This window comes from Hyphomonas neptunium ATCC 15444 (assembly GCF_000013025.1).
GTDB lineage: Bacteria > Pseudomonadota > Alphaproteobacteria > Caulobacterales > Hyphomonadaceae > Hyphomonas > Hyphomonas neptunia.
The window spans coordinates 108,600-163,746 of the sequence record NC_008358.1; the positions used below are offsets into that span (position 1 = coordinate 108,600).

Annotated in this window: 56 protein-coding genes (2 of these 56 only partly in view); 34 read left to right on the top strand and 22 right to left on the bottom strand. The window is 61.7% G+C overall.

Annotation, left to right across the window (positions count from 1 at the left end; genetic code table 11):
* On the top strand, nt 1–301 hold the 3' portion of the coding sequence (gene msrB, locus HNE_RS00595) for a peptide-methionine (R)-S-oxide reductase MsrB (RefSeq protein ID WP_011645154.1). Its footprint begins 200 nt before the window's first position; 301 of the gene's 501 nt are visible here — the last part of the coding sequence; its start codon lies beyond the left edge, outside the window; its stop codon occupies nt 299–301.
* A 65-nt stretch (nt 302–366) separates the two neighbouring features.
* Here msrB and HNE_RS00600 read toward each other — a convergent pair whose 3' ends face one another.
* The 5 genes from HNE_RS00600 to HNE_RS00620 are packed head-to-tail and all read right to left on the bottom strand — an operon-like array spanning nt 367 to nt 2,987.
* Nucleotides 367–759, bottom strand: a complete 393-nt coding sequence (locus HNE_RS00600; protein ID WP_011645155.1) for a hypothetical protein — start codon at nt 757–759, stop codon at nt 367–369.
* Nucleotides 756–1,091: a heavy-metal-associated domain-containing protein gene (locus HNE_RS17675; protein WP_011645156.1), complete on the bottom strand. Its 336-nt coding sequence runs from the start codon at nt 1,089–1,091 to the stop codon at nt 756–758. The genes HNE_RS00600 and HNE_RS17675 overlap by 4 nt, the downstream gene beginning before the upstream one ends.
* Nucleotides 1,092–1,103: 12 nt before the next feature.
* Nucleotides 1,104–1,739, bottom strand: a complete 636-nt coding sequence (locus tag HNE_RS00610) for a hypothetical protein (protein WP_011645157.1) — start codon at nt 1,737–1,739, stop codon at nt 1,104–1,106.
* Nucleotides 1,740–1,788: 49 nt separating this feature from the next.
* Nucleotides 1,789–2,160 (bottom strand): hypothetical protein, encoded by a 372-nt coding sequence (locus HNE_RS00615; protein WP_011645158.1) that lies wholly within the window; start codon nt 2,158–2,160, stop codon nt 1,789–1,791.
* 44 nt (nt 2,161–2,204) lie between these two features.
* Nucleotides 2,205–2,987 carry a 3-hydroxybutyrate dehydrogenase gene (locus tag HNE_RS00620; protein WP_011645159.1) on the bottom strand — a complete coding sequence of 261 codons (783 nt, stop codon included), beginning with the start codon at nt 2,985–2,987 and terminating at the stop codon, nt 2,205–2,207.
* A gap of 95 nt (nt 2,988–3,082) precedes the next feature.
* On the opposite strand from HNE_RS00620, the gene HNE_RS00625 reads away from it, so the two are divergent.
* The 6 genes from HNE_RS00625 to HNE_RS00650 all read left to right on the top strand — a co-directional run bounded on the left by HNE_RS00625 (nt 3,083) and on the right by HNE_RS00650 (nt 9,093).
* Nucleotides 3,083–3,517, top strand: coding sequence for a DUF350 domain-containing protein (locus tag HNE_RS00625; RefSeq protein ID WP_011645160.1), 435 nt, complete (start codon nt 3,083–3,085; stop codon nt 3,515–3,517).
* Nucleotides 3,518–3,520: 3 nt separating this feature from the next.
* A complete protein-coding gene (locus tag HNE_RS00630; RefSeq protein ID WP_035592343.1) occupies nt 3,521–4,348 on the top strand; it encodes a S1 family peptidase in 828 nt (275 codons plus the stop codon).
* Nucleotides 4,345–5,214, top strand: a complete 870-nt coding sequence (pyrF, locus tag HNE_RS00635; RefSeq protein WP_011645162.1) for an orotidine-5'-phosphate decarboxylase — start codon at nt 4,345–4,347, stop codon at nt 5,212–5,214. Before HNE_RS00630 ends, pyrF begins: the two co-directional genes overlap by 4 nt.
* 152 nt (nt 5,215–5,366) lie before the next feature.
* Nucleotides 5,367–7,520 (top strand): PQQ-dependent dehydrogenase, methanol/ethanol family, encoded by a 2,154-nt coding sequence (locus HNE_RS00640; RefSeq protein ID WP_011645163.1) that lies wholly within the window; start codon nt 5,367–5,369, stop codon nt 7,518–7,520.
* A 138-nt stretch (nt 7,521–7,658) separates the two neighbouring features.
* The gene (locus HNE_RS00645) at nt 7,659–8,198 is read left to right on the top strand and encodes a hypothetical protein (RefSeq protein WP_011645164.1); all 540 of its coding nucleotides are present in this window, start codon (nt 7,659–7,661) and stop codon (nt 8,196–8,198) included.
* A gap of 70 nt (nt 8,199–8,268) precedes the next feature.
* Complete coding sequence (locus HNE_RS00650) at nt 8,269–9,093, top strand: sulfotransferase family protein (protein WP_011645165.1); 825 nt, start codon at nt 8,269–8,271, stop codon at nt 9,091–9,093.
* On the opposite strand, the gene HNE_RS00655 is transcribed toward HNE_RS00650, so the two are convergent.
* Complete coding sequence (locus HNE_RS00655) at nt 9,077–9,769, bottom strand: glutathione S-transferase (protein WP_011645166.1); 693 nt, start codon at nt 9,767–9,769, stop codon at nt 9,077–9,079. The two genes, HNE_RS00650 and HNE_RS00655, sit on opposite strands and share 17 nt — an antisense overlap.
* On the bottom strand, nt 9,766–10,062 hold the full coding sequence (locus HNE_RS00660; RefSeq protein WP_011645167.1) for a YciI family protein: 297 nt from the start codon (nt 10,060–10,062) through the stop codon (nt 9,766–9,768). Before HNE_RS00660 ends, HNE_RS00655 begins: the two co-directional genes overlap by 4 nt.
* Nucleotides 10,063–10,229: 167 nt before the next feature.
* On the opposite strand from HNE_RS00660, the gene HNE_RS00665 reads away from it, so the two are divergent.
* On the top strand, nt 10,230–10,919 hold the full coding sequence (locus tag HNE_RS00665) for a TetR/AcrR family transcriptional regulator (RefSeq protein ID WP_035592341.1): 690 nt from the start codon (nt 10,230–10,232) through the stop codon (nt 10,917–10,919).
* Between the two features lie 364 nt (nt 10,920–11,283).
* Here the strand turns inward: HNE_RS00665 and tsaD are convergent, their stop codons facing one another.
* Together tsaD and HNE_RS00675 are read right to left on the bottom strand one after the other, a co-directional pair.
* Nucleotides 11,284–12,372 (bottom strand): tRNA (adenosine(37)-N6)-threonylcarbamoyltransferase complex transferase subunit TsaD, encoded by a 1,089-nt coding sequence (gene tsaD / locus HNE_RS00670; protein WP_035592339.1) that lies wholly within the window; start codon nt 12,370–12,372, stop codon nt 11,284–11,286.
* A gap of 44 nt (nt 12,373–12,416) precedes the next feature.
* Nucleotides 12,417–13,157 carry a YceI family protein gene (locus tag HNE_RS00675; protein ID WP_011645171.1) on the bottom strand — a complete coding sequence of 247 codons (741 nt, stop codon included), beginning with the start codon at nt 13,155–13,157 and terminating at the stop codon, nt 12,417–12,419.
* 198 nt (nt 13,158–13,355) lie between these two features.
* On the opposite strand from HNE_RS00675, the gene HNE_RS00680 reads away from it, so the two are divergent.
* On the top strand, nt 13,356–13,562 hold the full coding sequence (locus tag HNE_RS00680) for a hypothetical protein (RefSeq protein WP_148205771.1): 207 nt from the start codon (nt 13,356–13,358) through the stop codon (nt 13,560–13,562).
* 85 nt (nt 13,563–13,647) lie between these two features.
* Nucleotides 13,648–14,073, top strand: coding sequence for an MAPEG family protein (locus HNE_RS00685; RefSeq protein WP_035592335.1), 426 nt, complete (start codon nt 13,648–13,650; stop codon nt 14,071–14,073).
* A gap of 19 nt (nt 14,074–14,092) precedes the next feature.
* Here HNE_RS00685 and lepA read toward each other — a convergent pair whose 3' ends face one another.
* Nucleotides 14,093–15,898 (bottom strand): translation elongation factor 4, encoded by a 1,806-nt coding sequence (gene lepA, locus HNE_RS00690; RefSeq protein WP_035592358.1) that lies wholly within the window; start codon nt 15,896–15,898, stop codon nt 14,093–14,095.
* Nucleotides 15,899–16,023: 125 nt separating this feature from the next.
* Here lepA and HNE_RS00695 point away from each other — a divergent pair, with 125 nt between their 5' ends.
* From HNE_RS00695 to ruvB, 8 genes are all read left to right on the top strand, one after another.
* Entirely contained in the window at nt 16,024–16,875 is an 852-nt protein-coding gene (locus tag HNE_RS00695; protein ID WP_011645174.1) for a hypothetical protein, read from the top strand.
* Nucleotides 16,844–17,674: a hypothetical protein gene (locus HNE_RS18650; protein WP_011645175.1), complete on the top strand. Its 831-nt coding sequence runs from the start codon at nt 16,844–16,846 to the stop codon at nt 17,672–17,674. The genes HNE_RS00695 and HNE_RS18650 overlap by 32 nt, the downstream gene beginning before the upstream one ends.
* Before the next feature lie 88 nt (nt 17,675–17,762).
* A complete protein-coding gene (locus tag HNE_RS00705; RefSeq protein ID WP_011645176.1) occupies nt 17,763–18,338 on the top strand; it encodes a protease inhibitor I42 family protein in 576 nt (191 codons plus the stop codon).
* 12 nt (nt 18,339–18,350) lie between these two features.
* The gene (locus tag HNE_RS00710) at nt 18,351–19,448 is read left to right on the top strand and encodes an aromatic ring-hydroxylating oxygenase subunit alpha (protein WP_011645177.1); all 1,098 of its coding nucleotides are present in this window, start codon (nt 18,351–18,353) and stop codon (nt 19,446–19,448) included.
* 137 nt (nt 19,449–19,585) lie between these two features.
* On the top strand, nt 19,586–20,170 hold the full coding sequence (locus HNE_RS00715; protein WP_011645178.1) for a fasciclin domain-containing protein: 585 nt from the start codon (nt 19,586–19,588) through the stop codon (nt 20,168–20,170).
* A gap of 139 nt (nt 20,171–20,309) precedes the next feature.
* On the top strand, nt 20,310–20,813 hold the full coding sequence (ruvC, locus tag HNE_RS00720) for a crossover junction endodeoxyribonuclease RuvC (RefSeq protein WP_011645179.1): 504 nt from the start codon (nt 20,310–20,312) through the stop codon (nt 20,811–20,813).
* On the top strand, nt 20,810–21,433 hold the full coding sequence (gene ruvA / locus HNE_RS00725; RefSeq protein WP_011645180.1) for a Holliday junction branch migration protein RuvA: 624 nt from the start codon (nt 20,810–20,812) through the stop codon (nt 21,431–21,433). The genes ruvC and ruvA overlap by 4 nt, the downstream gene beginning before the upstream one ends.
* Nucleotides 21,430–22,464 (top strand): Holliday junction branch migration DNA helicase RuvB, encoded by a 1,035-nt coding sequence (gene ruvB / locus HNE_RS00730; RefSeq protein WP_011645181.1) that lies wholly within the window; start codon nt 21,430–21,432, stop codon nt 22,462–22,464. The genes ruvA and ruvB overlap by 4 nt, the downstream gene beginning before the upstream one ends.
* Here ruvB and HNE_RS00735 read toward each other — a convergent pair whose 3' ends face one another.
* The gene (locus tag HNE_RS00735) at nt 22,465–22,863 is read right to left on the bottom strand and encodes a DUF983 domain-containing protein (RefSeq protein ID WP_011645182.1); all 399 of its coding nucleotides are present in this window, start codon (nt 22,861–22,863) and stop codon (nt 22,465–22,467) included.
* A 76-nt stretch (nt 22,864–22,939) separates the two neighbouring features.
* On the opposite strand from HNE_RS00735, the gene HNE_RS00740 reads away from it, so the two are divergent.
* From HNE_RS00740 to HNE_RS00800, 13 genes are all read left to right on the top strand, one after another.
* Nucleotides 22,940–24,085 carry a DUF3137 domain-containing protein gene (locus tag HNE_RS00740; RefSeq protein WP_011645183.1) on the top strand — a complete coding sequence of 382 codons (1,146 nt, stop codon included), beginning with the start codon at nt 22,940–22,942 and terminating at the stop codon, nt 24,083–24,085.
* Nucleotides 24,086–24,117: 32 nt separating this feature from the next.
* Nucleotides 24,118–24,537, top strand: a complete 420-nt coding sequence (locus HNE_RS00745) for a YbgC/FadM family acyl-CoA thioesterase (protein ID WP_324602987.1) — start codon at nt 24,118–24,120, stop codon at nt 24,535–24,537.
* 317 nt (nt 24,538–24,854) lie between these two features.
* Nucleotides 24,855–25,565, top strand: coding sequence for a MotA/TolQ/ExbB proton channel family protein (locus HNE_RS00750; protein ID WP_011645185.1), 711 nt, complete (start codon nt 24,855–24,857; stop codon nt 25,563–25,565).
* 12 nt (nt 25,566–25,577) lie between these two features.
* Nucleotides 25,578–26,027 carry an ExbD/TolR family protein gene (locus tag HNE_RS00755; RefSeq protein ID WP_011645186.1) on the top strand — a complete coding sequence of 150 codons (450 nt, stop codon included), beginning with the start codon at nt 25,578–25,580 and terminating at the stop codon, nt 26,025–26,027.
* 76 nt (nt 26,028–26,103) lie between these two features.
* Nucleotides 26,104–26,976, top strand: coding sequence for a hypothetical protein (locus HNE_RS18810; protein ID WP_233351961.1), 873 nt, complete (start codon nt 26,104–26,106; stop codon nt 26,974–26,976).
* 40 nt (nt 26,977–27,016) lie between these two features.
* A complete protein-coding gene (gene tolB, locus HNE_RS00765; protein ID WP_011645188.1) occupies nt 27,017–28,372 on the top strand; it encodes a Tol-Pal system beta propeller repeat protein TolB in 1,356 nt (451 codons plus the stop codon).
* 232 nt (nt 28,373–28,604) lie between these two features.
* Nucleotides 28,605–29,147, top strand: a complete 543-nt coding sequence (gene pal, locus HNE_RS00770; RefSeq protein ID WP_011645189.1) for a peptidoglycan-associated lipoprotein Pal — start codon at nt 28,605–28,607, stop codon at nt 29,145–29,147.
* A 114-nt stretch (nt 29,148–29,261) separates the two neighbouring features.
* Nucleotides 29,262–30,218, top strand: a complete 957-nt coding sequence (gene ybgF, locus HNE_RS17685; protein WP_011645190.1) for a tol-pal system protein YbgF — start codon at nt 29,262–29,264, stop codon at nt 30,216–30,218.
* Nucleotides 30,206–31,309, top strand: coding sequence for a tRNA lysidine(34) synthetase TilS (gene tilS, locus HNE_RS17690; protein ID WP_011645191.1), 1,104 nt, complete (start codon nt 30,206–30,208; stop codon nt 31,307–31,309). Before ybgF ends, tilS begins: the two co-directional genes overlap by 13 nt.
* A 48-nt stretch (nt 31,310–31,357) precedes the next feature.
* Complete coding sequence (gene ftsH, locus HNE_RS00785) at nt 31,358–33,277, top strand: ATP-dependent zinc metalloprotease FtsH (protein WP_011645192.1); 1,920 nt, start codon at nt 31,358–31,360, stop codon at nt 33,275–33,277.
* 124 nt (nt 33,278–33,401) lie between these two features.
* A complete protein-coding gene (locus HNE_RS00790; RefSeq protein WP_233351962.1) occupies nt 33,402–34,007 on the top strand; it encodes a hypothetical protein in 606 nt (201 codons plus the stop codon).
* A 181-nt stretch (nt 34,008–34,188) separates the two neighbouring features.
* On the top strand, nt 34,189–34,377 hold the full coding sequence (locus tag HNE_RS00795) for a hypothetical protein (RefSeq protein WP_035592331.1): 189 nt from the start codon (nt 34,189–34,191) through the stop codon (nt 34,375–34,377).
* Between the two features lie 102 nt (nt 34,378–34,479).
* Nucleotides 34,480–35,238 carry a YebC/PmpR family DNA-binding transcriptional regulator gene (locus tag HNE_RS00800; RefSeq protein WP_011645195.1) on the top strand — a complete coding sequence of 253 codons (759 nt, stop codon included), beginning with the start codon at nt 34,480–34,482 and terminating at the stop codon, nt 35,236–35,238.
* On the opposite strand, the gene HNE_RS00805 is transcribed toward HNE_RS00800, so the two are convergent.
* Together HNE_RS00805 and HNE_RS00810 are read right to left on the bottom strand one after the other, a co-directional pair.
* Entirely contained in the window at nt 35,239–36,414 is a 1,176-nt protein-coding gene (locus HNE_RS00805) for a CaiB/BaiF CoA transferase family protein (RefSeq protein WP_011645196.1), read from the bottom strand.
* Nucleotides 36,415–36,481: 67 nt separating this feature from the next.
* Nucleotides 36,482–37,909 carry a protein adenylyltransferase SelO gene (locus tag HNE_RS00810; protein WP_011645197.1) on the bottom strand — a complete coding sequence of 476 codons (1,428 nt, stop codon included), beginning with the start codon at nt 37,907–37,909 and terminating at the stop codon, nt 36,482–36,484.
* Between the two features lie 187 nt (nt 37,910–38,096).
* Between HNE_RS00810 and HNE_RS00815 the strand changes: the two genes are divergently transcribed.
* A complete protein-coding gene (locus HNE_RS00815; protein ID WP_011645198.1) occupies nt 38,097–40,985 on the top strand; it encodes a TonB-dependent receptor domain-containing protein in 2,889 nt (962 codons plus the stop codon).
* Between the two features lie 139 nt (nt 40,986–41,124).
* On the opposite strand, the gene HNE_RS00820 is transcribed toward HNE_RS00815, so the two are convergent.
* Together HNE_RS00820 and HNE_RS00825 are read right to left on the bottom strand one after the other, a co-directional pair.
* Nucleotides 41,125–43,485, bottom strand: coding sequence for a TonB-dependent receptor (locus HNE_RS00820; RefSeq protein WP_011645199.1), 2,361 nt, complete (start codon nt 43,483–43,485; stop codon nt 41,125–41,127).
* 177 nt (nt 43,486–43,662) lie between these two features.
* On the bottom strand, nt 43,663–44,418 hold the full coding sequence (locus HNE_RS00825) for an alpha/beta hydrolase (protein ID WP_324602995.1): 756 nt from the start codon (nt 44,416–44,418) through the stop codon (nt 43,663–43,665).
* On the opposite strand from HNE_RS00825, the gene HNE_RS18860 reads away from it, so the two are divergent.
* A complete protein-coding gene (locus tag HNE_RS18860) occupies nt 44,326–44,655 on the top strand; it encodes a hypothetical protein (RefSeq protein ID WP_233351964.1) in 330 nt (109 codons plus the stop codon). The genes HNE_RS00825 and HNE_RS18860 overlap by 93 nt on opposite strands.
* A 45-nt stretch (nt 44,656–44,700) precedes the next feature.
* On the opposite strand, the gene HNE_RS00830 is transcribed toward HNE_RS18860, so the two are convergent.
* The 7 genes from HNE_RS00830 to HNE_RS00860 form a co-directional block, all read right to left on the bottom strand.
* Nucleotides 44,701–46,554, bottom strand: coding sequence for an AMP-binding protein (locus tag HNE_RS00830; protein WP_011645201.1), 1,854 nt, complete (start codon nt 46,552–46,554; stop codon nt 44,701–44,703).
* 92 nt (nt 46,555–46,646) lie between these two features.
* On the bottom strand, nt 46,647–47,996 hold the full coding sequence (gene glmM / locus HNE_RS00835; protein ID WP_011645202.1) for a phosphoglucosamine mutase: 1,350 nt from the start codon (nt 47,994–47,996) through the stop codon (nt 46,647–46,649).
* 23 nt (nt 47,997–48,019) lie between these two features.
* Nucleotides 48,020–48,808 (bottom strand): 3'(2'),5'-bisphosphate nucleotidase CysQ, encoded by a 789-nt coding sequence (gene cysQ, locus HNE_RS00840; RefSeq protein ID WP_011645203.1) that lies wholly within the window; start codon nt 48,806–48,808, stop codon nt 48,020–48,022.
* 15 nt (nt 48,809–48,823) lie between these two features.
* The gene (locus HNE_RS00845) at nt 48,824–49,720 is read right to left on the bottom strand and encodes an FKBP-type peptidyl-prolyl cis-trans isomerase (RefSeq protein ID WP_011645204.1); all 897 of its coding nucleotides are present in this window, start codon (nt 49,718–49,720) and stop codon (nt 48,824–48,826) included.
* A gap of 81 nt (nt 49,721–49,801) precedes the next feature.
* Nucleotides 49,802–51,028, bottom strand: a complete 1,227-nt coding sequence (locus tag HNE_RS00850; RefSeq protein WP_011645205.1) for a threonine ammonia-lyase — start codon at nt 51,026–51,028, stop codon at nt 49,802–49,804.
* A gap of 45 nt (nt 51,029–51,073) precedes the next feature.
* Complete coding sequence (locus HNE_RS18865) at nt 51,074–52,909, bottom strand: ABC transporter ATP-binding protein (protein WP_035592328.1); 1,836 nt, start codon at nt 52,907–52,909, stop codon at nt 51,074–51,076.
* Between the two features lie 164 nt (nt 52,910–53,073).
* Nucleotides 53,074–53,754, bottom strand: a complete 681-nt coding sequence (locus HNE_RS00860) for an OmpW/AlkL family protein (RefSeq protein ID WP_011645207.1) — start codon at nt 53,752–53,754, stop codon at nt 53,074–53,076.
* Nucleotides 53,755–54,028: 274 nt separating this feature from the next.
* Here HNE_RS00860 and HNE_RS00865 point away from each other — a divergent pair, with 274 nt between their 5' ends.
* Nucleotides 54,029–55,147: the 5' portion of an iron-containing alcohol dehydrogenase gene (locus HNE_RS00865; protein WP_011645208.1), read on the top strand. Its footprint extends 15 nt past the window's final position; the window shows 1,119 of its 1,134 coding nt (coding positions 1–1,119); it begins with the start codon at nt 54,029–54,031; its stop codon lies off the right edge, out of view.

Here is a 55,147-nt window from a genome sequence, read left to right on the forward strand (position 1 = left end):
GCCGTTCAGCTCGCCGCTGGACAAGGAAACGCGCGCGGGCATGTATCATTGCGCGGGCTGTGATCTGGCGCTGTTTTCCTCGGAGGCCAAATTTGATTCCGGCACAGGCTGGCCAAGCTTCTGGGAAGCCTTGCCGGGCGCCATGGGTATGAGTGTTGACCGGCGGCTGTTTTATCCCCGTGATGAATATCACTGCGCGCGCTGCCTTGGGCATCAGGGGCATGTGTTCGATGACGGCCCGGCGCCGACGGGCAAGCGCTGGTGCAACAATGGTGTGGCGCTGACCTTCAAGCCCGCCTGAGCGCCTGAATGAGGCGGACGTGAAAAGCCCCTCTCTCGTTTCCGGGAGAGGGGCTTTTGCGTGTGTCAGTAGAAGATCGCCGCCGCGAAGAAGGCGAAGAACGCCCCGATCACAAAGAGGGCGACGCTCAGCCCCCAGACAATCCAGCTGACCCTTCGGGCGCGGGCGCAGGCGGTGGCCTGGGCCTTGTCAGCCGGGCAGGGGAGGCTGCGCGCATGCCATTGCCAGGCGCCGCTGGCGAGCAGCAGCGCGCCGGCGATTGTGAACAGGAGCTCCTTGTTCCTTCCCAGCCAGGTGATCTGCGGCACGGCCTCGATGAGGCCCGCCATGACAGCGCCTGCGCCGATGCTGACGAGCAGGGCGGGCAGGGCGCAGCAGATCAGCGTTCCGGTCGAGGTGAACAGCGACAGGAACGCCGGCAGTGTGCTGGGCGGGCGGATTTCATCCGTGTCCGTCATTCAGCGGCCTCCCGGTCAATCGAGGTGAGGGAATAGCCGGACTTGCGGATCAGCTTTTCGATGGCCGCGTCCTCCATGGTCTGGCCGGGGTTCATCGAGATGTGGATTTCGCCGCTGTCGAGATCGACATGCACGCCTTTGACGGCGGCGTCCTTCTTGAAGACTTTCTGGATCGACTGGGCGCAGAAGTCACAGACGAGGCCGTTGACATGGGCGGTGACGAATTCGCCTTTGGCCTGTGTCGCCGCGGCTGGGGCTTCCGGAGCGGCGAGTGCGGGGGTTGCTGCCAGGGAGAGGACGGCGGCGAGGGCGAGGGTTTTGAAGGTTTTCATGGAGATGTCCTTTTAGAAACGGTAGATCCAGTTGAGGAGAAAGCGGTCTTCTTCCAGCGTGTAGCCGGCCTCGACGAGGACGGGGCCGGTGAAGAGACGCAGGAGCGGGGTGACCTGGACGGGGTTGTCCGCCTCAGGATGGTTTTCGACCTGGACCATGGCCCAGGTGTGAAGGTCTCCATACCCAGCCACATAAGGGGCAAGGCCGATGCGGGCGGCATGGGAGACCGACTGGTCTGACCCGTAGTCGCGGGCGCGCACGTCATAGGAGACGAAGACGCGCCGGGTTTCCCAGTCAGCGGCGAGGCCAGCGAAACCGGCGGCGCGTTGGCCGTCCTCACCATAGGGATCGGCGGCGCCGGCGCCGAGCTTCAGATAGAGGTTGCCCTGGCTCTGGGGCGCGTTCCAGCGCTTGACCAGGCGGTTGTACTGAAGCCCGGTGAAGACCGCGTCCATGTCCCAGTTATTCTCGGTGTAGAGACCGATCGAGTCTGTGGCGGTGGGCGAGTAGTGCAGGTGGAGGGAGGAGTACATCCCGTTATTTTCCTGCATCACCGTCCAGCCGCCCGCATAGGAGACGGGCCGCGCGCTGGCCGGTGCCGCGAGGGCTGCAAGGGCGAGCCCCGCAGCAATGAATTTGGATGGCATGAGCCGTTATCCTGTCTGTTGAGTGATCCGGTGGCGGATGATCGACAGGTCAGGCTTTCGGGGGCGGGGGTTCTGGAATGAGTGTGCGCGAGGGCGCGCTGGCGTCCAGCGGGAAGCTGGCGGGGAGCGTGAAGGCGACCGTGGCTGCTTCCGGCAGGGCGGGGGCAGGCAGGGCGGCGAGCACGGCGGGGCAGCAGCAGGCGGCGTCAGTCGCCGGAGCTTTGCCGGGGGCATCGGCTGGCGTTTCGGTCGGGGCCTCTTCGGCCATCATAGCGCAATGATCGTGGGCGCCGGTCTCTGCGGCGCTGATCGGGGCTGGCGTCATCTCTTCCTGCATGTGGCAGGGGCTCGCATCGGCGGCGAGGCCACCGGCGATCATCAGCCAGAGGCTGAGGGAGAGAAGAAAGACGCGTTTCAGCATTCGTGAGACAAGATGGGGCGCCGGGCGGGGAAGGTCAAATGAACTTACTGTGCGGTCCAGCCGCCATCGATGGAGAGGTCTGCGCCGTTGATCTGGGCGGCGGCAGGTGAGCAGAGGAAGCTGGCGAAGGCGGCGACTTCCTCGGCGGTGACGAATTCCTTGGTCGGCTGGGCGGCGAGGAGAACGTCATTCTTCACCTGGTCTTCAGTCATGCCGCGGGCCTTGGCGGTATCGGCGATCTGGCCTTCAACGAGGGGGGTGAACACATAGCCGGGGCATATGGTGTTGCAGCGAACGCCATGCGTGGCGCCTTCCAGGGCGGTGGTCTTGGTGAGGCCGGAGAGGCCGTGCTTGGCGGCAACATAGGCGGCCTTGAAGGGGGAGGCGACCTTGGCGTGGGCTGAGCCCATATTGACGATGCGGCCCCATTTTTTCGCCTTCATGTGGGGCAGGGCGAGGCGCGTCGTGTGGAAGGCGGCCGAGAGGTTCAGCGCGATGATGAGGTTCCACTTCTCCACCGGGAAGTCTTCGAGGGGGGAGACGAACTGGGTGCCGGCATTGTTTACGAGGATGTCGATGCCGCCGAAGGTGCCTGCGGCTTCGGTCATCATCGCTTCGATGGCCTCGGGTTTTGTGAGGTCAGCGCCGGAGAAGGCAGCTTTTACTTTATGATCCTTTTCAATACCGGCGCGAAGTGTCTCTATCTCCTTTGCGTCACCGAAACCGTTAAGGACGATGTTGGCCCCGTCGGCTGCGAGCTGTAGCGCGACGGCCTTTCCGATGCCGCTGGTGGAGCCAGTGATGAGGGCGGTTTTTCCGGCTAGCATGTGCCTGTCTCCTTGAGGCGGCGGGACGCGCTGGATAGGGTCGAGCGGTGGATTCCAGATGCGGGGCGTAGACCCGCCAGAGAGGATAAACAAGGGTGATACTGGGTGAACTGAGCGCTTTCGATGCAGCCTTTCCGCGCTTCCTGATGTCAACAGGGATGGCGGGCCTGATGCTGCTGATGGCTTCGGCCGTCTATGTTCTGCTCACGCCCTGGAAGGAACTTGCCCTCGTCAAGGATGGCAACGCCTCAGCCGGTGTGGCGCTGGGCGGCGCGATCGGTGGCCTGGCCATTCCCATTGCCTCGACGCTGGCCTCGTCGATCTCTCTGCCGGAATTTGTGCTGTGGGGCGCCATTGCACTGCTCATGCAACTCATTACCTACCGTATAGTGGACCTCATCCTGCGGGGCATTCCGCGCCGTATCTCGAATGACGAGATGGGCGCGGCGGTCGTTCTCGCAGCCGCAAAGCTCGGTACTGGGCTGATTTTTGCGGCCGGGCTGTGGGACCCGGTGTTGCAAAGGGTGTGATCCATGCGTGGCTTTGACTGGGTGATATACGCCGCCGCGCTCGGCTTCATCCTCCTGGTCGTGTTCTCGCTGGCCCCGGAAGCCGAAGCGCCCGCGCCGCCGCCGCCGTCCATCATTGCCGAGGAAATGGGGCCGCTGCTGCCTGATCCGTCGCCGCTGGATGAACTGGTCGTAGTGCAGACCGGGCCACCGCAGAATGGTGTGGGGACAGCCTTTGCGGTCAACTCCCGAGGCGACTGGCTGACGGCCCGTCATGTGGTGGACGGATGCGCAAAGGTGAGCCTGGAGGTCGCGCCGGGCAATTATGTGCCGGTTGCGCGCATTTCTCTGGATGACGGGCATGATCTGGCGCTGCTCTCGACCGGGCGCAGCCCCAATCCGGTCAGGCTGGACCTGGCCTCGCCCATGTTTCTCGGCAGCGAGGGCTATCTGGTGGGGTTCCCGCAGGGCCAGCCTGGCGAACTTGCCAGCAAGCTGGTCGGCCGGTCCCGGCTGGTGACGCGGGGCGCGCGCGAATCTGACATGCCGATCCTCGCCTGGGCCGAGATCGGGCGTACAAATGGCCTTCAGGGCACATTGGGTGGGATTTCGGGCGGACCGGTGTTTGGCAAGGATGGCGCGGTGCGCGGCGTGATTGTGGCCGAAAGCCCGCGCCGGGGCCGCATTTATACAACTGCGCCCCAATCTGTGGATGCGTTCCTGACCACGATGGGGGTTCCCCGGGAAGCGGGTCCTTCCGACGTGTTCCGCGTGCGCGACTATGGTGCGGCTTCGGACACGGCCCGGCGCCGCTTGCAGGTCGTCAAGGTTATGTGCGAGGTGGGCTCATGACCGATTTTGCCACCCGACTCACCGAAGGTACGCGCAAGTTTGGGCCCCTCTGTGTGGGGATTGACCCACATGCGGGCATGATTCCGGACCTGTTTGGCGGAGATACGCCCGAAGGTATCTGGAAATGGTCGCAGGCGATTATCGAGGCCGCGGCCGGCAAGGTTGCGGTCGTCAAGCCGCAGGCGAGCCTGTTCGAGCGTCACGGGCCAGAAGGCATGGCGGCGCTGCAGGCCGCCGCCAAGGCAGCGCGGGCGGCGGGGCTGATCGTTCTGATGGATGCAAAGCGTGGCGACATCGGCACAACGGCGGAAGGCTATGCGCAGGCGTATCTGGCGCCGGGCGCGCCGTTTGAGGGCGATGCCCTGACAGTGAACCCTTATATGGGCCTCGACACGCTGGAGCCTTACGCAAAGCAGGCCAAGGCGCATGGCAAGGGCGTGATCGTACTTGTGCGCACGTCCAACCCCGGCGCGGCAGATTTCCAGTCGCGCATCATGGGCGGCGCGCCGCTCTATGTGCGGGTGGCCGAAGCCCTGACCCCGCTGACCGAGCGTCTGATGAGCCCGTGCGGCTGGTCTAACCTGATGATGGTGATTGGCGCGACGGCCCCTGAGGAAGCGCGCGCGGTGCGGGCGCTGGCACCCAAGGCGTTGTTTCTGGTGCCTGGCTATGGCGCGCAGGGCGCGGCGGCCGAAGAGGCCTGTTCGGGCCTCGTGAACGGGGAAGGCGGCGTCGTCAGCGCCTCGCGTTCGGTCAATTTTCCCAAGGCTGCCGCGAACGCCGGAGACAAGGCCAGCTGGCGCCGTGCCATCGAAGACGCCATCCTTCAGGCGCGCGATGAGCTGCGCCTGGCGGCGGTTGCCTGAGCGGGCCGACTCCCGCCGCGTCATGGCTCGACATTACCCTACAAGCAGCTAGTCTCCCGGCCATATGATCCTGCGCGCGCCTGCGCGGCAGGGCGAGGTCTGGGAGGATTATCGTGAGCAAATTTGTGACGGCCCGTTGGGCCAGCCCCGTGATGGCAGGCGCTCTGGCGGCGCTGGTGCTGGCTGCCTGCGGGCAGGGGCAGGTCCAGAAGGCCGAGCCGCGCGGCTTTGCCGCCGTGGATACGGCGCGGATTTCGGCCGAGAGCGCCGGAAATGAGTGGCTGACCTATGGCGGCACCTATGACGAGCAGCGCCATTCCAAGCTGACCGCGATCAACAAGGAAAATGTCGGCGAGCTGGGCGTTGCCTGGACCTATGACCTGGCCACCAATCGCGGCGTCGAATCGACGCCCATCGTGGTCGACGGGGTGATGTATGTCACGTCCGCCTGGTCGGTCGTTTATGCGCTGGACGCAAAGACCGGCGAAGAGAAATGGGTTTACGATCCGGGCGCGGATCGCGCCGTGGGCGTGAAGGCGTGCTGTGATGTCGTGAACCGGGGCGTCGCTGTCTATGACGGCAAGGTCTATGTCGGCGTAATTGACGGGCGGCTTGAAGCGCTCAACGCCGAGACCGGCGAAGTCATCTGGAGCAAGGTGACAGTCGATCAGGAGAAGCCCTACACGATCACCGGCGCGCCGCGTGTGGTGAACGGCAAGGTGCTGATCGGCAATGGCGGGGCAGAGCTGGGCGTGCGCGGCTATCTCTCCGCTTACGATACAAGCTCAGGCGATCTGGTCTGGCGTTTCTACACAGTACCCAATCCGAAAAAGCAGCCAGACGGCGCAGCGTCTGATGACGCCTTCGTGCAGGTCGGCAATGTGACCTGGGGCGATGAAGGCGCGTGGACCACCGATGGCGGTGGCGGCACTGTCTGGGATTCGATCGTCTATGACGAGGTGAACAACCAGATCATCTTCGGCGTCGGCAATGGGTCGCCCTGGAACCGGACGTTCCGCGATCCTTCGGCCGGGGACAATCTGTTCCTCTCCTCCATCGTGGCGGTGGATCTGGAGACGGGCGCGTACAAGTGGCACTTCCAGACTACGCCGGGCGATAACTGGGATTACACGGCCACGCAGACGATCATTCTGGCGGACCTGCCGCTGGGCGAGAATGGCGCCTCGCGCCGGGTCGCCATGCAGGCACCCAAGAACGGCTTCTTCTATGTGATCGATGCGGCGACCGGTGAGTATATCTCGGGCGACGCCTATGTGCCGACCAACTGGGCGACCGGCCTGGATGAAAACGGCCGGCCGATCGAAGTGCCCGAGGCCCGCTATACCAAGCAGCCCTTCGAGCAGACACCTGGCCCGCTCGGCGGCCATAACTGGCATCCGATGGCCTTCAATCCCGATGAGGGCCTGGCTTATATTCCAGCCCAGGAGATTCCGCAGGCTTATGCCGAGGATTCCCGCTTCACCGCGCGGCCCGTCAGCTGGAATACCGGCATTGATTTCTCGGCGGGCGTGCCCCCGATTGCCCCGCCGGATGTGGCGAAATTCCTGCGGGCGAGCCTCAAGGGCCGCCTGATTGCCTGGGACCCGATTGCCCGCGCCCCGCGCTGGAGCGTCGAGCATGAGAATGCCTGGAATGGCGGCGTGCTGTCGACGGCAGGCGGAGTTGTCTTCCAGGGCAAGCTGGGCGGCGAGTTTGTCGCGTATGATGCGGCCACCGGCGACAAGCTGTGGAGCCATGAGCTGAAATCGGGCGGCGCGTCCGGCCCCGGCACGTTCATGATCGATGGCGAGCAGTATGTGACGATCACCACCGGCTGGGGCTCTGCCTTCGCGCTGGCGGCAGGATTTGCCTATGATGAGAAAGTGGAATCCACCGTCGGCAAGGTCGTGACGTTCAAGCTCGGCGCGACGGGTGAGATTGCAGATTCCGGCCTGCCGCCGATTGATGCAACGCCCAAGGCCGAAGCGTTCGGGTCGATGGCCGTCATCTCTGAAGGTGCGGTCCACTATGCGCGTAACTGCGCGGTGTGCCATGGTCCGCTCGGGGTTTCCTCCGGCGTGCTGCCGGATCTGCGCTGGTCTGCGATCTCGGCCAATGCCGATGCCTGGAAGGGCGTCGTGCTGGACGGCAACCTTGCCGCAAACGGCATGGTCTCGTTTGCCGATTACATCACGCCGGACGAGTCTGAAGCGATCCGCGCCTATGTGCTGACGCAGGCGCATGCGGCGGTCACACCTGCCGAAGCGGCGCCGGCGGAAGAGAGCCCGCCCGCCGAAGACAACTGATCTTCCGCATCGGTGAGATACTGCAAAAGACAGAACGGGGCCTCACATCGAGGCCCCGTTTTTTTGCGTTCGTGCGGGCAGGGCAACCTTACAGAATTGGTCATGGCGCGAGCGCTCGCCGAGGATTAGAGTAGCGCCATGCATGTGATCTTCGCTGCGTTTGCCATTCTGACTGCCGTTGCCGTGTGGACCTGGCGCCTGCGGATGGCGCGGCGCGGCCTGGATGAGCTCGGTGAGGTGGCCAAGACGGTTGCCAATGCGCCCCGGCGGCTTGCCTTCAAATGGCGGGCCGGGAAGGGCGGCATCGAACTGGTCGAAGATCCGCGCGAGGCAGCCGCCATCATGATGATGATGATGGCCCTGGCGCGCGGCGGTCCGCTGAGCCCGCAACAGGCCGATGTGATCGAGGACGAGATCAAAACCCATTTCGGCTTTTCCGATCCTGAAGCGGAAGACCTCGCCGCGCATGCGGCCTGGGTCGGCGGAAGCCAGCTGCCAGGGGATGAACAGATGCGCCGTCTCAGCCGGCTGGTCGTAACGGCGCCCCAGCTGAGCCCGAAAGAAGTGGTGGATCTCGATGCGATGCTGGTGGCCGTGTCGGAAGCGGAGGGTCTGCCGACACGGGCGCAGATGACGCTGCTGCAGATTTACCGGGACATGGCCGGGCTCAAGACCTAGGGCGCAGCCGCTTTAAGGTTGCGGGGATTGCCTGTTGCATCAGGACTCCTGGGCTCTATGTCTTTTCGTCATGACAACACCGTTGCCAAAAGAATATCTGGCCAAGGCGCGCTCCGAGACCTGGGTAAACTTCTCCATTCTCCGGCATGGCGCGTTTGATGGCTTTCTTGTCACGTCGAAGAATTCCGGCACGCACTGGATGATGTACATGCTGTCGGTGGCACTTGCCGATTCGTATGGCATTGAGCGGCCGAAGTATTATTCGGAGAATGCGTTGCGGCCGTATATCGGCTTTCCAACAGACAAGCCGGTCTATCCGCAATTGCCGCGCCTGGCGCGTAGCCATACCATTCCGCACCGTCTGGCAGACTGGGACTGGGCGCGGCGTCTCGCGGGACTGCCCAATTACGTCCTCGGTATCCGTCACCCGATGGCGATCCTGGCCTCCCACCATGCCAAATGGGAGTATGACATCCAGGTGAGCTGGCTGGATTATCTCAAGGGCGATCCGGGCGGGGCCCGCTTCCGGTGTGATCTTTACTGGCTGGCGCGCTTCTGGAACCGCTGGGGAGAGATTGAGGCGGCCTATCCTGAGACGATCCTCAAGGTTCAGTATGAAGAGACCCAGCGCAATCCGCGCGCGACGCTGGAAGCGATTGCAGCCCATTGGGGCATCGCGCTGACGCCTGAAGCGATCAAGGCCGCGCTGTTTGCCGGCACCAAGGAAGAGATGGCCAAGAAGGCCGATCCGGACGGCGAGCCAAACGTGCTGCAGAACCGCAAGCAGTCACTGGCCGAGCTGTTTACCGGTGAGGCGATGGACATTTATACGGCGCATATCCGCACGCTGTTCCGGCATGATCTGGGGTATGACCTGCTCACGCCTCCGGCTTGAGATAACCGCTGGAGCGGCCTTCCGGGCCATAGCTGATCCACCAGGGCTCCGCAGCAGCCTGGGCCTCCAGTTCCGTGAACAGAGGATCTTCCAGGACGGCGGCGGCATAGTCTGCTGCTGCGCCTGTGAGCGGGAGGCCAAAGGTGCGGAAGCGCGTGACGACGGGCGTGTAGAACGCGTCGGCCGCAGACCAGGCGCCGAAGAGGAAGGGACCGGGTTCGTCCGTATTCTGACCATGGGTTTCGCGCAGATCCGACCACATTTTCTGAATGCGGGAAATGTCGGCCTCCAGGGCTTGGGTCATCTGCGGAGCGGGCGCGCGACCGCGAATGTCCATCGAGCAGGCCTGGCGCAGCGCGGCGAAACCGGCATGCATTTCGGATGAAACAGCGCGCGCAATGGCGCGCCGGGTCGCATCTTTTGGCCAGATCACGCCGGGCTCAGTCAGTTCGGCGACAAATTCGGTGATGGCGAGACTTTCCCAGATTTCCGTCCCGTCCCAGATCAGCAGCGGCACCTTGGCGGTGGGGCTGATCTCTTTCAGGTGAGCTGTCGTCTCGGGAAAGTCGAGGGGGATGATTTCCTCCTCAATGCCCAGACCCGCCTTGCGGACAACCAGAAGCGGGCGGATCGACCAGCTGGAATAATTGAGATTGCCGGAGATGAACTTTCTCATGCGGGCTTGCCTTCCCCGATGGCCCATCGCGTTTCGTTGATGCGGACCTCTCCGAAGACGCCGGCTTTGGTGTAGGGGTCTTCGGCATTGATCGCGCGGGCTGCGCTGGCGCTTTCGGCGACGATCAGGAAGACCGAGCCGACCATTTTACCGTCCTCGCTGAGCAACGGTCCGGCCATGCGGCACGCGGCGCCGAGGCTCGCGACCCATTCCAGATGGGTGGCGCGTGTGGCGGCGCGGCGCTCGGCGCCATCGGTTTCGTTGTCGAGGCAGTGCAGACAGAAAAGCGGCATCGCAGGCATCTCCCGTGTGATCTGCCGCCGCTATGGCACAGACCGGATGGGAGTGTCATCGCCCTTCTTGGGGCTTGGGCCTCTATACTGCGAATGTCCTGTAGATGACACAAATTGGATATTGAACGCTGTATTGATCGTTCAGCAATTTGCTGTACACTGCGCCGATGACCCAGATCGATGATACCCGGAAGATGATTCTCCACGCGGCCGTGGAACGCATTCTTCACTATGGCTACTCGAAGACAACGATGGCGGAGATTGCCAAGGACTGCAACATGTCCGCCGGCAACATCTATCGCTTCTTTGCGTCCAAGCTTGATATTGCCGAGGCGATGGCCCGCAAGTTCAACGAAGAAGCCTATGAAACCTTTGGGGTTATCGTTGCGCGCAAGGCATCTGCGGCTGACCGGATGCGCGAGATTTTCCACTACGAGCTTGCCCGAACCTACTCGGCCATCGATGAGGATGCCAAAATCCTCGAAGTCGCCGAAGTGCTCGGCGATGAGCGCCCGCTCTATATGAATGACAAGCTGGCGACCGAGCGGACCTATCTGGTCAAGATCCTGAATGACGGGGCCGCTTCCGGCGAATTCCGCAAGCTCGACAATCCCGATGTGGTCGCCGAGATGTGGCAGTCGGCGCTGATGAAATTCCGCTTTCCGCAGCTTTTCTCGAAACTGACCCTGCCCAAGCTTCAGCGCGAAATTGACGGCGTGATGGACCTGTTGCTGGCGGGTCTTTCGCCGGGCGCAACGCTTCCGCCGCCCTGGGATGGCGTCACGGCGGCCACCGAAGCGGCCTGCGCTGAAACCAGCGGAATGATCCTGAAAAATAAATTAAACGCTGATCATTGAACAAAATCGAATTCGTTCATTGATTATCCCTCAATGGGGTGCTATATGATGTTTATGGGCGGCGGTGGTCGCTGCCCGGCCCCATCGAAAGCACACTCCCATGTCTCCCTCGTCCCAGGAAAACCGTCAGGCCCTCATGTCCTTCCTCGCGGCCATTCCCGCGACCGCCCTCGTCATGTGGGCGACGCTGCAACTGGCGCATTTCGTCGGTTGAGATTGCCTCTAACGAGGCTTTGCCGCGGGCGCTTCCCCTGTCGCCCGCAGGCCAGGTCAGGCAGATGCGGGGTTTCCTCCCACCCGCAGCCTGGCGAAACGGGCGCCTCTCACACAGGCGCCCGTATTTTTTTGACCTGAAGTGAGCCCGTCAGGCTTTCGCGCCGCGCCGGCCGGCACCGAAGACAGGGTCTGCTTTTGCGGATGCTTCGTCGAGCGGCCAGCGTGGCCGGGCCGATGAGGCGAGCCCATCTGTTTCACACAGGCCAGCGGCAAGATGTTCGGCCCCGGCAAGAGCAATCATGGCGGCATTATCGGTGCAGTGGCGCAGGGGCGGGGCGATCAGGCGCGCGCCCTGCGCGGTGGCGGCCGTCTCCAGCGCGGCCCGGATGGCCTTGTTTGAGGCAACGCCCCCGGCGACCACGAAGCGCTTGTCGCCGGCCCCCGCGTCAAACCCTTCCAGCGCGCGGCGGGCCTTTTCCGCCAGCACGTCACAGATCGCGGCCTGGAAGCTGGCGCAGATGTCGGCCTTTTCCGCTTCGCTCTTTGCGTTTGCGGACGCGCGGGCCACGGCGGTCTTGAGGCCGGCAAAGCTCATGTCGAGACCGGGGCGGTTCAGGAGCGGGCGTGGAAAGTCGTGGGCCTTCGGGTCGCCGTTTCGCGCCAGGGCTTCCACCGCCGGGCCGCCGGGAAAGCCGAGGCCGAGGAGCTTGGCCACCTTGTCGAAGGCTTCGCCCACCGCGTCATCTATTGTTGAGCCGAGGCGGCGATAGTCGCCCAGGCCGCGCACGTCCAGGAACTGGCAATGCCCGCCCGAGACAAGCAGCAGGAGATAGGGAAAGGGGCAGTCTTCACTGAGGCGGGGGGAAAGCGCGTGGCCTTCCAGATGGTTGACCGGGATGAAGGGCTTGCCGGCGGCCTGGGCGATGGCCTTGCCGGTCATCAACCCGACAAGCACGCCGCCGATGAGGCCGGGGCCGGCTGTAGCGGCGACGCCGTCAAGCTCAGCATAAGAGAGGCCCGAGGCATTCATGGCGGCCGCGACGGTCAGGTCAGCCAGCTCGGCATGCGCGCGGGCGGCGATTTCCGGCACGACGCCGAGATAGGGCGCGTGCTCGGCCAGCTGTGTGCGGATCACATCTGACAGGAGCGTTGCCCGGCCATCCTCATAGCGCAGCACGGCGGCGGCGGTCTCGTCGCAGCTTGTCTCGATACCGAGGATCGTCAGGGACTTGCTCATCGCCCGCATATAGCGGGGGCGGGGGCAGGATAGAAGCGGCTAAGTCAGGGCGCCTCTGGCGTGGCCGTCTCTGGTGCAGGCGGGCCGGTGAATTCGGCGTCGATCCAGAACTTCACCTCATCGCCCACGCCCATGTCCGAGCCTTCGGGCGGCAGGCCATACGTCATGCCGAAGGCCGAGCGGCTGAGGCTGCCCGAAGCGTGGAAACCTGCGCGGGCGTTCGGATCATAGGGCGGGTAGCCCGGATAGGCGCCATTGAAATGGGCCTTGAAGGTCAGAGGCAGGGTGGCGCCCATGAAAGTGAGGTTGCCGGTCACGTCGGCGTCTGCCGGGCCGGTCTGCCGGATTTCAGTGGAGGTGAAGGTGATGTCCGGGAAGGCCGCGGCGTTGAACCAGTCCGCCCCGAGCAGCGTTTCAAGGAAGCCATCAGGCGGGGTGGGGATGGTCAGCGAGGTGGGGTCCACCGTGGCCGTCAGGGTGGCGGCTTCCGGCGCGGCGGGGTCAATCGTCAGGGTCGCGTCAAAGCGCGTGAACTGGCCGACATAGTTTGAAAAGCCCAGATGATCGGCGGCGAAGACAAGGCTCGCATGGTGCTTGTCGAGGTTATAAACGCCGGCGGCCGCGCCATTTGCCAGGGCGGGATCGGGGACGATCGGGGCCATTGCGGCGGCGGCTGGGGCAGCGCCCGCGGCCGGGGCAGCCGGCGCGGCCGCCTCTGGTGGGCTGGCGCAGGCGCTGAAGCTGAAGGCGGCAAGCAGGAATGTGGCAATCGGGCGGGCGGGCATGGAGAACTCCTTTCGCAGTCAGGCGTGCCCTGTGTGCACCTTCCGGGGCGGCGTTACCAGCCAGGAAATAACGGCGCGGGGCGGGCAGGAAGGCCTGCGGACAACTGACGAGATAGATGAAATTTCACCGGCTGCGCCAACGGCTTCTGAGGGTCTTGCTGACAGGCTTTGCAGAATCGGACGTGGAAGGAGCAACCGATGGGACGCAAAAGCGGTGTTCTGGAGTTTCGCCGGCCGAAACAGCGGTATGTGCCGGTGAAGCGCCGCGCGAGCAAATTCCGGCCAAAGGGGCTTTCCTCGCGGGCCTATGGGCCGCACTCGGTGGGACCGATGCTGCGGATGTGGATGTTGGTTACGGTGTGCGTTCCGGCATTGGCTTGGGCTGTCTTTTCCAATCCGTTTTGACGCGGATCGAATAGCGCTTGATTGTCTTGAGGGCAGGCTGGCAGACTTCCGGTGTCTTCACTTTGGAGAAAACTGGGAGTTGCACATGACCACCGCGATACTTCTGCCTGTTGCCGTACTTGTTGCCTGGACGCTGATTGTCTGGGCGTGGATGCTCGCCACGCGTGTTCCGGCCATGCAGAAGGCGCGGCTGCACCCGGAGAAGGCCAAGCATACGCGCGGGGATGCGTGGAACGCGCTGCCCTCTGAAGTTCGTCAGATAGCGGACAATTATAATCATCTGATGGAGCAGCCGACGATCTTTTATGCGATCGCGCTGGTGCTGGCGGTCAGCGGTGAGGCTGGCTTGATCGATGTGGGGCTTGCCTGGGCATATGTTGGTCTGCGGATCATCCACTCGCTCTGGCAGGCGACGAAGAATGTCGTGATGATTCGGTTTTACCTTTTCGTGGTGTCCACGCTGATGCTGTTCCCGCTGGCGGGGCGGGCGATTTATCTGCTGGTGAGCTGAGGCGGGCGTTGGATGGGGATCAATCCCCATCCATCCTGAGCGCGGCCACAAACGCTTCCTGCGGGATTTCCACCTTGCCGAACTGGCGCATGCGTTTCTTGCCGGCGGCCTGTTTGTCGAGGAGTTTGCGTTTGCGCGTGGCGTCGCCGCCATAGCATTTGGCGGTCACGTCTTTCCTCATGGCACTGATGGTTTCGCGCGCGACGACCCGGCCGCCGATGGCCGCCTGGATCGGGATTTTGAACATCTGGCGTGGGATCAGCTCTTTGAGGCGCTCGCACATCTGACGGCCCCGGCTTTCGGCGCGGTCGCGGTGGACGAGCATGGCGAGCGCGTCGACAGGCTCCTCATTGACGAGGATCTGCAGCTTGACGAGGTTTTCGGCGCGGTGGCCGATGAGGGTATAGTCAAAGCTCGCATAGCCGCGCGAGATGGATTTCAGGCGGTCGTAAAAGTCGAACACCACCTCGTTGAGGGGCAGTTCGTATTTCACGCAGGCCCGTCCGCCTACGTAGGATAGCTCGATCTGGATACCGCGGCGATCCTGGCAGAGTTTCAGGATGGAGCCGAGATATTCGTCGGGCGTGTAGATCGTCGCGGCAATCCACGGCTCACGGATTTCGGTGATGCGGACAACGTCGGGCATGTCTGCCGGGTTGTGCAGCTCGATCTCGGTGCCGTCGGTCATCGACATTTCATAGACAACACTGGGCGCGGTCGCGATGAGGTCGAGGTCAAACTCGCGGGAGAGGCGCTCCTGGATGATTTCGAGGTGGAGCAGGCCGAGGAAGCCGCAGCGGAAGCCCATGCCGAGCGCGGCGGAGGTTTCCATCTCCCAGGTGAAGGACGCATCATTGAGGCGCAGCTTGCCCATCGCGGCGCGCAGGTCGTCAAAGTCGCCTGCATCCATCGGGAAGAGACCGCAGAAGACGACCGGCTGCACATCTTTATAGCCGGGCAGGGCTTTGTCGGTCGGGCGTTTGTCTTCGGTGATCGTGTCACCGATCGAGCAATCGCCGACTTCCTTGATCGAGGCGACGAAATAGCCGACCTCGCCGGGGCCGAGAGCATCGGCTTCGGTGAGCTTGGGATTGAACGTGCCGACCTTGTCGATCTCGTAGACGCCGCCGGTGCGCATCATGCGGATCGTCTGTTTCTTCTTCAGGATGCCTTCATGCACGCGCACGATGACGACGACGCCGAGATAGGGGTCGTAATAGGCGTCCACGAGGGCGGCTTTCAGCGGCGCGGTGTGGTCGCCGCCGCGCGGCGGGGGCAGGCGGTTGACGATGGCTTCGAGCACGTCGGGAATGCCAAGGCCCGTCTTGGCCGAAATCTGCACGGCGTCAGAGGCGTCAAGGCCGATGATTTCCTCGATCTGCTCCTTAACCCGGTCCACATCGGCGGCAGGCAGGTCGATCTTGTTGAGGACCGGCACGATCTCATGGTTCTGGTCGATGGCCTGGTAGACGTTGGCGAGCGTCTGGGCTTCCACGCCTTGCGAGGCGTCCACCACCAGCAGAGAGCCTTCGCAGGCGGCCAGACACCGGGAGACTTCATAGGCAAAGTCGACGTGTCCGGGGGTGTCCATGAGGTTCAGCGTATAGGTTTCCCCATCGCTGGCCGTATAGGACAGGCGCACGGTCTGGGCCTTGATGGTGATGCCGCGCTCTTTCTCGATATCCATCGAGTCGAGCACCTGCTCACTCATTTCACGGTCAGTGAGGCCGCCGCAGGCCTGAATCAGGCGGTCGGCTAGGGTCGATTTCCCATGGTCGATATGGGCAATGATCGAAAAATTACGGATTTTATCGCGCGGTGTCATCGGGCGCATATAGCGGGCACTTGCGCGCTGGGAAAGTGGGCGCAGGCGGGCGGGATGTGGGTCTTCGCCTTGCGAGTGCCATAAACGTCAGTTAGCCTTCGTTTTCCCCTTTGGAGGATGACCTTATGGCGGACAACGCAGACCGGGGTACCTCGTCGATCCGGGTGATCGGGAACGACAAGGCCGTAGATCGCGCCGCCGCCAAGGATGCCAAGCTCGAGCGTCTCCACTCGCTGCATGCTGGCAATATGAGCGCCATTGAGACCAAGTATGGCGGGCGCATCGCGGACGCCGAGAACGCCGTCAGCACGATCAACGCCAAATGGGACACAATTCAGGCCGAAGTCGACCGCCAGCCGCGCTATGCGCGCAGTGTGTTCTATTGGCCGTTCATGGTCGCCCTGATGCTGTTCGAGATTCCGGTGAACCGGCTGAGTTTTGAGCTGTTTTTCCGGGAAAGCCCGACCGTTTCGCTGGGCGTGGCCTTCCTCGTCGGGGTCATTCTGGTGACCCTGGCACACCGGCTGGGGCTGGTGCTCTGCCGGTTTGGCTATCATGTGAAAAAATCAGGCTGGGCCGGGCAGATCATTCAGGTGGTCCTGATCTCGGCGATCATCGTGGCCCTGATCTATGGCGTCTCGGTGCTCCGTCAGGGGTATCTGGACTTTGAAACCCAGCCGCAGGCGAGTTTTGCCGACGTGCTGGCCGGTTCGGGCGCCGTGCAGGTGGCCGGAGACATGTTCAAGGCCGGCCTTGGCATTTCCGGCTGGATTTTCTTTGCCATCAATATGGGCATCATCGCGGTCGGCCTGACAGCTGCCTATTTTTCCCACGATCCCCATCCGGATTTTCAGGCGCAGGACATTCAGCTGAAGAAAGCCGAAAAGCAGCTGGCGCTGATCAAGGGCCAGCGGGCTGACGCCGAATCCATCGAGCAGCGCCGCCATGCCAACCAGATCAACAGGGCCAGCGCCTGATCCGATGAACATCATTTCCGGACGCCGGCTCGCCCTGCCGGTCATCGCCCTCTCGCTTCTGCTGTCGGCCTGCTCAGGGCCGGGCGGATCCGGCTTTGTGAACAGCACTCCGGAGGCTTACTGCCAGCTCAGCGAACGCTCGACCCTGTTCCTCATCGACCGGACAACCACCTTTGATGCGGGCGACCAGACCTTGCTGACCGAAAGTCTCGGCAATGTCGTGGACCGGCTCGAAACGGGCGACCGGATCATCATCGCGACGATTTCCGACCATTATTCCAAGACGCGCCAGCTGGCCAATGCCTGCAAGCCGGGCTGTCCTGAGGCGGGCGGCGTGATGGATGAGATTGTCGGCTCGTGCAGCACGATGAAGGCCAAGCAGGACCAGCAGCAGTTCATGGGCAGCCTGGCCACCTCGCTGCGTGATGTCATCACGTCTGCGGAAGATGCGTCGGGGTCTGACATCATCCGCACCATCGGACACTGGACAGGGTCTTCGACGGCGGAGCCCTACACCAGTATCGTGGTGTATTCCGACATGCTGGAAAACAGCGACATGATCGCCTGGAGCAAGTTTTCCTCTCTGCCCGAAGACGAGCTGATGTCGATTGTGACCGGGCATGGCGCGCTGGCGAGGACGCCGGGCGCAAATATTCGCCTGATCGGCTATGGCCGGCTCCATGATGAGGCGCGCTCGCCCTTGCCGGCGGCGCTGGACGCGAAGTTGCGGGGCTTCTGGACACGCTACTTCTTCGAGGGCGGCGGGCAGGTCGAGTTTTCGGCGCGCACTGACGGCTGAGCCTGCGGCAATCCCCGCATTTCTGCGGAGTTGCTTTCGCCGGGCGCTGAACTTAGCGATACTGCCATCGAACCACAGGAGCTTTTTTATGCGTCACCCGATTGGAATCATGATGGCCGGGGCGCTTGCGCTCGGGATTTCGGCGTGCACGCCGGCTGAAACGAGCGCCGAAATCGACACGGGCAACGTTGAGCCGCCCGCCATTGAGGCCGAGCCGGAAACAGAGGAAGCGCCCATGGGCGAGTATGAAATGGGTGAGATGCCCAGCGACGCCGACCAGGCCGCTGCGGCGGACGCGGCGCAGGCGGCGGCCGAGTCGGGCGTCGTCTATGCCGGGGAAGGGCAGAAAGGCGGAGACGTTTCCCTGCCGATGGGGCAGGTGCTCCGGATCGAACTCGAGACGATCCCAACGGCGGGGTATGTCTGGCAGGTCGTTGAGAAGCCTGACTTCCTGGAGCTGGCGGCGGAGAACACCCGGCCCACCAATCCGGCGCTTCAGAACCTGCCGGGCTTTACCGGCGGCAATCATTATATGAGCTTCGATCTCAGAGCGTCTGGCGAAGGCACGGGCGTGATCAAACTGACCGAGAGCCGTCCATGGGAAACCGAAGAGGCCCCGTCCGACACGTTTGAACTGACCGTCACGGTCACGGCTGCGGAGTAGGTAGGCCCCCTCTTGGCAGACACTCAGTCCTCCCCCCCCAAGACCGGCATCAATGCCGAGGGCTTCCTGACCGACAGCTGGTATCTGGCTGCTACCTCGGCGGAGCTGAAGGCGGGCCAGCAGCAGCGGGTGATGATGCTGGGCGAGCCGGTTGTTGTGGGACGGACCCCGGCAGGGGAGGCGTTTGCCCTGCGTGACATCTGCCCCCATCGGCTGGTGCCGCTGTCTGCGGGCCAGCAGGTGGAGACGGCCGGCGAGTGGACGCTGCAGTGCCCCTATCATGGCTGGCGCTTTGGGACCGATGGCGGCTGCAGGCTGATGCCGAGCCTGACCGGGGACAGCCCGTATGATCCGTCCAAGGTCAAAGTGCGCCGCTATCCGGTGCATGAGGCCAATGGCGCGGTCTATATCTATGTGGCGCATGATGCGCGCAGTATTGCGCCGCCAGCTGTTCCGCCCCCGGATTTCGGCCCGCTGCCGGAAAAGCCCGGCTTTGTCATCCATGATGTATTCAATGCGCATATGGATGATGCGGTCGTGGGCCTGATGGACCCGGCGCATGTGCCCTTTGTGCATAATCAGTGGTGGTGGCGCCCGCCGTCTGCAGGTCTCAAGCTCAAGGAAAAGCCGTTCGTGCCGATCACGCGCGGCTGGGCGATTGACCGGCATGCGCCTTCCTCAAACTCAAAACTCTATCGCTGGGTATTTGGCGGCGATGTGATGACGGAGATCTGTTTTCAGCTGCCGGGCTACCGGTGGGAGATCATCTCCAATGCCACTGCGCGCCTGCTGACGCTGACCTGCCTGACACCGGAAGCGCCCAAACGTACACGGATTACCCAGTTTACCTGGTGGACGGGCGCGCCGCTCCTGAAGCTCGCCGTGCCGGTAGCCAAGCGGATGGGCAAGACATTCCTGGCCCAGGATGGCCGGATGGTGGACCTGCAGAATGAAGGCATGGCGCATCAGAAGGCGATGCTGTGGATCGATGACATCGATGTGCAGGCCAAATGGTATCAGATGCTGAAACGTGAATGGACCGCCGCGCGCTGCGAAGACCGTGACTTTGCCAATCCGATCGAACCACGCATCCTGAAATGGATGAGTTGAGGCATACTGCCTCTATCCTGCCCTGAAAAAGCCCCGGACAAATGAAAGGGTGCCCTCTGGCCGAGGCGCGTGATCGCCCCATGTTATGGCCCGCGCCCGCATTCCCCGCCTGGCGCGCCACCAAAAGGACCTGTCCAATGAAAATGTTTCTCTTTGCCGCCGCGAGCGTGTTTGCCCTCGCGGCCTGTTCGCCCGCCGCTGAAGAAGGTACGCCGACAGTCGCTCCGCCGCCTGTGGAAGCCCCTGACACTGCCATGGAAGACACGATGACGGACACCCAGCCCGTCGAAGAGGTCACGCTCGTTGATGTCGTCGCCAATAACCCCGATTTCTCGACCCTGCTTGCTGCTGTGGATGCTGCAGGCCTGAGCGAAACGCTGGCCGGCCCTGGCCCATACACTGTGTTCGCGCCGACCAATGAAGCATTTGCCGCGCTTGCCCCTGGCCAGCTCGACGAGCTTCTGCTGCCGGAAAACAAGGACGACCTGACCCGTATCGTCAGCTATCATGTCGTGCCAGGGATCGTGATGGCCGCCGATGTGCCCGCTGAAGACGCCGCGACGTCCACCGCCAGCGTCAACAATCTTGACCTCTCGGTGCGCCGCATGGCGGACGGTTCGGTGATGGTGAACCAGTATACGGTCACCAGCTCGGACATTCAGGCCTCCAATGGCGTCGTTCACGTGATTGACGGGGTTCTGATCCCCCGCATGGAAGAATAAGCGCTTCTGACGATCGCTTTGCGGTCTTTAAAAGCCGCGTCTGCCCCTTCCGGCAGGCGCGGCTTTTTTGTCAGGACCGCGAACAAAAAGTGAAACTGGCAAGATTCCATTAACCGCCCAGCCTGTTAGGGTGTCGCGCATGAGCACCCCGATTCGAATTCTCGGCATTGATCCGGGCCTCCGCCATACCGGCTGGGGCGTGATAGAGCAGTCTGGCGCCCGCCTGGTGCATATCGCCCATGGCGTGATCGACCCGCCGACCGACCTCTCGATGGCTGAGCGGCTGGGGCATATTTTCGAGGCGGTGGGCGAACTGGCTCGCCATCATGCGCCCCATGCGGCCGGGGTTGAGGAAACGTTGGTGAACGCAAACCCCCGCTCGGCGCTGAAACTGGGCCAGGCGCGCGGGGCGGCGATGGCGGCGCTGGCGATGGCGGGTGTTTCGGTCGCTGAGTTTGCGCCCCGGCAGATCAAGCTCTCCGTCGTCGGCACCGGCACGGCCGACAAGGATCAGGTGAAATTCATGGTCCAGCGCCTGCTTCCCAGGGCAGGGGAGATGAAGCTCGACGCCGCCGACGCGCTTGCCTGCGCCATCTGCGCGGCGCACCATCTGCCGCTGCAGATGAAGCGGGGCGCGGCATGATTATAGGTCGTCTCAAGGGCGAGGTTGCGGCCATCGGGCTCGACCATGTGCTGATTGACGTAAACGGGGTGGGCTATGTCGCCCTCGCGGGAACGCGCCTCCTGGCAAGGCTGCAGACGGGCGACGCGATCACCGCGCATATCGAAACGCGCGTGACCGAAAGCTCGATCACCCTCTTTGCCTTCGCCACCGATGAAGAGCGCGCCTGGTTCGTGCGCCTTCAGGATGTGCCGGGCGTTGCCGGAAAGTCCGCCCTCGCCATTCTCGACGGGCTTTCCCCGGCTGACATCATGGATGCCATCGCGCTGGGCGATGCGGGCGCCTTCACCCGCGCCAAGGGTATCGGCAAGAAGCTCGGGGAACGGATCGTTACCGAGCTGGCCGGCAAGGCGCCTCCTCTGGGACGGTTTGGCAAATTTGAAGTGGCCGCTGTTGCGGGCCTTGCCTCTGCCCAGCCGGCCTCGGCAGCCACCGGCGCACGGGGCGAAGCGGTCAGCGCGCTGGTCAATCTCGGTTATTCGCAGAGCGAGGCCGCCAGGGCTGTGGCGGCGGCGGCCAAGAACGGGGCTGAAGAAGTTGGCGCGCTGGTCAAAGGCGCGCTGAAGGAACTGGCCAGATGAGCCGCGAGGGCGCCCTCTCCGATCCCAACGCCCAAGGCGGGGATGCGCTCGACCGCGCCCTCCGCCCACAGACGTTTGAGGATTATGTTGGCCAACGCAAGGCAAAGGCCAATCTCAAGGTTTATGTCGAGGCGGCGCGCGGGCGCAAGGAAGCGCTCGACCATGTGTTGCTGTTCGGCCCGCCCGGCCTGGGAAAGACCACGCTGGCGCAGATCCTCGCGCGGGAGATGGGCGTGGGTTTCCGCGCCACCTCCGGGCCGGTGATTGCCAAGGCGGGCGATCTTGCTGCCATCCTTACGAACCTTGAGCCCAATGACGTGCTGTTCATTGACGAGATCCACCGCCTGCCGGCCATCGTGGAAGAGATCCTCTATCCCGCGATGGAGGATTACGCGCTCGACCTGGTGATCGGGGAGGGGCCAGCAGCGCGCTCCGTGCGGCTCGATCTCGCGCCGTTCACACTGGTGGGCGCCACCACGCGCGCCGGCCTTCTCGCAACGCCGCTGCGGGACCGGTTCGGCATCCCCGTTCGTTTGGAATTCTACGAACCCGAAGAGCTTGGCCGCATCGTCATGGCGGCGGCCCGCAAGCTCGGTGTTCCGATCACGGAAGATGGTGCGGTGGAGATTTCCGCCCGCGCGCGCGGTACGCCGCGTATCGCGCTGCGCCTCTTGCGCCGGGTGCGCGACTTTGCCGAGGCCGAAGGGGCCGACATCAACCGCGCCTCAGCCGCCCGCGCGCTCAAGCGGCTCGAGATTGACGAAGATGGGCTCGACGCGCTCGACCGGCGGTATCTGCATGCGCTGGTGAAAACCTATGCGGGCGGGCCAGTGGGCGCCGATACGCTCGCGGCGGCCTTGTCCGAAGCGCGCGACGCGGTGGAAGATGTGATCGAGCCTTACCTGATGCAGAAAGGCTATGTGGCACGCACGCCGCGCGGGCGGGTTGCTGCGCCGCTCGCCTATGAGCGGTTGGGGCTGAAGGCGCCGAATGGCCAGCAATCTGCCCTTTTTGGTGAAGACGAAGACTGATCAGCCCGCATCATCTGTCCCGGCTGCTCCGCCGCCCATCGCCCACAGAAGGCCGATAATTGCGCCCTTGATCCGGGGAAGGAGCATCAGTACTGCCAGGATCGCAAACGCCCCCAGCGCGGGCAGGGTGAGCCAGATCGGCCAGCTTTCCTGCCGCGCGCTGACGAATGTCATTCCCGCGAGAAACGGCCCGAGGATCAGCACCGTCAGCCAGGGCGGCCCGTCTTCAGCGCGGATGCGCCCGATCGGCGCGCCGCAGGCTGCGCACTGGCCTACTTGTTTGAGATACCGTGCGTAAAGCTTTCCCCGTCCGCATTCCGGGCAGCGGTGGCGCAGCCCGCGAAGCAGCGGGCGCCAGGCGGGCGAAGGGGCCGGGGAAGGGAGGTGTGGCTCGGGCATGGCCCTGCTTACACCCGGCTGGCCTCCCCCTGTTATGAGGGATGACGCCGCATGGAGGCCCTGCTAGCTTCCGGTCATGGCGCTGGGATGGGATAAGATAGAACAGACAGAAGGCTTTGCCGGGCTGCGCGCCCACGCAGAGGCGCAGGTGCTGCCTTTGCTGGAGGGCGCGGACCTGCGCCCGGTGGACGCAAAGGCGCTGACGGGGCGTCTCGGCGGGGCGGTGTCGGGCGGGTTCATTTTCTTTGTCATCAGCTTCCTGATCGTTCAGGGGCTTTTGCCAAATAACTGGTGGGGCGAAACGCTCGTCTTCATTCTTTTCCCGCTTCTCTTTCTGGGCAGCATTTTGGGGGCCCTTTTTCTTTTCCGGCGCAGCCTTATTCGGGTGCTGATGGACGCAAAGGCGCGGTTCATCATCCGGGGCCGGGCGCTCTCGGCGCTCTCTGCGCCTCTGGGGCTTTCCTATGTCGCAACGCCCGGCGGCGCGCCCGCGCCCCTCAAATGGCTGGCCCAGCAATCCTGGGCGCCGGCTGAACTCCGCGATCTGACGGCCACGTTCGAGGCGGAAGGTGGCATGGATGATGCGGTGGCCGCAGCGCGGGAGGCAGGACTGATGATTGAGTCCAATGTCTATGTCGTCGGCACCAGGGAACAGAAGGAACGCTATCAGGAGATGGCCGCCACTCAGGCGACGGTGGAAGACGGTTTCCACGGTGTTCGGCGCGGCATCGGATTTGATATGTTCGAATGGGTGGAGCGGGTTGAGGACGCGCCCGACATTCATCATCTGGTGATTGTATTGGACGCGCCGCTCGATCTGCACGGGATCACGCAGCTCAGGGCGCGCAAGGCGGGGTGGCCGCAAGAAGCCTCCCCGGCACGGTTTGAGGAGATTGACCTTGGTCCGAAAGCCTTTGACGCGGCCTACCGCCTCCGGTCTACCGATCAGGTGGAGGCCCGCGCGATCTTCAATCCGGCGGTAATCGAGCGCGTGATCGGTCTGGCGCATGATGGCAAGTTTCGCGCTGTCGCCAAGGGGCGGCGTCTCGTGTTCGACTTTCCCGGCGTGAACCGGTTTTCCCTGATCGATGTCGTCACTGGGGACTGGAGCGAGGACACGCTGCGGCAGACGGCTTCGGACATGGCAGAAGCACTCACCCTCGTCGATACGCTCGCCCACGCCTTCATGCTGGCGCGCAAGTCTGATACGGGCACGGTATGAGCTTACCTGATCTTGATTCTGAAAACTTTGACGTGGCCCGCCAGCACTGGATCGCCGTGCGCGTCTATTATGAAGACACAGACTTCACCGGCATGGTCTACCACGCCAACTATCTGCGCTTCTTTGAGCGGGGCCGGTCAGATCATCTCCGCGATGCGGGTATTTCCCATCAATCGCTGCTGGCGCGCGAAGACCCTGCCGCCTTCACGCTGACGAATGTGAACGTCACCTATCGCAAGCCCGGCAGGGTGGATGATCTTCTGCATATCCGCACGCGCTATCTGGGCATGGATGGCCCGCGTATCCGCTTCTCTCAGGCCTGTCTGCGGGAAGGGGAGGTGATCGCTGAGGCCGAGATCACTGCCGTGATGATCCATGCGGACGGGCGCCTGCGCCGCCCGATCAAGGAAATTGCAGAGCGGCTGGAAGCTTACAGGTGGATGGCGGGTTAACGGCGCTGCGGGGTGCCGAAGACATCCCGGGCTCTGACCAAATTCAGGCAATTTCTGAATCCCAATGCACCGCTTTATGTGGGCCGTCAGCGCGGCTTAAAGATTAAGAATCCGCCATAATGGCTTAACCATCATGCAGTATCGCTCATATCGACTGAGCAAAGCCTGCAACACGCCGTGTTTCTGCCGGATTTGCGATAGATTACAGAGCGGAAATAACCAGTGCCCGCAGTTGAACCCCCCCACGTTTCTGCTACCGCAGGAGCCGTCCGGGGCAGGGTGAGTTGCCCCGGCAGGCCAAGGAGATAACGAGACCCATGGAAACGGACGCAATCGGCACGGTTGCCAGCCATTCGGATTTTTCCCTGATCAGCCTGCTGATGGCCGCTGATCCGGTCGTGAAGCTTGTGCTGCTTGCACTGTTCCTTGCCTCGGTCTGGTCCTGGATCGTGATTGGCGAAAAATTCTTCAAGCTGGGCGGTCTCAAAAAGTCATCGCGCGATTTTGAAGAAGCCTTCTGGAGCGGCCGCGCCGGCGAGATCGACATGCGCCCCGGCCAGGGCGGCAAAGACCCCGCCAGCCGGGTTTTCATCTCGGCAGCCCGTGAATGGGCCGACGCGGGCAAAGGCCCTGTCTCTGTTGAGGCGACCGCCATTGTCAGCCGCGCCGAGCGCTCGATGCGCGCGGCCGTTGACCGCGAGATCGGCCGGGCCAGCGCCGGGCTGTCGGTCCTGGCCACGATTGGCTCTGCCTCGCCCTTCATCGGCCTGTTCGGCACCGTCTGGGGCATCATGAACGCCTTCCTCAACATTGCCGAACAGCAGGATACGAGCCTGGGCACGGTTGCCGGCCCGATTGCCGAAGCGCTGTTTGCCACCGGCCTCGGCCTCATCGCCGCTATCCCGGCGGTTATCTTCTACAACAAGTTTACCAGCGACCTGACCAAGCTCGGCGATCAGCTTGATACCTTCTCTCAGGATGTCCTCGTGCGCCTTTCCCGGCGCGCGTCGGATGCAACACGCGATTAGGGCGGGGCGGCAATGGGTCTGATCCTCGGTTCTGGTGGCAAAGGCGGGCGGCGCGGACGGCGCGCCCTGAACGCCGAAATCAACGTGACCCCCTTTGTGGATGTCATGCTGGTGCTGCTGATCGTCTTCATGGTCACCGCGCCAATGCTGGTGCGGGGCGAACAGCTGAACCTGCCGCGGACAACCTCCGCGCCGATCAAGTCCGATCCCAACGACGCCCCCTTGACCGTCTGGGTCAAGGCCGATGGCACGGTGCTGATCCAGCAGACGGAAATGGAAATCGAAGGCCTTGGCGCCCAGCTCCAGGCGATTGTCGGGGAGGGGTATGACAAGGACGTCTTCCTCTATGCCGACGAAGCTGTGCCCTACGGCATCGTGATGCAGGTGACGGCCGAAGTGCGTGGCGCCGGGTTCACCCGCATGTCCTTCGTGACCGAACAAAAGTCCGACCAACCGCGCTGACCGCTTAAGGAACCAATTTCAACCGATGCTTCGTGGCCTGACAGTTTCCGCACTTGTGCATGCCAGCGTGCTGGCCATGGCGGTAGTCTCATGGCCGCAGGACACCAATGATTGCGATGACCAGATCGAGCGCCTGCGCCGCGAGCAGCCGGGCATCAGCTCTGTTGAGATCCTGATGCAGCTGCCCCAGTGCGCGTCGTCAGCGGACCTGCCCATCGACTTCCTTGAAATTGGCCGCATCTCCGATGTCGCCGAGCTGAGAAAATCCGATACGCCCGAGCCCGAGCCTGAACCCGAAGCGGCCCCTGAGCCCGTTGAAGAAACGCCGCCCCCGCCAGAGCCGGAAGCCGCCGAGCCCGAGCCGGAGGTCGAAGTGCCCGACCCGCGCGAGCCTGAGCCGGAACCGGTTGAGGAACCCGAGCCCAAGCCCGAACCCAAGAAAGAAGAGCCCAAACCCAAGCCCAAGCCGGTGGAAAAACCACCCGCCAAGCCGAAGGATGATCTCGACTTTCTGGATGATTTCGAAAGCACGCTTCAGTCCAAACGCGCTTCCGAGCAGCGTCCTGAAACACAGCAGACCGACCGGCCCGTTCTGGCCAATTCAGACCGTGACCAGCAGGGGGCAGGGGAGCGCACCGGCGCCACCGCCTCGCTTCAGGCCGCGCTGCGCCGTCAGATCATGGAATGCTGGACCGGCGTGGATGACCTGCCGCCGGAACACCAGATTGATGTCGTTGTGAGCGTGAAACTGGCCCGTGATGGTTCTCTGGCCGAGGCTGCCAAGCTGATCTCGCCCCGGTCGCGCCCTGTCGGCCGTTCGGGCATTGCTGTTGACCGGGCGCTTCTGGCAGTCCGTAAATGTGGTGAGATCGGGAATTACCGCCTGCCGGCGGAAGATTATGATCTTTGGAAAGATATCAACGTGACGCTTGGCCCGAAACAGGGTTGAGACATGCGCGTCGCAAGAATTCGATGAGGAGTGCGAACTGATGCTGAAACGCCTGATGCCGTTCCTGGCAGTCATCATGCTGGCCGTTGGGCTGGTGGCGCCTGCCAGCGCCCAGCTGCAGGTCCGTGTGGATGAAGGGAACTTCAAACCCACCCCCATCGCCATTCCGGACTTCCAGGTTACGGGCGCCAATACCGAGATCGCCCGCCAGATTACAGAAGTGGTGCGCGCCGACCTCGCCTCCACCGGCCTGTTCGACATGCAGAACCCGGCCTCCTTCATCCAGCGCGACCTCTCGATCAATGCCGAGCCGCGCTTCGCAGACTGGAAGATCATCCGCACGGATGCGCTTGTCGTGGGCGCGTTTGAAGAGCTGCCCGATGGCAAGCTCGCCGTGTCGTTCCGCCTCTGGGACGTTTATGGCGGGGAGTTGATGCGCATCAATGGTGAGCCCGGCCGCCGCCTGACCACCACGCCGGAGAACTGGCGCCGCATTGCCCACAAGATTGCGGACTCGATCTATACCCGCCTGACCGGTGAAGACCCGTATTTCGACACGCGGATCGTCTACATCGCCGAGACCGGCCCGAAGACCGAGCGCGTCAAGCGTCTGGCCATCATGGACAGCGACGGCGCCAACCAGCAGTATCTTACCTCCGGCCGCTCGACCGTGCTGACGCCCCGCTTCAGCCCGTCCTCGCAGGAAATCACCTACATGTCGTTTGAGGGGGGGCGCCCGCGCGTCTACCTCTTCAATATCGAAACAGGCCGCCAGGAACTGCTCGGGAATTTCCCCGGCATGACGTTTGCCCCGCGCTTTGGCACGGATGGTCAGAGCGTGCTGCTGTCGCAGGCCCAGCGCGGCAACACCGATGTCTACATCATGAACCTGCGGACGCGCGAAAGCCGCCGCCTGACGGACCATCCGGCGATCGACACCTCGCCTTCCATGTCTCCGGATGGCAAATCGGTCGTGTTCAACTCCGACCGGGGTGGCACGCCGCAGCTCTATATCATGAACACAGACGGCTCACCGCGCGCCTGCGCGTCGGGCGGCCGGGATACGGCCTGCCGGATCACCTTCGGGCGCGGTCGGTATTCCACTCCCGTCTGGTCCCCGCGCGGTGACCTGATTGCTTTCACGAAGCAGGAAGGCGGAAAATTCTATATCGGTGTCATCGGCACGGATGGCAAAGGCGAGCGCCTGTTGTCGGAATCCTATCTGGATGAAGGTCCGGATTGGTCGCCAAATGGCCGCGTGATCGTTTTCTTCCGTGAGAATCGCCCTGGCGCGGGTGCACAGCTCTGGTCGGTTGACCTTTCCGGCCGGAATGAGCGCCGTGTGATGACCCAAACGGACGCTTCGGACCCTGCCTGGTCGCCGGTTCTGGAATAGTCTTTATTGAACAAGGCGCCTGGCCGGGTGCTTAAAGCCCGGCCAGCACGTCAGAATATGGCCACTTCGTGGCAAAAACAGCACACCGGGAGAAATATTCCCCCGAATACAGATTGTCGCGCTAAAACAGTCAGAATAAGGAAATATAGGCCCGATAAGACGGCCGCCGACATACAGAAGCCGCGAAGCGGTCCGTAAAGTGCCACCTGAAGTAAACTTGGAGCCCCGACACATGCATATTCTACTGAAAGCCTCTGCCGCTGCCGCTCTGCTGGCCGCAACGGCAGCATGCGCTTCCCGTCCTCCCCCGGTCGAAGAACCGGTTACCCCTCCGCCGGTCGAAGAGACCGTCACGGAAACGGAAACCGTTGTCACCGAGCCGGTTGTTGAATCCTCGATCACACCGGGCTCGCTGGAAGATTTCCGCGTGAACGTTGGTGAGCGCGTCTATTTCGACCTCGACCAGTACGGCCTCGACTCTGACGACCAGGAAATCCTGAAGCGTCAGGCAGCCTGGCTGAACGCCTACCCGAACGTTCGCGTTCTCGTGGCCGGCAACGCTGACGAGCGCGGCACGCGTGAGTACAACCTCGCCCTCGGCGAGCGTCGTGCCAGCGCTGCAAAAGACTACCTCGTCAGCCTCGGCGTCAGCGCTTCGCGCGTTGATACCGTCTCTTACGGCAAAGAGCGTCCGGTCGCTGGCGGCTCGAATGACGAGTCGTGGGCAATGAACCGTAACGCATGGACACAGATCGTTTCCGGCGCCACCAGCTAAGGCGTACTGCGTTTACGTGATGAAAAGGACAGCCGGGTGCCATAATTTGGCCCCGGCTGTTTCTTTTATTGCCCAGGGCTGCAGTCTGCCCCCTCGCACCCGGAGATCACCGTCATGCTGAAAGCCTCCCTTACCGGCCTCGCCGCACTAGGAATTCTTGCCACCCCGGCCCTCGCGCAGACGCGCAGCGCGCCCATCGTGAAGGGCGTCACCACCGGGGCGCTCTCCCAGCAGGTGGATCAGACCCGTCAGCAGACGGCCGATCTGATGCTCGAGATCAATCGCAATGCTGAGCGGATCAACCAGCTCAGCGGGCGGGTTGAGACCCTCGAATATGAACTCTCACGCACACGTGATGGCGCCCAGCAGCAGATGCTGGACAATGAAACCCTCGCTCAGCAGAACGCCGATCTGCGCGCGCAGCTTGAAGCGCAGGCGCGTGCGATCACCGCGCTGCAGATGGTTGTGGGTATTGAGCCGACAGAGACCCTGGACACCGGGGCAGCTTCCGGCCCGGCGCCTTCGCCCTTTCCCGCCGCTTCCGGCCAGCAGGCAATGGGGCCGGCGCCCAGCGCGCAGCCAGGCTCAAGCGGCGGACCTTCAGTTCTGACCCCAGCCCCGTCGACCCAGGCCGGCCTGCCGGAAGGGTCGCTGGGAACCATATCTGCCAGCCAGCTTCCTGGGGAAGCCGGTCCGCTCTTCGCTGTGGCCCGTCAGCGCCTGCTCGCGCTCGACTATGCCGGCGCGCAGGAGGCGTTCCAGTCCTTCGTCGATCAGTTCGGCAACGATCCGCAGGCGGGTGAAGCCTATTTCTGGCTCGGCGAAACGCTGCACCAGCAAAATGCCTATGCCGAGAGCGGCCAGGCCTACACGACGATGATCCGCTCCTTCCCGGATGACGAACGCGCGCCCGATGCGCTGGCGCGTCTTGCGCGCTCGATGCGGTTGATCGGGGATACGGCAAAGGCCTGCCAGGCACTCGATACGCTGCCCAAGCGCTATCCGAATGCCTCCAAGGTGGTCCGTGACCTGGCAGCGGTCGAGCGCACGCGCTCCGGATGCTCGGGCTAGGTCCGCAACAGGCGGCCTTTGAGGCAGCGCTCGGCGCGCTGCCTGATCGGTTGCTGGATACCCCCGTTGGTGTGGCGGTTTCCGGGGGCAGTGATTCCCTCGCGCTTCTGATCCTGGCGCATCGCTGGGCCGCCCGGCGCGGGCGGGTGTTGCGGGCGCTGACGGTCGATCATGGTCTGCGCCCGGAGTCGCGGGCCGAGGCCGAGGCCGTTGGTCGTCTCTGCGCGGACATGGGTATTGAGCATGACATCCTGCGTCTTGAAGGCGCCGCGCCACGCCAATCGGCACTGCGGCGCGGACGCCATGCCGCGCTCGCCAGGACAATCGCGGACAAATCTGGACACTTGCTGCTGACGGGGCATACGGCAGATGATCAGGCCGAGACCTTCCTCATGCGCGCCCGGCAGGGGTCGGGCTGGTACGGGCTTGCCGGGATGCGCCCGCTTTCGCTCTCCCCGGTGTGGCCCGAAGGGGAGGGGGTGTTCATTGCCCGGCCACTGCTCGGCATCCGCCGGGAGGCGCTGCGCGCCTTCCTGAGGGACGAGGGGCTGGGTTGGGCAGACGACCCCTCCAACGACAATCCGGCCTTCGAGCGCGTGCGCATGCGCCGCCTTTTGTGTCCGGAAATGTCCCGGAATGTCCCGGTTTTGTCATTGGTTGACCGGTTTCAGACATTAAGAATGATTGAGGATGGCGCCATTTGGCGTTGGATGACCGCGAATGTCCGGGCCGGTGAGGCGGGAATCCATGTCGCATCCTTTGCCGGGCACCCTCCCGAAAGGGCCGCAAGAGCGTTGGGTATGCTCCTTCAGATCGCCGCAGGACGCGAGATGCCTCCCAGAGGGGAAAGCCTCCGCCGCCTCGCCGAAGAGATTGTTTCAAAAGGAGATTTCCGGGGCGCCACGCTCGGCGGATGCCGGATCACGGCCCGCCGCACGCATATCTGTCTCAAGCCCGAATGCGGCCCGCTCCCCCCCGGCACTGCGGCGCGCCTCGCCGCAACCCAGGCCATCCTTTCCGGCAACCCGAATGAAATTGCCGCATCAGCAGGAAAGGAGTCGTTTTTAGAGGATTTGGTGCCTATCTTCTAAACTCGTTCCCGTATGGTGGATCGAGTAGTTTCTGACGGAACCAACGCTATGAATGTCCGGAATTTGGCGATCTGGGGCGCGCTCGCCCTGCTTGTGATCGGTATGGCTGTTATGATGGGCGGCAACCCTGAAGTTGCCCGCGCCGATCCGACTAAGCTGTCCGAGATCTATCAGCTGGCAGAAGACGGCAAACTTGCCGACGCCACGCTGGGCGACACCACGATCATCGCCAAGACCACCGACGGCCGCACGCTGAAAAGCGAGCTGCGCGCGCTGGACATGAAAACCGAAGATATTCTCACTCAGAACAATGTTCCTTTCTCGGTGAAGCCCGATACGGGCCGCAACAATGTGGCCTCCGTACTCCTGTCGCTTTTGCCGATCCTGCTGATCGTCGGCTTTGTCTTCTTCATGATGCGCCAGATGCAGGGTGGGGGCACCCGCGGCGCCATGAGCTTTGGCAAGTCGCGGGCGCGCCTGCTGACCGAAAAGCATGGACGCGTCACCTTTGATGACGTGGCCGGTGTGGATGAGGCAAAGGAAGAACTCCAGGAAATCGTTGAGTTCCTGCAAGACCCTTCCAAGTTCCAGCGCCTGGGCGGCAAAATTCCGAAAGGCGCGCTGCTGGTCGGCCCGCCCGGTACAGGTAAAACCCTGCTTGCGCGCGCTGTTGCCGGCGAAGCTGGTGTGCCGTTCTTCACGATTTCCGGTTCTGACTTCGTCGAAATGTTCGTCGGCGTTGGCGCCAGCCGCGTCCGCGACATGTTCGAGCAGGCCAAGCGCTCGGCGCCTTGCATCATCTTCATCGACGAAATTGATGCCGTTGGCCGCTCACGCGGCGCAGGCCTCGGCGGCGGCAATGACGAACGCGAGCAGACGCTGAACCAGCTCCTCGTCGAGATGGATGGTTTTGAGGCCAATGAAGGCATCATCATCATGGCGGCCACCAACCGCCCGGATGTGCTCGACCCTGCGCTGCTGCGCCCCGGCCGGTTTGACCGTCAGGTGACTGTTGGCAATCCTGACATAATCGGCCGCGAGAAGATCCTGCGCGTTCACATGCGCAATGTGCCGCTCGCCAAGGATGTCGAGACCAAGACGATCGCGCGCGGTACGCCCGGCTTTTCCGGCGCTGACCTCGCCAACCTCGTGAACGAGGCCGCTCTCCTGGCGGCACGCCGCGGCAAACGTGTCGTTGCGATGCAGGAATTTGAGGACGCCAAGGACAAGGTGCTTATGGGGCCAGAGCGCCGCTCGATGGTCATGTCGGAGAAGGAAAAGATCCTGACCGCCTGGCACGAGGCCGGCCACGCTGTTGTGGCGATGAAAGTGCCTGCTGCCGATCCCGTTCATAAGGCGACGATCATTCCGCGCGGCCGGGCTCTCGGCATGGTCATGCAGCTGCCCGAAGACGACAAGCTGTCGATGTCCAAGGTCGAGATGACTTCGCGCCTGGCCATCATCATGGGCGGCCGGGTCGCCGAGGAACTGAAGTTCGGAGATGACAATGTCACCGCCGGCGCTGCCTCCGACATCCAGCAGGCCACACGGCTCGCCCGCGCGATGGTCACACGCTGGGGCTATTCGGACATCATCGGCCCGGTTGATTACGGCTCGGATCAGGGCGACGTGTTCCTGGGCCAGCAGCTCATGCAGTCCAGCCATATCTCGGAAGATACCTCGCGCAAGATCGAGGAAGAAGTCCGTAAGCTGATTGAAAAGGGCAAGGAAGACGCCCGGCAGGTCATGACGGAGTTCCGCAAGGAATGGGAAGCGATCGCGACCGGTCTGCTCGAATTCGAAACGCTGACGGGTGAAGAGATTGCCGGCCTGCTGAAAGGTACGCCGCCGAGCCGTCCGGATATTTCCGATGACGACGCAGGCCCTGCCTCTGCTGTTCCGGTCATCGGTAAGCGCAAGAAGCCGAAAGATGACGGCATTGGCGACGCAGAACCCAATCCGGCCTGACGCCATACAACCACATAGACAAAGCCCTTCCGGTTCACCGGGAGGGCTTTTCTTATCTGGGTGTGGTCCTGGCGTGGACTTCCGGGCGCTTGCCTTTCCTGGGCTGGCCGATAGGCTGGTTCTCATGATGCTCAAACTGGCTTTTGCCCCCGCTATCGCCTTCGCTCTTGCTGCTTGTGCGAGCGCGCCGTCTGGTCCGCCGGATCTTCCGTTTGCGGAGGGCCTTGCAGCGGCCTGCGGCAAAGCCTTTGAAGGCCGTGTCGTCAGCCATGACACGGTGGATGACGAGTGGCGCGAGAACAGGTTGGTAGTGCATGTGCGCGATTGCGAACCGGGTGTGTTCCGCCTGCCGCTAAGCGTGGGTGAGGATCGCTCGCGCACCTGGGTTCTGACGTCGACAGGGGAGAATGGCGCCTGGGAGCTGCGCCATGTGCACCGCCATGAAGATGGCAGTCTTGACGCGCTGACCGATTATGGCGGCTTCTCAATTTCTGATCCGGCGGCCGCGCGCCAGGAGTTTCCCGCCGACCAATCCACAAAGGATCTCTTCGACAAAGAGGGGATACCTGTCTCCAAGACCAATGTCTGGGCAGTGGAAGTTCGATCAGGGCAGCAAATGTTTGCCTACGAACTGAAGCGGCCCGAACGGTTCTTCCGGGTTGAGGTGGACCTGTCGACCCCCGTTGAGATTCCGCCTCCGCACTGGGCGCCCCCTGCGCCTCCGATGTGAGGTTCGCGGGCAGCCGGTACGCACGCCGGTCAGCCCTTATGTGCACCGTCCGGTGGACGGGGCATTTCACACTGCCACAAGCTTTGATCCCCCGTTTCCGGCAAGAAGACTGGGGGAGGGGTGGCCTCTCTGGATTCTGGAGCACCGGGGGCACGAACTTTACTTCGCAAGCCCGGAAGAGATGACGCATGTGGCGGGCGTTCTGGGGCAGAAAGTTCTTCCCGATCCGCGCGTTCTGGGCGCCGAGTTTGGCGCTGTGAACTCCCATTGGCTTTCACGCATGGACAAGGTCTGGCTGAGCTGGAAGGTGCGGCAGGAAGTGGTGCGCAAACTCGACAGCGCGCGCGAAAAGGCGCGTGATTTCCCCTAAGTGCGCTAACATGGATCGCATCGGCCCGGCTTCCCAAGGGCGCCCTCGCGCGATAGACACCCGCCACAACTGCGTAACCAGAGATTATCAAGGGGATTTCCCATGGCCGGACACAGCAAATGGGCCAACATCCAGCACCGCAAAGGCAAGCAGGACAAGAAGCGCGCCGTTCTTTTCGCGCGCCTGTCCAAGGAGATCACGGTCGCCTCGAAGATGGGCGGCCCGGACCCTGCGATGAACCCGCGCCTGCGTCTTGCGATTACCAACGCGAAGGGCGTCTCTGTTCCCAAGGACAACATCCAGCGCGCCATTGATAAAGGGCAGAGCAGCGGCGGGGCCGACTATGCTGACATCCGGTATGAAGGCGTGGGGCCGGGCGGCGTGGGTATCATCGTTGAAGCCTCCACCGACAACAAGAACCGCGCGGCGACAGACATCCGGACAGCCTTTTCAAAAAATGGCGGCACATTGGGAACCACCGGGTCGGTATCTTTCAATTTCGATCAGCTCGGCGAGATCGAGTATCCGGTGAGCGCGGGATCGGCAGACGAAGTCATGGAAGCGGCCATCATGGCGGGCGCGCAGGACGTGGAGTCGAATGAGGACGGCCACTGGATCTATACGGCGCGGGAAGACTTCGCGGCCGTATCCACTGCGCTGGCGGACACGTTCGGGAGTAAGGTTGAGCCGACTTCAGCAAAAATCATCTGGAAACCGAAGGTGACCACGCCGATTGCAGGCGACGCAGCCGACCAGTTGATGAAGATGCTCGATGTGCTCGATGAGCTCGACGATGTTCAGAGTGTCTACGACAATTCGGAAATCTCTGAAGACGAGATGGCCCGCCTTTCCGGGGGCTGATTACCCCTCTGCGCCAAGGCCGAGGCTCTCCAGGATACTTTCCGTATCAGCGCCTGGCCGCGGGGGCGGCAGGCGCAAGCTGGCGGGCGTTTCGGAAAAATGGACCGGATGGCGCATGGTCCTATACTTTCCCGCCTCGGGATGTTCCGCTTCGGTGAAAAAGCCGGTAGCTACAAGGTGAGGGTCGGTCAGCACTTCGGCCATCGTGTTGTAGCGCATGGCCGGAATGTCGGCCTTGTCCATCAGTTCCAGCCATTCAGCGGTCGTCTTCGTCGCGCTTACCTTTTCGATGAGGGCGTACAGGTCGCCGACATTTTCGGTGCGCGCCTGATAAGTGGAGAAGCGCGGGTCCTTGAAGATGTCGGGCATGCCGCCGATCTGGAAGAACTTTTCCCACTGCTCGTCCGAATACGGAACAAGCCCGATGAAGCCGTCTTTCGTGGGGTAGGGGCGGCGATTGGGATTGATGGAGCGCGTATAGGCGAGCTTGCCATTGCCGGGCAGGAAGGTCTCGCCATAGAGATTTTCGACCATGTTGAAGAAGGTGAAACTCTCCAGCATCGGCACCTGCACGAACTGACCCTTGCCGGAGCGGGCGCGGTGAAGGAGCGCGGCGAGCGTTGCATAGGTTGCGAAAAGCCCGGCCGTCTTGTCTGCGACGAGAGAGGGCGCGTATTCGGGGCGGCCGCCCGAGCGCAGGGCGTTGAGATCTGCAAAGCCCGATGCGCCCTGAATGAGGTCATCATAGGCCTGGCGGTGTTCATAGGGGCCGCCTTTGCCAAAGCCCGCGCAATGGACGTAGACGATGTCCTCCTTCAGCGCCTTGACCTGTTCATAGCCAAATCCGAGCCGTTCCATGCCGGCGAGGCGCACATTGTGGAAGAAGCAGTCTGCCGTTTTCAGAAGCTCGGTGAGGGCGGCTTTCCCCTCCGGTGTCTTGGCGTCGAGCGTCAATGCCCGCTTGTTGCGGTTGAGCGCCATATAGATGGGGCCGAGATCGCCAGTTGGGGAGGCGCCAGCATAGCGCATGGTATCGCGCTTTTTGGGCGGTTCGATCTTGATGACCTCTGCCCCGAGATCGGCGAGAATGAGCGTTGCGAACGGCCCGAGAACGACAGAACTCATATCGACGATGCGCATACCCGAGAGTGGGCCGGGACGGGACTTATCGGTCATTAAGGGCCTCCATATTTTTCGGGTAAGTGCCTGTAGCGCGCTGCGAAGATCAAGGCATTCCCTTGCGTTATAGCGCGAGGGCGACGCGGGCTTCTTCGATGTGGCTGACCTTGGCATTGAAGCCTGACCAGTCGTCTGCCTCGGCAATCGGAGACCAGAGGGCTTCCACCTCCTCGATGATGAGGCTGACCGGCGCGGGTTTCTGGAAATAGGCCGTTGCCAGGCGTTCCGGGCGCACAGCCTCGCGCGCCATGAGGATGTCGCGGACCGGCCCAAAGGCGGCTGCGCGGTAGAGATCGGCCTGCGGTGAGGCGGCGGCGCGCGTTTCGCTGGCGGCGCCGCCAAACCAGTCGAAGAATGTCTGCGGCCAGTTTGCGCCGCTCTCGGTCATCCAGCCGTAGAAGGCTTGGAGGAACGTGATGTCGGCGGATATGTCACCTTCCGGCTTTATGCCCAGCAAGGCGTGGGTATGGGCGGCGAAGCTGTTCCGGTAGGCTTCCTCATAGGGCGCCAGCGATTTGGCGAGATCGTCGGCTTCGGCCAGAAGCAGCATCGCCGAGGCGAGTTGCTGCAATGCCCATCCCCCCTGCACGGGTTGGCGCCCGAAACGGTAAAGGCCCTGAGAGTCAAAGTAGGCCGCCGTGAAATTCGGATCTGAGACCGGCAGGAACCGCCAGGGGCCAAAGTCAAACGTCTCGCCTGTAATGTTGAAATTATCGGTGTTCATGACGCCGTGCACGAATCCGGCAGCCATCCACTGGCCGATCATCCGGCCTGTCTTGAGGGCGATATTTTCCAGCAGCTTGCACGTCTTGCGGGCCATATCCGGATCATCGGCATCTGGATAGAATTCTGCGACACAGTAATCGACGAGGCGCGCCATGCTCTCGCGATCTTCCATCCAGGCGCAGCGCTGGAAGGTGCCGAAACGGACATGGCTGTGCGAAAGCCGCACCAGCACCGAGGAGCGGGTAGGGGAGGGCTCATCGTTCCGGCTGAGCTGTTCGCCGGTCTCGATCAGGCTGAAGGCTTTTGACGTATTGACGCCGAGCGCTTCAAGATAGCTGGCCGCAAGGATTTCGCGGACGCCGCCCTTGAGCGTCAGCCGGCCATCTCCCTGACGAGACCAGGGCGTCTGGCCGGAGCCTTTGGTGCCCAGGTCCAGAAGGCGGCCTGCCTTGTCGCGGACCTGCGCGAACAGAAAGCCTCGGCCATCTCCCAGCTGGGGATTGTAGGTGCCGAACTGGTGGCCGTGATACCGCATCGCCAGTGGCTGCGGGAGATTTCCCGGCAAGGGGGAGAAGCGTGCGAAATGCGCGATCCAGGCCGCATCGGTTAGATCGCCCAGACCGGTTTCGGCGGCCCAGCGCTGGTTGCGCCAACGCAACAGGGCGGCGGGAAAATCTGCCGGCTCCACGGCGTCGGCGAAAGATTCCGCAATGCGAAGAAACGGACGAGACGAAGGCGCGGCGTGCGGCGGGGGGCTATTCTGCATGATCTACACCAGCTTGTGGGTGAACGGAGGATGTGGGGCGGCGGGCAAAAGTTCTTTTTTTGTATGCAGCGCCGCAGCACAAGTCACCCCTTTGCGACCTCGCAATACCGCATAAGAGTGAGATGTGTCCAATCAATGACAAGCGGCAAAAGCTTGCGCCTGGACCAGTTTAAACGGGAGGAAGCGAATGAAGTATTTCAAGGAAGTGCTCCTTTGCGCCTCAGCGATTGCGCTGAGCGGCGTACTGGGAGCACATGCACAACAAGAAGATGGTGAGCGTAAGCTCAGCACCGTGACAGTCACAGGGTCTTACATTCAGGGTAGTCCGGAGGATGCTGCCCTGCCTGTCGACGTGCTCACCGCAGCCGACCTTGTCCTCGAGGGCAAGCCATCGGTAACCGAACTGATCCGGAATCTGGGCGTTTCGTCCGGTGTAGATGGTCAGACGAACCAGTTTGCCTCAAACGGCCTGGAAGGCACGTCCAACGTGAACCTTCGCGGTCTGGGGCCCGCGCGGACGCTCGTACTCATAAACGGGCGGCGCCATACATTCCATCCATATTCCATCGGCGAGCAGGCGCAGCTGTTTGTCGACACCAACAGCATTCCTTCAATTGCGGTGGGCCGTATTGAAGTTCTCAAAGATGGCGCCGCGGCGCTCTACGGCTCCGATGCAATTGCCGGCGTCGTCAACTTCATCACCCGCGATGACCTGGAAGGGTTTGAAATCGGCGGGTCATATCAAACCTTCGAAGGCACAGACGGCGAGTATGACGTCTCCGCCGCCTATGGCTTCCAGGGATCAAACTTCAACTGGGTTACGTCCGTCGGCTACCAGTTCCGCAACGAAGTGCGCGCGAACGAAAAGGAGTGGGGCGTTCAGCCTTACGCCAACAACCCGGTCGGGGGATGGTCGGCTATCTCCAATCCGGGACGCTTTGTTCCGCTTGGTATCGGTGCAAATGGCCTGACGCCACTGGCGGCAAACGTGAATGATGTCGGGTGCGAACCGCTGGGTGGCACGCTGGCGCCAACCTGCGTGTTCAACTTCACCCAGTTCGACAACCTGGTCGAAGAGGAGGAGCGGTTCCAATTCCTGACGGAATATAACCGGCAACTCGGCAACGGCGCGGAACTGCACCTTGAGCTGATGTATGCGCAGACGGATGTTCCGACCTGGAAAACATCGCCCTCTTACCCGCCGCAAGTTCTGACCAACCAGGTATTGCTCGCCAGCCATCCAGGCTTCCAGCAGTATATTGCGGACAATCCGGGTGCGTTTCCGACTGGTACGGTCGCCGCCTTGTTCATTGGCCGGTCTTTCGGTCTTGGCGGCTATCCGGGGACCGGAAGCTCTCAGGAAGGTAGCCGGGATTATAATACCTGGCGTGGCTCCGGCTCGTACACAGGCAGCTTCGAGAACGACATCAATTATGATCTCGGGCTTTCCTACTCAACGACTGAAGGCTATCGCCTGACAAACGACACCTACATCACGGGCCTGACATCAGCGCTGCGCGGTTTTGGTGTGTGTACAGATCCCAATACGGGGTTTGACCCGGCAACAGGCACTGTGCCCTACGCGCCCGGCTATGCCGGAACGCTGACGGCCGGGGCTGGCGGCTGCGAATACTACAATCCGTTCTCGAACGGTATTGCCGCCAATGCTGTGACCGGGGCGGAAAACCCAGGCTATGTGCCGGGGCTGGAAAACTCGGTAGCGCTTGCTGACTGGTTGACCGATCCAAGCGAGACGACAGCAACGACGGACCTTCTGGTGTTTGATGCCGTATTCTCAGGCACCAGCAACGTCCAGGCTGCCGGCGGCGCAATCGGTTGGGCCGCAGGCGCTCAGGTTCGCCGGGAAAGCTTTGAGGTCGAGCCATCTGCTTTGACCGATCTCAGTGTTACCCCAGGACCAGGCGGCACAGGCCCGTACTCCTTCCTCGCAGGCACAAATGCGGCCGACAGGGAGCAGACGATCTATGCTGTCTTCGGCGAACTGCAGGTTCCGCTTTACGACAATCTGGATATGCAGGTTGCCGTCCGGTATGAGGACTATGGCGGGTCTATCGGCTCGACATTTGACCCCAAGGTTGCGGCCAAATGGCAGGTGAATGACAATATCGCCCTGCGCGGTTCTGCTCAGACATCCTTCCGTGGACCGACGCTCAACCAGCTTGATGGTGTTGGCACAACTCTGCAGTTTGTGTCTGCGGCTTCAGCCTTCAAGGCGATCGACCAGTTCGGTAACCCTGACCTTGCTCCGGAATCGGCATTCAGCTTCAACTTCGGTGCCCTCTTCGAGCAAGGCGGATTCAATGCCTCGCTGGATTACTACAATTTCGACTTTGAAGACCCGATCATCGTGGAAGAACAGTCGAACATTGTGGCGGCAGCTGTCACGGCTCTGAGAGCCGGCGACCTCTCTGATCCGATCCTCAGCCGGATCACGTTCAACGATCCCAACAACATCATTACCGGGACAGGCACACCTGCGGCCGGTTCTGATATTGCACGTGTCCGGACGGGTGTCGTGAACGGCCCGAACATCAAGACTTCGGGTATCGACCTGCGCCTCGGCAATACCTTTGGCGCGATGCAGGGGGGCGGGGAGATTTCTCTCGGACTCGATGCGACCTACATCATCGAATATGATGTGGCGCCTTACTTTGTTGAAGGCGTCTCGATCGGCGGCGGTGATTATGTTGGCCAGTTCAACCGGTCCAACTTCACCCGGTCGATGCCACAATGGAAGGCAAACGTGTTTGCCAATTATGCGCTTGGCGATCACAACCTCCGGGCTGTGATGCGTCACATCGACAGCTACAAGGATGAACGTGCACCAGCCGCGCGCGGCGGCGTTGGCGAAAAGATCGACGCTCAGACGACGTTCGATCTTTTCTACAACTGGAAGGCACCGTTTGAATTCGATCTGGGTCTAAGCGTTGTCAACGTGACGGATGAAGATCCGCCATTTGCGGCATTCGATCTGAACTATGATCCCTATACCCACAATCCGTTCGGCCGGACCTTCAAAATCAACCTGACCAAACGCTTCGGCGGCGGTAGCTGATAAAGAGGTAGGCTCGAACAGAGTTCCTTAGAGGCGGCCCCCGGAAACGGGGGCCGTTTTTCTTGAGCCGGAAAGAAAAAGGGCGGCCTGGAGGCCGCCCTTCTGAGTCTGTGTCTCTCTGGCCCGGAGGCCGGAGATCTTAATAGACGTAGGTGAGTTCCAGGCCGAGCAGGCGGCCTTTCTTGAGCGGCGAGAAGGTGCCGCCAGCGATCTGCGTCTGGTAGGCCGTGTTCGGCGAGCCGGCGACCGAGTTCGGGCCGGGGAAGGGCAGCTGTGTGTCGTTGCCGATCTGCACTTCGTCGAGCAGGTTTTTACCGTAGACAGAGGCCGAAAGGCCTTCCATCGGCGTTTCCCAGGTGATGTTCACATCGATCATGTCCGCATCCTGGATCCAGCCGAAGTTGCTGTCCGTGTAGGCGATACGGTCGCGGTGCTGGTAGCTGGCCTGAGCAACGATGGCGCCGGAGGTTCCGAGGTCAAAGTCCTTGATCAGACCGAAGCCATAGGTCATCGGCGGCACGCGGGGCAGGTCGAGATTGACGTCTTCCCGGTCCACGATGCCGTCGGCGTTGAGGTCGAAGAACACTTCGTCATAACCGGCATCCATGAAGCCGACATTGAACGAACCGAGCAGGGTATCTGTCAGAGCAACGCGGCCATCAAATTCGAGACCGTAGATCGTTGCGTCTGCCGTGTTGACGATGTTCTGGACAACGCCCGAAGCGCCAGCGGTGTTCACTTCGCGCTGCATGTTGCCGACTTCGGTCATGAAGGCAGCGCCGTTGACCTGAATGCGGCCGTCGACGCTTTGCGCCTTGAAGCCGACTTCATAGGAATCGACTTCTTCTTCATCAAAGCCAAGGCTGCCGGTCTGCGCCACGAATTGATTGAAGATCGGCAGGTCGGTTATGCGGAAGTTGTAGCCGCCCGAGCGGAAGCCCTTGGTGTAGTGGGCGTAGGACTGGACATTGTCGTTCCAGAAATACTGGAGGCCGACTTTGGGGGTCCAGTTCTTCCATTCGTCAGAGTCGCTGAAGCCGTTGGGCTCGCCCGGCGCGCCGGGAGGGCTGATAAGGCCGATCAGTGAGTTGAAGCCGTCGGCGGAACAGGTGCCTTCGACGACGCTGCAAGGGAAGCGGGGGCGGATGTAGATGACGTCGCCAGCTTTTTCCTCGACCGAGTAACGAACGCCGACAGTCGCGATCAGTTTCTCCGTCAGAGAATAGTCAACGTTGGCGAATGCGCCCCAGACCGTGTGGTCCAGCGTGCCGCCGCCGTAGAAGCCCCACGGAATGCTCGCCGGAAGGGCTGCAGGGCGGGTGCTCGGCAGGTTACGGATCTCTGTGTAGTCGAGCGTCTGCTCGAAATAGTAGAGGCCTGTGGTCAGGTCGATCTTGTCGAACGTGCCCGCATAGCGCAGCTCGTTTGAGAACTGTTCCTGATTGAACTCGGCATTGGAGTGGAAGAGTGTCAGCGGCGTTGCATCGATGTCGCCGCTCGAGGTGGACTCGTAGTTGCGGTAACCGAAGATGTTCGTGATCACGCCATTGCCGAAGCCGACATCAAGGTCCGTGCGGAGCGATCCGAGGATCGTTTCAGATTCGCCAAAGCCGGGATTGTTGATCGACATGTCGAAATTATCGCGGTCGAACCAGGAGTGGTTCTTGCCCGAGGGGCCATCCGAACGCGAGTCGGTGTATTCGAGCTTGCCGAGGAAGGTGAGGGCATCGGTCGGCATGAATTCAAGGCCACCGCGATAGGTGATGGACTGAAGTTCGCCGTGGTTGTCGCCGTTGAAGCTGTTTTTGAAGTAGCCGTCATCGGTGTTGTAAGAGACGCCAAACTTGCCGTTCAGCAGGTTCTCGATCAGCGGACCGGAAACGATTGCCTGAACGTTGGTGTTTGCGCCGCCGCGGTCGCTGTCGACCGGGCCGTCAATGCTGGTGCGGGCCTTGAAAGAGAATTCGTCGGTGGGGTTGGCCGTGTTGACGACAATGGCGCCGCCTGTGGTGTTGCGGCCGAAGAGCAGGCCTTGCGGGCCGCGCAGAACTTCGATGCTGTCGAGGTCAAACATGTCGACAACGACGCCGCTGTTCACGCCGAGATAAACGCCGTCCACGAAGACGCCGACTGCCGGGTCGATCGACGGGATGGACGAGTTCACGCCAAGGCCGCGGATTGCGAAGTTGGCTGTGCCGCGCGCGGTGCCCACGTCATCCAGCGAGACGTTCGGGGCCGAATAGCTCAGGCTTTCCAGCGTCGTGACGTTGAGCGCGTCCAGCGTGTCAGAGTTATAGGCAGACATAGCGACCGCAACGGTCTGCACGTCTTCCACATCAGCCTTCTTGGTCGCAGTCACGGTAACCGTACCAAGCACGCGCTCAATCGCAGATTCGCGGGTCGCGCTTGTCTCGGTCTGTGTCTCTTCCTGGGCATGGGATGGGGCAATCAGGATGAGGGCTGCAGATGCAGACGTCATCAGAATTTTATTGAACGTCATTTCCGGGAGTTTCCTCTAGTCTTTTGCGGTGCCAGCGGTGTCTGGCCCTTGCGGACTAAATAGACAGTTATCAAACATTTGAAATGTTTGCTGCGGTGCAATATTCGTGTTTAATTGCAGGGTGTTGCCCGTGGGTCACGCAAAATGTAAGTACTTTTTTGGAACTTTATATAGTTCTTAAATCGCACCGAGGGCTTCGCCCGTTATTTTGCCCGCCTCTCTTGCTGCCAACCGTGCGGTCGCTGAGATGTGAGTAAGGTTCAGAAATCCGTGTACCATCGAAGGATATTCCTTTTCACTCACCGCAATGCCCATGGCGCGCAGCTTTGCTGCATAGGCGAGACCTTCATCATGCAGAGGGTCCCATCCGCACACGATGATATGTGCCGGGGGCAAACCTTTCAGTTCTTCAGCGGGCGCAAACAATGGTGAAATTCGGGGGTCCATGTAAGTTCCCGGATCGGGCAGATAGTGGCCCCGGAAGAATTCGAACAGGCCGACGGAGATGAAGAAGCCGCTCTCCTGAGGAGACATCTTCTTGCTGCGGATGTCGGCAAACTGGAGCAGGGGGTAGAGAAGTAGCTGGAAGGCGGGCCGGGGGCCTTTGATCCGGTTCATCTGTTGGCAGACGAATGCAGCCAGGTTTCCGCCAGCACTATCTCCGGCCACGGCGACACGGCGCGGATCAATTCCGACATCTTCACCATGCGCGCTGATCCAGTGCCACGCGGCCAGGGCGTCGTCATGTGCGCATGGGAAGCAGGTTTCCGGCGCGAGGCGATAATCGATTGCCAGCACCCGGCAGCGCGAGCCTTCTGCCATACGGCGGCAGATCATGTCATGGCTTTCCAGATCACCCAGGACAAACCCGCCACCATGGAAAAAAAGTATGCCGGGGCCGGGCGGTACGCCAGCGCCGAGGGGTACGTACAGGCGGGCCTTAAGGGGACCGGTGGGGCCGGGAATGGTCAGAATGCGAACGTCTGCGAGTTCCGGCGCGTCGGGTTCTCCAGAATAGTCCATCCTGAAAAACTGTTGCCGCAGCCGCTCGATGGGCAGGCGCAGGTCCGGTGGATGCATCTCTGGGAGGTGCAGTTTGTCTCTGAAGCTGCGGAAGGCATCGTCAAACGTCATGGGCCACACATCTGCCGGGCAATTCCGGCGATGTGATGGCGCATTAGGTGTGATGCAAGGGCCTTGAAAGCGCGTCCGGATCTAAAGTTGTATGACGCCGGGCGCTGGAGGCTCAGCGTAAAGCGCCTGAACAAGGTTTGCACGCCGGGAAATGACCAGACGTTGGTTCACATAGCCTTTGTCGGTGATCTCTCCAGCGTCGATGCTTGGCGCCTCGGTCATCACGAGAACACGTTTGATGCGCCGGGAGGAGCCGGGCTCGCCCGCGTTGAAGGCGCTGGCCTTGCGCGCAAGGTCGGCGACAAGCGCGGCAAAGCCCTTGGCTGGCTCCCCGGCGGCTTTGGCATATTGTTCGGCCGTTGCGGGTGAGGGCCATACCAGCGCGGTCGCAAAGTCCTTGTCCTGGCCACAAATGACGGCGTCAAATATCAGCGGTGAGCAGGCGGCGACAAAGTCGGGTCTGAGTGTTCCAACCGATACCCAGGTGCCGGAGGAAAGCTTGAAGTCCTCGCCCACCCGGCCATCGAAGATGAGGCCCTGATTTGGATCACTTTCATCGACGAATTTCACCGCATCTCCGAGGCAGTAGAAGCCTTCTTCGTCAAAGACTTCGGCATTCTTTTTCGGGTCGTTGTGATAGCCCGGCATTACGCTGGGGCCTTTAACGCGCACCTCCAGCTTTTCACCGTTCGGGACGAGTTTGAGGGTCGTTCCGGGGAGCGGAAGCCCGACCAGGCCAACCCGCTCGGCTTCCCAGTGAACTACGGTGATGCCTTGTGTTTCAGTCGCACCATACATTGTGATGATGGGGATGCGGCGCCCCGTGGCTTTGATGGAGAGCGCCTGCAGGCGGTCGTAAAGATCGTCCGAAAGGGTGGCTCCGCCATAACCGATGGAGCGCATGTTCTTGAAGAAGGCTTTCAGCAGCGCTTCATCCTGTTCCATCGCTTCCGCCAGCATCGAGAGTGCGATTGGCGCCGTCCCGAAAGTTGACGGGCTACACTCGTGAATGTTGCGGATGGTCTCATGGAACAGCGCGGCGGTGGGCTTGCCGCCGTCAATCCAGAACGTGGCGCCATTCCAGAGGGCGCCATTGAAGTTCACATTGGAGCCGGAGATATGGTTCCAGGGCAGCCAGTCCAGCACATGGGCGATCTTGTCTGGGTCATAATCGGGATCGCGGGCATCATCGCGCAAACCTTCCTGGCCAGCGATCATTGCGCACATCGACCCCTGCGTTTGCGGAACGGGCTTTGGCATGCCCGTTGAGCCGGACGTGAAAAGGTATTTCGCAGTTGTGTCATCTGTCAGTGTCGACATCGCTGCGGCAATGGCCGAGGTGGGGGGCGTTGAAACCAGGTCATCAAAATGACGGACCGAATTGTCGCCGCCGGGGGCGGCGCTGACGATCGTACAGTCTTGAGCTCCAAGCGCGGCGATGCCCCGTTGAAAGGGCGCAAGCTGCTCGGCAAATATAATCGCGGGCTTCACTGACGCATAGCAATGCTTCAGCTTGTCGAAGTCATTGGACATGGTGGAGTAGGGGACCGAGATGGGCGCCGCAGGCGCACCGATCTTCTGGGCAGCGAGGATCACGAGGGCCGCGCGGATAGAGTTTCCCGACAAGATCATGACCGGCGCGTCAGGGCCTGCGCCGAGATCAAGGAAGGCTTGTGCCAGAGAGTCTGTCAGACGATTGGCGTCCCCGTAAGTTACCTCCACCCATTGATCCGTCTCCGGATCACGTTCCTTGATGAAAACCCGGTCCGGATGTTGAGCGGCACGCTCTGCGAGCGCGTGCGGAATGGTTGAGGGGCGTAAGCCCGGCGCTTGGCGCGACTTGATATATATTGCGCCGCCCTTGCGGGTCATTTCCACATCGGGGGACTTTTGCGGCAGGGGGCGAAACGGGGGAAGGGTTTGTCCTTCGGCCATGATGAATTCCTCGGCGATGTCGGTATAGCTGCATCCAAGGATAGCTGCCCGGCGTCAGTGCGCAACAGGTGACGCCGCGCTAAGCGGGTGGCTCAGCTGTTTCCAGCCGCTGCAGTTACTGCGTTTGCTGCATGGTGCAGGGCTTTTAGCATGAGGTCTTCGTCCAGTGCTTCAGCCATAACGCGGATCAAAGGTTCTGTGCCGGACTTTCTCACCACCATCCGCCCACGGTCGCCGAGCAGGCCCTCTGCTTCGGCCAGCGCTGTCTTGACCCTATCAGATTCGAGAGGGTTCGCGCCCGAATAGCGTATGTTAATCAGCTCCTGTGGCGCGGGCGTGAAAACCCGCAACATATCGGATGCCTTACCGCCGCGCGCGGCGAGCACTGACAGGATTTGCAATCCTGCCAGAAGGCCGTCTCCTGTAGTGGAAACATCTGAAAGTATGATGTGTCCGGATTGTTCGCCACCGAGGTTGAAACCGTGTGCGCGCATATGTTCGCCTACATACCGGTCACCCACCTTCGTGCGTGCCAGAGTTAGTCCTTCCGTCTTCAGATATTCTGACAGCCCCATGTTGGACATTACCGTGGCCACCATGCCGCCACCCTTGAGGCGGCCGGTGCGGTGCATTTCGCCCGCAATGAGGCCCATGACCTGGTCGCCGTCCGCTTCGGTACCGGTTTCGTCTATTACGATCAGGCGGTCTGCATCACCGTCCAGAGCAATTCCGATATGAGCGCCGGTTTCCAGAACGGCCGCCTTGAGCGCGCCGGTTGCAGTAGAGCCAAACCCGGCATTGATATTGATCCCGTCTGGCGCGGCGCCAATAACGGTCAGCTGGGCGCCGAGTTCAGTCAGGGCGGCCGGTCCGGTCTCAAATCCTGCGCCATGTGCGCAGTCCAGAACGACCTTCAGTTTCGAGAAATCTTGTCCGCCAGCGAGTGTGTCGAGGCAGCGGCGGACATATCGATTTGACGTGCCGGCCATCGTGCGTGGAAGCGTGATCTCGGCGGGCGCGGCGTACTCGCCTTTCAGCGCTGTACCCATAGCCATTTCGAGCGCTTCTTCGGTGTCATCGTCGAACTTGATGCCCTCGGGACTGAACAGCTTGAGGCCATTGTCCTCAAATTTGTTGTGACTTGCCGAGACCATAACCCCGAGCGCGGCACCCGTTTCCCGCGCCATCAGGGCAACTGCGGGGGTCGGCACGACGCCGAGCAGCACAGGGGTAATTCCCATCGATGTGAAACCCGCGACAAGTGCTGCTTCGATCATGTCTCCCGAGCGGCGGGTGTCGCGGCCGATCACGACCTCCCTTCCTCCTTCGGGCGCGAAGGTGCGGGCGGCTGCTATGGAGAGGCGCAGCGCTGTTTCTGCCGTCATCGGACTTGTATTCACCCGTCCGCGAATGCCGTCCGTTCCAAAATATTGGCGCGCCATGTCTTTCCTCCGACGCCGGCCATTCAATGCGGCGTCACATCTCCAAAAACGACAAAGTGGGGATTGTCGTATCCGCGGTCCCGCTTGCCATAGAGGAGGGGCTCTCCGGAAATAGTCAGTACGCGGCCCCCGGCAGCTTCCACGACGGCCTGTCCAGCAGCAGTATCCCACTCCATGGTGCGGCCGAGACGGGGGTAGACGTCTGCCTCACCTGCTGCAACGAGGCAGAATTTCAGGGCAGAGCCAGCCCCTTTGATTTCGGCAACCGGATACTGCGACAGCCATTCATCCGTCTCGGGACTACGGTGCGACTTGGAGGCAACGGCGGTTAGTCCGGCAGCCGGGGCAGGGCGTACCTTGAGCGTCGTGCGATCGCCGGGAACCGGCCCGTCGGGTGCAGCATTTGCATGCCAGGCTTTGCCAGGGCCTTCGGCGACAAAAAGACGGTTCTGGGCAGGAACATAAACGACGCCCATGACCGGACGGCCATGTTCGATGATTGCAATATTCACCGTGAACTCGCCATTCTTTGCGACGAATTCCTTGGTCCCGTCCAGCGGGTCAACCAGTGCGAAGCGGGCGCCGTGTTCGGGCATGTGTCCGCCCGCGACCGCCTCTTCGGCGATGACCTGGAGGCTGGGCTCCGCCTCGGCGAGGCCTTTCAGTATGATTGCTTCGGCAAGGCCATCGGCTTCGGTCAGTACGGAATGATCGTCCTTGTGGCTGACGCTGAAGTCCGTGCGATAAACGCGCATGATTTCCTTGCCGGCGGCAAGGGCGATAGCGGCGAGAATGTCTGCGGTGACTGCCATTGAAGCCCTCCTCGCTCAGCGCATTACATCAAGCAGCTCAACTTCGAACTGCAGTGCCGTGTTGGGAGGGATCGGTCCGCCGGGAGTGCCTTCTTCGCCATACCCGAGTTCAGACGGAATGTAGAGCATCCAGTGATCGCCGGGTTTCATCATGGCCAGGGCCTCTACCCAGCCGCTGATGAGGGCGTTTGAAGGAAAAACCTCCGGGTCCCCGCGTTGGTAGGAGGAGTCAAAAAGCTCTCCTGTTTCTGCGAGGCGGCCTTCATAGTGGACAACGACGAGTTGGCCGCCAACAGGAGGTTCTCCCTCCGCATCGCCGCTTTTGAGCACAATGTATTGTAATCCGGACTCGGTCGTTTTCACTTCCGGAAGGTCAGCATCCCATGGGTAGTATTTGGCCCAGGCAGCTGCATCGGATTTCTTGGGTTCGACGATTTCAAGAAGAGAAACATAGAATACCAGATCGTCCCCCGCCTTGATGACGCCGCGAGCCTGATTGCCGTAAGCAAGCTTGTTGGGGATGTAGAAGACATACTCGTCACCCACGCTCATTTCCTGAAGGCCGATGGTCCAGCCGGGGATCACCTGATTGAGACGGAATTCAGACGGGTCACCCCGGTCAATCGAGGAATCGAATTTCTCGCCTGAAGGCAGGCGGCCGTCATAATGAACGCGCACCCGGTCAGACGGTACAGGCTTCTTTCCGTCTTTAGGGCCCTCTTTCACGATGATGTACTGGACACCGCTGTCAGTGGTCTGGATGCCTTTTGCATCCGGGTCCCAGGGCAGGTAGTCGTCGACAGGGGAGGTCATGGCAGAGTCCTCGGCGGAACTATCCGCGCTGCTGGATTGAGGGGCGCACGCTGCCAGCGAAAGGCTGACGGCTGCGGCGGCAAGTAGGGCGCGAAACATGGAGCAACCTCCTGAAGGGGCAAAACTGTCGCGTGCTCTCTAGGCGCGTTCAGCGTGATAGTCACGTGTAACGCGCCGTTCCTAGATGGCGCGCGGCGGGTAGCCAGCCTGAGCCAGCGCGTCGATGACTTCCTGTGTGTGCTGGCTGTCACGGGTCTCCATCAGGATGTCGAACTCGGCGCCTTTCGCCGGCACATCCAGCGCAATCCGGTTGTGGGCGACTTCCATGATATTGGCGCCATTGTCTCCGATGATCTTGGAAACCAGCGCGAGCAGGCCCGGCCGGTCATCTCCGACGATGCGGATACGGGCCAGTCGGTTCTCGCGGACCAGTGCCCGCGTCAAAACAGAGGCCAGCAGGCGCGTATCGATATTGCCGCCGCAGAGTACGAGGCCAACCTTGCGTCCATAGAAACGGGAAGGGTGGGCGAGGAGAGCGGCAAGGCCCGCGGCCCCGGCGCCTTCTGCAATCGTCTTTTCGACCTCTACAAAGAGCGTAATGGCGCGTTCGAGGTGTTCCTCCTCAACGAGGACCACATCATCCACCATGCGCTCGCAGATCTGCCGGGTGATGTCCCCAACATCGCGCACGGCAATGCCTTCTGCGATCGTTGCACCGCCCGTTTTTGCGGGTTTGCCGCGCATGGCGGCGTGCATGGCCGGATACATTGCCGTCTGCACGCCAATGATGCGGATTTCCGGCTTCAGCGCTTTCGCCGCAATGGCTATGCCTGAAATCAGGCCGCCGCCACCGATTGGCACAACCAGCGTATCGAGCCCCGGATTGTCCGCCAGCATCTCAAGCGCGATAGTGCCCTGGCCAGCGATGATGTCTGCATCATCGAAAGGATGTACGAATGTCAGGCCTTCACGCTCGCAGACGGCATAGGCATGGGCCTTGGCCTCATCGAATGTCATGCCTTCCAACAGAACACGGGCGCCGTGATCGCGGGTATGCTCAACCTTGTTGAAAGGGGTGGTCTGCGGCATCACGATGGTCGCGGGAATACCAAGGCGACGGGCGTGATAGGCAACGCCTTGCGCATGGTTGCCGGCCGAAGCGGCAATCACGCCATATTTCTTCTCATTGTCGGAAAGCTTGGAGAGCTTGTTCAGCGCGCCGCGTTCCTTGAAGGCGGCGGTGTACTGCCGGTTCTCCAGCTTGACCCAAACTTCAGCGCCCGTAATTGCCGACAGTGTTTTGGAGTGGGCGAGCTCTGTGCGCTCAATTTGCCCCTCCAGCACCTTGGCGGCGGCCTGTATGTCGGACAGGGTTACGGGCAGTTCGGGAGGCAATGTATCAGGCATGGGAAGGGTCCGGTCAGAAGCGGGCGCACCCTATGCGGGCGGGGTTCAATTTACAAGCAATCCTGCCGTTCCACTCCCAGGGTCATGTTCCGCCACCCAATGGTCGGGGCCGACCTCGACAAGCTGGGGCTGATACTGCTCGGCATCTTCATCATCCTTGAGCTTTGACTTCAGGAAGCGCAGCGCCGCCCGGCTGTCCAGCGGGCTGGGGAGGTCGCCAGTCAGGCGCACGCGTTCCCGGCTGCGCTCGCCTTTCGGGTCCGCGTTGGGAACGGCGGCAATCAGGCCCTGGGTGTAGGGGTGGCGGGCATCTTCATAGATGGCGGTGCGCCCGGCCAGTTCGACGATCCGGCCAAGATACAGCACCATCACCCGGTGGCTGATCTGGCGCACGACGGCGAGGTCGTGGCTGATGAATATCATCGCGAGGCCGAACTCTTTCTGAAGCTCGATGAGAAGGTCGACTACCTGTGCCTGGACCGACACGTCGAGCGCCGAAACCGCCTCATCGCAGATAACCAGTTTCGGCTTCAGGATCATGGCGCGGGCGATCCCGACACGCTGGTTCTGGCCGCCTGAAAGCTCGTGCGGATACCGGTTGATCAGATTTGGATCGAGCCCGACGCGTGGCAGGATTTCCCGCACTTTGGCTTCGCGCTCACTGCGGGAGAGGCCGGGATCGTGGACGAGCAGCGGTTCGGCAACAGACGCCCCAATGGTCATTCTTGGGTCAAGGCTGGCCAGCGGGTCCTGGAACACGATCTGCAGATCATCGCGCAGGCCGTTCATTTCGCTGCGGCTGGCTTTGGCAATATCCCGGCCCAGCCAGGCGACCTTGCCTGCTGTTGGCGGGATCAGCCTCAGGACGCCGCGCGCCAGAGTAGACTTTCCGCATCCTGATTCTCCGACCACGCCGAGTGTTTCGCCGGGCCTCAGGTCAAAGCTCACCCCGTTGACCGCTTTGAGGGGCTTGGTCTTGCCGAACAGGCCTCCTTTTATCTGTATCGGAAAATGAACCTTCATCTCCTCAACGCGGAGAACCGGCTCTATTCCATCTGCGGGAGCCGGGCATAGGGCCGGCCGGCCGGGCGGGTCGGGTTGATCAAGACGAGGTACGGCGGCCAGCAGCATCTTTGTATAATCGTGCTTGGGCGCATAAAAGATCTGGTCGGTGGTGCCTTCTTCGACAATCTCGCCATATCGCATAACAATCACACGATCACACATGCGAGCGACGACACCCATATTGTGCGTGATTAGAACAATGCCGGTGTCTGTTTCCCGCTTGAGTTCATCCATGAGCTCAAGAACCTGCGCCTGTACGGTCACATCCAGCGCAGTGGTCGGCTCGTCCGCGATCAACACTTTTGGGCCGCAGAGCATGGCAATAGCGATCATCACGCGCTGACGCATGCCGCCCGACAACTCGTGTGGGAACTGTTCCATCCGCCGCGCGGCTTCGGGAATACGAACATGTTCCAGCCACTCGACGCAGCGTTGGTTGGCTTCTGCGCCCTTCAAGCCTTTGTGAAGGGCCAGTATCTCCCGCATCTGGGCGCCGACTGTCATGTGCGGTGTCAGGCTTGTCAGCGGGTCCTGAAATATCATCGACATTTCGGCGCCGCGGATGCTGCGAAGCTCTGGAATGGATGCCGTGAGCATTTCCGTGCCGCTGAAGTTTATGCTGCCGGTGGCTTTGCCATTGCCTGCCAGAAGGCCCATGGCGGCAAGGGCTGACTGGCTCTTTCCAGAGCCGCTTTCGCCAACAATGCCTACACACTCTCCAGGGGAAACATTGAAAGAAACTCCCTTCACAGCGTTCACTGTGCCATCGGGCGTTTCGAAATCGACCTTAAGGTCCGTCACGGTCAGAAGTGTCATGGATATGACGAGTAACGGCGTGGGGCAGGGGTGCAAGAGGCACGTGCAGATTCCGGCGCAGGAAAAACGCCGCGTCCCGAACGGGGGCGCGGCGTTCTCGGCAGGCAATAGCCACCGGGGGTTGGGTTGAGAGGCGGGTATTGCCTGTTCTGACCGTGGCCAGATCAGAATTTGTAGCCGAGACCAATGCCCACAACGAGCGGATCAATATCGACGTCAGCGTTTACGGCCGCGCCCAGAGCCGTGGAGAAATCCACCGTTACATCCGTGTTGATCCAGATCTTCTTGATGTCGGCATTGAGCGCCCAGCCGCCTTCTTCGCCGTCCAGATCATAATCAAAACCGACCTGTAGGGCAGGGCCAAAGCTTGGATCGTAATCGATGCCGTCCGCAACCGGGCCTTCCTCCTCGTTGAAGAAGAATGTCGCGTTGATGCCGGCGCCGACATACGGCTTGAAACGGGTACCGTTCTGGAAGTGATACTGCAGGGTCAGGGTCGGCGGCAAAAGCCAGACATCGCCAAGGTCTATTGTGGCATCGGTCAGCGCGCCGGGTACAGTGACCTTGGTTGCCTTCACGTCGTGGGGCGTAACACCGAGAATAAGCTCGGCGGCAATGTTCCTGTTAAAGAAGTAGGTGATGTCGAGTTCGGGCACATACTGATCGCCGATGTCGACGCCGCCCTGAAGCCGGGAGCCCCCGACTGACAAGGCGCCAGCCTCGTCCGGCATGACGCCGATGACGCGTGCGCGGACCATCCAGGGATTGTCTTCCGCTGCGGCCGTGCCGGCTAGTCCGATGAATGTTGAGCCGGTCATCAGGGCGGCCATCAGGAGATTTTTCATGGTAGAAATCCGCGGTTAATTTGAAGGATAGGGAACTGCTAATGCGTGGAAATAAAAGGTGAAATTGATCAGTTTGCCGCGCGGCTGCGGGACGCGCGGCACAAGCGCTCATTTAGGTACTCGTCCGTATTGAGATAAAATTTCCGGAGGCGGATATTGATGGTCTGTGCGACCCTAAGCCCGCCGGACTGCGTCACGCTGACCTTGGGAAAGGCTTGCCTTGGGGCAAGTGAGCGGGGAACATGTCTTCAGTCCCTTTCCGCTGGAGTGCTCAATGCCGGTCATGAATTTTCTTACTCAGTGCGTCTTCGATTCGGGTGCGCTGAAGCAGCTTGCCAAACTCGCAAAGGCGCGCGGCATAACGCGCCCGTTCATTGTGACCGATGCTGGCATCAAGGCTTCAGGTATCCTGGCGAAGGTGGAGGACGCACTCGGTGTAGCGCCGGCGGGCGTCTTCGCGGAGACGGTTCCCAATCCAACGGAAGCACAGACGAAGGTGGCGACCGCACTCTACAAGGAGTCCGGCGCAGACGGGATTATCGCGGTGGGCGGGGGCTCGTCCATGGATCATGCGAAGGCAATCGGTCTGATGGCCAGCCATGACGAGCCCCTGGAAACCTATGCTGCCATCATCGGTGGGTCCAAGCTGGTCGGCAAGATCCCGCCGCTGATTGCGATTCCCACAACCGCCGGTACGGGTTCGGAAGTCTCCATCGGTATGGTCATCATTATGGAAAATGGGCGCAAGGAAACCTTTGCGTCGCCCAACCTTATTCCGCTGGTTGCGCTTTGTGACCCTGATCTGACGATCGGTCTCCCAGCGGGCCTCACGGCGGCAACGGGTATGGATGCCCTGACCCACTGTATCGAGGCGATCCTCACGCCTGCCATCAATCCGCCTGCGGAGGGGATCGGTTACGATGGCGCTCGCCGGGCATTTGGCATGGATATGTTGAAGCGGGCCGTGAGGGATGGATCAGACGAGGAGGCGCGTTGGCATATGATGATGGCCAGCTATGAGGGCGCGCTTGCCTTCGTGAAGGGCCTTGGCGGCGTTCATGCGCTCAGCCATGCGGCCGGGCGCTTGCATGACAAGAAGCTGCACCATGGGACGCTGAACGCAGTTTTCCTTCCGCACATCCTGCGCTTTCACAATGGTGCTGCCGACGAAAAGTATGCCCGGCTGCGCGAGGCGATGGGGCTCAAGGCAAACGCCGATCTCGCCGATGCCATTCAGGACCTCAACGATGCGATCGGCATTCCCAAGACACTCAGCGCCATGGGCCTTTCTGCGTCGGACGGTCCAGGAATTGTTGAGTATGCCCTGGTGGATCTTGCCCATGCAGGAAATCCACGTCCGATGAGCGCGGATGATTATGCGGCGGTATATGAG

Excerpts from the sequence above, each read along its gene's own strand:
- HNE_RS00845 (WP_011645204.1), bottom strand. The coding sequence starts at position 49,720 with ATGTTTCGCGCCCTACTTGCCGCCGCAGCCGTCAGCCTTTCGCTGGCA.
- HNE_RS00815 (WP_011645198.1), top strand. The coding sequence starts at position 38,097 with ATGAAGTATTTCAAGGAAGTGCTCCTTTGCGCCTCAGCGATTGCGCTG.
- HNE_RS18810 (WP_233351961.1), top strand. The coding sequence starts at position 26,104 with ATGGCGGTAGTCTCATGGCCGCAGGACACCAATGATTGCGATGACCAG.
- HNE_RS00655 (WP_011645166.1), bottom strand. The coding sequence starts at position 9,769 with ATGAGAAAGTTCATCTCCGGCAATCTCAATTATTCCAGCTGGTCGATC.
- tsaD (WP_035592339.1), bottom strand. The coding sequence starts at position 12,372 with ATGAGCAAGTCCCTGACGATCCTCGGTATCGAGACAAGCTGCGACGAG.
- HNE_RS00795 (WP_035592331.1), top strand. The coding sequence starts at position 34,189 with ATGACGCATGTGGCGGGCGTTCTGGGGCAGAAAGTTCTTCCCGATCCG.
- HNE_RS00650 (WP_011645165.1), top strand. The coding sequence starts at position 8,269 with ATGACAACACCGTTGCCAAAAGAATATCTGGCCAAGGCGCGCTCCGAG.
- HNE_RS00645 (WP_011645164.1), top strand. The coding sequence starts at position 7,659 with ATGCATGTGATCTTCGCTGCGTTTGCCATTCTGACTGCCGTTGCCGTG.
- pal (WP_011645189.1), top strand. The coding sequence starts at position 28,605 with ATGCATATTCTACTGAAAGCCTCTGCCGCTGCCGCTCTGCTGGCCGCA.
- pyrF (WP_011645162.1), top strand. The coding sequence starts at position 4,345 with ATGACCGATTTTGCCACCCGACTCACCGAAGGTACGCGCAAGTTTGGG.
- HNE_RS00830 (WP_011645201.1), bottom strand. The coding sequence starts at position 46,554 with ATGGCCGAAGGACAAACCCTTCCCCCGTTTCGCCCCCTGCCGCAAAAG.
- ybgF (WP_011645190.1), top strand. The coding sequence starts at position 29,262 with ATGCTGAAAGCCTCCCTTACCGGCCTCGCCGCACTAGGAATTCTTGCC.
- HNE_RS00850 (WP_011645205.1), bottom strand. The coding sequence starts at position 51,028 with ATGCCTGATACATTGCCTCCCGAACTGCCCGTAACCCTGTCCGACATA.
- HNE_RS17675 (WP_011645156.1), bottom strand. The coding sequence starts at position 1,091 with ATGAAAACCTTCAAAACCCTCGCCCTCGCCGCCGTCCTCTCCCTGGCA.
- HNE_RS18650 (WP_011645175.1), top strand. The coding sequence starts at position 16,844 with ATGCCAACCAGATCAACAGGGCCAGCGCCTGATCCGATGAACATCATT.
- HNE_RS00755 (WP_011645186.1), top strand. The coding sequence starts at position 25,578 with ATGGGTCTGATCCTCGGTTCTGGTGGCAAAGGCGGGCGGCGCGGACGG.
- glmM (WP_011645202.1), bottom strand. The coding sequence starts at position 47,996 with ATGGCGCGCCAATATTTTGGAACGGACGGCATTCGCGGACGGGTGAAT.
- HNE_RS00620 (WP_011645159.1), bottom strand. The coding sequence starts at position 2,987 with ATGCTAGCCGGAAAAACCGCCCTCATCACTGGCTCCACCAGCGGCATC.
- ftsH (WP_011645192.1), top strand. The coding sequence starts at position 31,358 with ATGAATGTCCGGAATTTGGCGATCTGGGGCGCGCTCGCCCTGCTTGTG.
- HNE_RS18865 (WP_035592328.1), bottom strand. The coding sequence starts at position 52,909 with ATGACACTTCTGACCGTGACGGACCTTAAGGTCGATTTCGAAACGCCC.
- HNE_RS00675 (WP_011645171.1), bottom strand. The coding sequence starts at position 13,157 with ATGCCCGCCCGCCCGATTGCCACATTCCTGCTTGCCGCCTTCAGCTTC.
- cysQ (WP_011645203.1), bottom strand. The coding sequence starts at position 48,808 with ATGGCAGTCACCGCAGACATTCTCGCCGCTATCGCCCTTGCCGCCGGC.
- HNE_RS00665 (WP_035592341.1), top strand. The coding sequence starts at position 10,230 with ATGACCCAGATCGATGATACCCGGAAGATGATTCTCCACGCGGCCGTG.
- HNE_RS00695 (WP_011645174.1), top strand. The coding sequence starts at position 16,024 with ATGGCGGACAACGCAGACCGGGGTACCTCGTCGATCCGGGTGATCGGG.
- HNE_RS00820 (WP_011645199.1), bottom strand. The coding sequence starts at position 43,485 with ATGACGTTCAATAAAATTCTGATGACGTCTGCATCTGCAGCCCTCATC.
- tilS (WP_011645191.1), top strand. The coding sequence starts at position 30,206 with ATGCTCGGGCTAGGTCCGCAACAGGCGGCCTTTGAGGCAGCGCTCGGC.
- HNE_RS00805 (WP_011645196.1), bottom strand. The coding sequence starts at position 36,414 with ATGACCGATAAGTCCCGTCCCGGCCCACTCTCGGGTATGCGCATCGTC.
- HNE_RS00615 (WP_011645158.1), bottom strand. The coding sequence starts at position 2,160 with ATGCTGAAACGCGTCTTTCTTCTCTCCCTCAGCCTCTGGCTGATGATC.
- HNE_RS00800 (WP_011645195.1), top strand. The coding sequence starts at position 34,480 with ATGGCCGGACACAGCAAATGGGCCAACATCCAGCACCGCAAAGGCAAG.
- HNE_RS00860 (WP_011645207.1), bottom strand. The coding sequence starts at position 53,754 with ATGAAAAATCTCCTGATGGCCGCCCTGATGACCGGCTCAACATTCATC.
- HNE_RS00705 (WP_011645176.1), top strand. The coding sequence starts at position 17,763 with ATGCGTCACCCGATTGGAATCATGATGGCCGGGGCGCTTGCGCTCGGG.
- HNE_RS00660 (WP_011645167.1), bottom strand. The coding sequence starts at position 10,062 with ATGCCGCTTTTCTGTCTGCACTGCCTCGACAACGAAACCGATGGCGCC.
- HNE_RS00750 (WP_011645185.1), top strand. The coding sequence starts at position 24,855 with ATGGAAACGGACGCAATCGGCACGGTTGCCAGCCATTCGGATTTTTCC.
- lepA (WP_035592358.1), bottom strand. The coding sequence starts at position 15,898 with ATGACACCGCGCGATAAAATCCGTAATTTTTCGATCATTGCCCATATC.
- ruvA (WP_011645180.1), top strand. The coding sequence starts at position 20,810 with ATGATTATAGGTCGTCTCAAGGGCGAGGTTGCGGCCATCGGGCTCGAC.
- HNE_RS00735 (WP_011645182.1), bottom strand. The coding sequence starts at position 22,863 with ATGCCCGAGCCACACCTCCCTTCCCCGGCCCCTTCGCCCGCCTGGCGC.
- ruvB (WP_011645181.1), top strand. The coding sequence starts at position 21,430 with ATGAGCCGCGAGGGCGCCCTCTCCGATCCCAACGCCCAAGGCGGGGAT.
- ruvC (WP_011645179.1), top strand. The coding sequence starts at position 20,310 with ATGAGCACCCCGATTCGAATTCTCGGCATTGATCCGGGCCTCCGCCAT.
- HNE_RS00600 (WP_011645155.1), bottom strand. The coding sequence starts at position 759 with ATGACGGACACGGATGAAATCCGCCCGCCCAGCACACTGCCGGCGTTC.
- HNE_RS00790 (WP_233351962.1), top strand. The coding sequence starts at position 33,402 with ATGATGCTCAAACTGGCTTTTGCCCCCGCTATCGCCTTCGCTCTTGCT.
- HNE_RS00810 (WP_011645197.1), bottom strand. The coding sequence starts at position 37,909 with ATGCAGAATAGCCCCCCGCCGCACGCCGCGCCTTCGTCTCGTCCGTTT.
- HNE_RS00715 (WP_011645178.1), top strand. The coding sequence starts at position 19,586 with ATGAAAATGTTTCTCTTTGCCGCCGCGAGCGTGTTTGCCCTCGCGGCC.
- HNE_RS18860 (WP_233351964.1), top strand. The coding sequence starts at position 44,326 with ATGGCTTTCCAGATCACCCAGGACAAACCCGCCACCATGGAAAAAAAG.
- tolB (WP_011645188.1), top strand. The coding sequence starts at position 27,017 with ATGCTGAAACGCCTGATGCCGTTCCTGGCAGTCATCATGCTGGCCGTT.
- HNE_RS00630 (WP_035592343.1), top strand. The coding sequence starts at position 3,521 with ATGCGTGGCTTTGACTGGGTGATATACGCCGCCGCGCTCGGCTTCATC.
- HNE_RS00640 (WP_011645163.1), top strand. The coding sequence starts at position 5,367 with ATGGCAGGCGCTCTGGCGGCGCTGGTGCTGGCTGCCTGCGGGCAGGGG.
- HNE_RS00685 (WP_035592335.1), top strand. The coding sequence starts at position 13,648 with ATGACCACCGCGATACTTCTGCCTGTTGCCGTACTTGTTGCCTGGACG.
- HNE_RS00740 (WP_011645183.1), top strand. The coding sequence starts at position 22,940 with ATGGCGCTGGGATGGGATAAGATAGAACAGACAGAAGGCTTTGCCGGG.
- HNE_RS00680 (WP_148205771.1), top strand. The coding sequence starts at position 13,356 with ATGGGACGCAAAAGCGGTGTTCTGGAGTTTCGCCGGCCGAAACAGCGG.
- HNE_RS00610 (WP_011645157.1), bottom strand. The coding sequence starts at position 1,739 with ATGCCATCCAAATTCATTGCTGCGGGGCTCGCCCTTGCAGCCCTCGCG.